This window comes from Methylopila sp. 73B, assembly GCF_000526315.1.
Lineage (GTDB): Bacteria > Pseudomonadota > Alphaproteobacteria > Rhizobiales > Methylopilaceae > Methylopila.
The window spans coordinates 448,426-504,226 of the sequence record NZ_JAFV01000001.1 but is presented as its reverse complement, the minus strand read 5'-3'; the positions used below and the strand labels follow the sequence as shown (position 1 = coordinate 504,226).

Genomic DNA, 55,801 nt, shown 5'->3' with positions numbered 1-55,801 from the left:
GCCACTTGCGGTGATGACGCCAGGCCCAGCCGCCCGTCACGCGGCCTTCGGTCATGCCTCGAATCGAGCCCTTGACCCAGATGCCCGCGTAGACGTGGACGATGATCAGCAGGATCGCCGCGATTGCGGCTAGCGAGTGCACCAGCGCCGCGAGACGGTTCGTGCCGATGCTGACGAGCCCGTGGAAGTACTCGTCCCAGATCACGAGCCCGGTGGCGAACAGCACCACGATGAGCAGCGCCGTGCCCCAGAACACCATCTTCTGGCCGGCGTTGTACTTGCCGAGCTCCGGAAGGCGCTCCTCCTCGCCCTTCACCACGTCGCCGATCTGCGACATCCACTGGGTGTCGTCGCGGTTCCAGAGGTTGTGGCTCCAGAACCGCACGAACAGGATGGCGAAGCTCGCGATCAGCACCACGCCGAGCCAGGGGTGGAACGCCCGGGTGTTCGCTCCGCCGCCGAACAGGTCGGTGAGGAAGAACAGACTGGGATGGAACAGCGCCAGCCCGCTCAGGGCGAGGAGGGTGAAGGTGGCTGCGGTGATCCAGTGGTTGACGCGGGCGGAGGCCCCGTAGCGCCGGACCTCCGTCCGCTCCAACATGATGGGACGACGTTCGATCTCGACGGCCATCAGAGCGTCCTCGTCTCGGGCGTCGGGCCGGACCGAGCGCCCTCCTCGGCAAGATCCGCGGCGTTCTCCTCGTCCGTCTCCGACACCCGGTTCGGCCCGACCACCGTGTGGTGGAAGAACGCGCCGACGGCGGCGAAGGCCAGCGCCCCGAGCGCGAGGATCTTGCCCGTGCCCTTCCAGGCCGAGACCAGCGGGCTGATCTGCGGATCCTTCGGCAGACCGGCGTAGATCTCCGGCTTGTCGAGGTGGTGCAGCACGTACATCACATGCGTGCCGCCGACGCCGGCCGGATCGTAAAGACCCGCGTTGGCGAAGCCGCGAGACTTGAGGTCCGTGATGCGGCGGTCCGCCTGTTCCTTCATGTCGTCCTTGGTGCCGAACATGATGGCGGCCGTGGGACAGGCCTTGGCGCAGGCCGGCCCCTGCCCGACCGCGACGCGGTCGGAGCACAGCGTGCACTTGTAGGCCTTGCGGTCGACCTGGCTGATGCGCGGGATGTTGAAGGGGCAGCCCTTCACGCAGTAGGCGCAGCCGATGCAGTTCTCCGACACGAAGTCGACGATGCCGTTCGTGTACTGGACGATCGCCCCCGGCGAGGGGCAGGCCTTGAGGCACCCAGGATCGGCGCAATGCATGCAGCCGTCCTTGCGGATCAGCCACTCGAAGTCGCCGGTGTCCGGGTTGTCCCATTCGCTGAAGCGCATCAGCGTCCAGCTGTTCGCCGTCAGGTCGTGCGGGTTGTCGTAGACGCCGGTGTTGACGCCCACCTCCTCGCGCAGGTTGTTCCATTCGAGGCAGGCGGACTGGCAGGCCTTGCAGCCGATGCATTTCGACACGTCGATCAGCTTCGCCACCTCGAGCCCCGTCGACCGGACGGCCGGCGGGGTCGAGGTGGAGGCGGAGCGGCGTTTGATGTCGAGGGACTGATACGAAGCCATAGTGTCAGCCCTCCCTTATGCCGACGCCGGAGCCGAGGTCGGCTCGATGTTGACCAGGAACGCCTTGTACTCAGGCGTCTCGATGTTGGCGTCGCCGACGAAGGGCGTCAGCGAGTTCGGGTTGTAGCCCTTCTTGGTCTTGCCCATGAAGCCCCAGTGCTGCGGGATGCCGACCACGTGGACCGGACGCCCGTCGACCATCAGCGGCTTGATGCGCTTGGTGACGACCGCCTTGGCCTTGATCGACCCGCGGTTCGACCACACCCGCACCCAGCCGCCCTTCTCGATGCCCTTCTCCTTGGCGAGCTGCTCCGAGATCTCGACGAAGAACTCGGGCTGCAGCACCGCGTTGACCCAGACGTGCTTGGTCCACTGGTGGAAGTGCTCGGTCAGGCGGTAGCTGGTCGCGACGTAGGGGAACGCGTCGGCGTTCCCCAGCGCCTCGAGGTCGGCCTTGAAGATGCGCGAGGCGGGATTGCCGCGGATCTTCGGCGCGATGGCGTTCGCAACCGGCGCCTCGAACGGCTCGTAGTGCGACGGGAAAGGCCCGTCGCGCATCATGCCGCGGGAGAACAGCCGCGCCACGCCCTCGGGGTTCATGATGAAGGGCCCGACCGACTGCTCCGGCTTCACCGTCGGGCCGTAGTCCGGCACGTCGTAGCCGCCCCAGCGCTCGCCGGTCCACCAGACCAGCTTGCGCGACGGATCCCACGGCTTGCCGGAGACGTCCGACGAGGCGCGGTTGTAGAGGATCCGTCGGTTGAGCGGCCAGGCCCAGGCCCATTTCGGCGCAAGCCCGGTGTCGCCCGGATCGGAGGTGTCCCGCCGCGCCATCTGGTTGCCGGCCTCGGTGTGGGAGCCGGCGTAGATCCAGCAGAAGGAAGCGGTGGAGCCGTCGTCCTTCAGCTGCGCGAACGAATCCACCTGCTTGCCCTTCTGGACGAGCACCTTGGTCGGGTCGTTCGGGTCGGTGACGTCGGCCAGCGCCTGGCCGTTCATCTCCTTGGCGAGCTCTTCGGCCGCCGGCTCCTCCGGCTGGCCATAGGGCCAGCGCAGGTTGACGATCGGATCCGGGAAGGCGCCGCCTTCCTTGAGGTAGAGCTCCTTTATCCGCAGGTGCAGGCCGGCCATGATCCAGGTGTCGGCCTTGGCCTCGCCGGGGGGCGAAACCGCCGCATTGTGCCACTGCAGCCAGCGGCCGGAGTTCACGATCGAACCCTCGTCCTCGGCGAAGCAGCTGGTCGGCAGCTGGAACACCTCGGTCTGGATGTCCGCGCTCGTCACGTCGTTGAACTCGCCGTGGTTCTCCCAGAACCGCGAGGTCTCGGTGTCGAGCGGGTCCATCGTCACCAGGAATTTCAGCTTGGAGAGGCCGGCCGTGATCTTCGCCCGGTTGGGGAAGGTCATCAGCGGGTTGAACCCCTGACAGAAGTAGCCGGTGATCTTGCCCTGATTCATGAGCTCGAACGTGCGCAGCACGTCGTAGGTCACGTCGAGCTTTGGCAGCCAGTCGAAGGCCCAGTTGTTCTCCGCCGTCGCCTTGTCGCCCCACATGGACTTCTGGAACGAGACGAAGAACTTCTTGTAGTTCTGCCAGAAGCTGGTCTGGCCGGGACGCAGCGGCTTGAAGCCGCGGGTCGACATGTAGGCGTTGAAGTCGGGCTCCTTCTCCGTCGGCAGGTTCATGTAGCCGGGGAGCGAGTTCGACAGCAGGCCGAGGTCGGTGAGGCCCTGGATGTTGGAGTGGCCGCGCAGCGCGTTCATGCCGCCCCCGCGCACGCCGATGTTGCCCAGCAGCAGCTGGATCATCGCCATGCCGCGGATGTTCTGCGCGCCCTTGGAATGCTGGGTCCAGCCGAGCGCGTACATCGACGTCATGGTCTTCGTCGGCGTCGAGCACTCGGACATCATCTCGGCCACCTTCAGGAACTTGTCCTTCGGCGAGCCGCAGATCTTCTCCACCATCTCGGGCGTGTAGACCGCGAAGTGCTGCTTCATCAGCTGGAAGACGCAGCGCGGGTCCTGCAGGGTCGGGTCGACCTTGGCGTAGCCCTGCTCGTCCATCTGGTAGTCCCAGGACGAGCGGTCGTAGTCGCGCTTCTCTTCGTTGTAGCCCGTGAACAGGCCGTCCGACCACGCGAACTCCGGCTTCACCAGGAAGGAGGCGTTGGTGAAGGCCTTGACGTATTCGTGCTGGATCTTGTCGTTCTGGAGCAGGTAGTTGATGACGCCGCCGAGGAAGGCGATGTCGCTGCCGGGACGGATCGGGCAATAGAAGTCCGCGACCGAGGCCGTCCGCGTGAAGCGCGGGTCGACGACGATCAGCTTGGCGCCACGGTTGGCCTTGGCCTCAGTGACCCATTTGAAGCCGCACGGGTGCGCTTCCGCCGCGTTGCCGCCCATGACGACCACGAGGTCCGTGTACTTGATGTCGCCCCATGCGTTCGTCATGGCGCCGCGACCGAATGTTGGGGCGAGACTCGCCACCGTCGGTCCGTGTCAGACGCGCGCCTGGTTGTCGAAGGGCAGGACGCCGAGGGAGCGCACGACCTTGTAGGTCAGCGTTCCCGTCTCGTTGGTGGTGGCGGAGGCCGCCAGGAACCCGACCGAGGTCCAGCGGTTGACGGTGACGCCGTCCTTGCTGGTGGTCTGGAAGTTCTTGTCGCGGTCGTCCTTCATCAGCCGCGCGATGCGGTCGAGCGCGAAGTCCCAGGTCACCCGCTCGAACGTGTCCGAGCCGGGCTTCCGGTGCATCGGGTACTTCAGCCGCGTGTCCGCGTGCACGAAGTCCAGCAGCGCCGCGCCCTTGGGGCAGAGCGTGCCGCGGTTCGTCGGGTGGTCGGGATCGCCCTCGACGTGCAGCAGCGACGCGTGGGTGTTCTTGGACCTGTCGCCGAGGCTGTACAGGATGACGCCGCAGGCCACGGAGCAGTAGGGGCAGATGTTGCGGGTCTCGGTGGTGCGGGCCAGCTTGAACGGCCGCACCGCTTGCGCCATGGCCTGTTCGGCGCCGCCGAACCCCATGGCTCCGAGAGTGGTCCCGACAACCCCCGCGCCCGCCGTCCGTAGGAACTGGCGCCGCGAAAATTCGCCGATCATCTGGGAAGCATCCTCCCTCACGAGCCGACCGGCTCTCCAGCCGCCGGCGAGATCACAGGCCTGACATCCGCCGGCCGAAGTCGACTATTTAGGATTTGAATAGGTCGAGTGTCAAATTCGACCAAGGCGAGACGGCGATGAAAACATCATCAAAATCAATATCTTATGCTGACTGCAGTGCAGCACCGCGCCGCCGTCGCGGAAATTTCGCGTGTTGCTGCAGCGCACCCAAGAACCTCCCGCCCGCGGGCGCGCCGCTGTGACCGAGCCCACGACGCTCGATCTGCGAGGCCTGCGGTGCCCGCTTCCGGTGCTCAAGCTGCGCAAGGCGCTGCTCGGCATTCCCCCCGGCGCGACGGTCGCCGTGCGGACCGACGACCCGCTCGCGACCCTCGACGTGCCCAACTTCCTGCGCGAAAACGGCGACGCGCTGCTGTCGAGCGAACCCGACGGTGGAGGACGCCGGTTCACCGTGCGGCGGGGACCAGGGAAGGAGACGGGTGCGCCATGATCACGAGCCGCTCATGACCATGATTCGCATGCGCCCGACCTGGCAGGACCTGAACGCGGCAATGCGCGCGCATTTCCTGAACGAGCTTCAGCGGCCGCTTATGGTCTCGTTGATTGGCGCGCTGGCGTTCTTAGCCATGGCCACGCCGTTGATTCCGGCCGAGCCCCAGCACCTCGGCTCGTGGCTGGTCTTTCGGTACATACCGCTCATCGTTTTGATCGGCGTCGTGGGCTCACAGCCGCTCGCCTACTTTGCGACCATTCCGTTCAGCGCCCGCAGAACCTTCGCCCAGCAAAAGCTTATGCAAGACGAGATCACGATGACGTGGGACGCGAAGCGAAACGTGGTCCAAGGAGCTCATGGACAGTCCGACTTGGCGTGGGCAGACCATCACGCCTGGCTGGAACGCGGCGGAATGGTGCTTCTATATCACTCGGACCGGCTCTTTCAGTTCGTACCCGCCCGCGCCTTCCCGTCCGACGCCTGCCGCCGCGAAATGATCGGCTTCCTCGAAGCGGCCGGAGTGCCCAAGGCCAGAACGCGGCGGAAGCGCGCTCTTGCGAAACCCGCTTGAAAGCGAAGCGCCCCCCAACTAGTGTCCGCGCCGCGCCGCATGCCGGTCGCGAGCGCGTAGCTCAGTTGGTAGAGCAACGGACTTTTAATCTGTAGGTCCTGGGTTCGAGTCCCAGCGCGCTCACCATCATTCGGGCATCGGATCTCGGCGTCGCCAGGACCACTCCCCCGCCCGATTGTACGTTAGGACATCGCGGCGGACCCTCGACCGCCCACCGGGAGCCCTTGCGCGGTCCTTCGACGCGCGGGCGGCTACGCCTGGGAGCCGCCGAAAAGGAAGTCTCCAGCCTCTACCGCGGGCGCGCCACGCAGCGTGGCGAGCAGGACCGCGTTCGCCGAGCCCGAGCCGTCAGAATCGAAGAAGAGTTTTCCGGTGTCGAGATCATAGACAAACAACGTGCCCGCCGCTGTCGCCGTCCCCGTCGTGTTGATCTCGACCGAGGACGCGCTTCCTCTCCAAAGGGAGAGGGCGTCTTCGCCGGATTCAAAATCTGAAATCACGTCAGCGCCATCGCCTGCGCGCGTAAACACGAACGTATCCGCGCCGGCGCCTCCGATCAGCACGTCCCTGCCGCCGGCCCCTCGGAGAACATCGTCGCCCGCGCCGCCGACCAGCCGGTTGCCCGCCGCATCGCCGTTCAAGAGATCCGAATAGGCTGACCCGACCACGTTCTCGAATCCGCGAACGCCGCCCGTCCCCGGGGCCTTCCCAGCGGCGAGATCAACGCTGACCGCGCGTGAGAACGCGGCATAGCTCAACACGTCGATGTCGTCGCCGCCGTCGACGAGGCCGGTCGTGCGGGAGCCGTCGCGGACGTTGAAGACGTCGTCGCCGGCGCCGAAGGCGATGGCGACGCCGTTGCCTCCGTGGATATGCCCGCCGTTCGTCACCGTGTCGTCCGAGCCGGAGGTCAGTTCGAGACCGAAGCTAGACCGACCCCAGATTACTCCGTCGTTCACTAGGCGAAGGCCCAGACCCGCGTCGCCGGAACTCCGGACGCCAACGTCGCCGCCGACGATCCGACCGTCGGATTGGTTTTCGATCGATCCCGCGCCGGTGTCGACGCCGACTGAATCCGAGCCGGCGCCGGCACGGATGTCACCGTCGTTGACGATCGTCACGCCGAACTTCGACGACGCGCTTTGGTAGACGACGACGCCCCGGCTTACGCCGAACCGGTCCGCCAGTCCCACGATCTCGCCGCTGTTCTCAATCCGTCCGAGCACCTCCTCGCCGGCGACGCCGGCCCCGCCTAGGCCAACGATCCTAGCGCCGTCCTCGTTGTTGATTACCAATCCGGCCGGCGTCGCTCCGTCCGGTAGGCTCGACCGCAAAATACCGTAACTGTCGCCTGCAATCCGGGCGCCGGCGCCACGATTGATGATCGTGCCAAAACTGTCGGCGTCGATTTCAATCCCCGCCGCCAAGGTCGCTGTCGCGCTCTGTCCACCAATGATCGAGCCGGAGTTCAGAAGGTCGAATCGAGCGCGCAGATAGATCGCGTCGTTCTCGGCGGACCAAATCGCCCCCGCGTTTGCGATCGAAACGCGCATTTGCGCCGAACCAGCGACGTCAATCGCGTTTCCCTCAACGGACGACAGTGAACCGGATGCAAGATTGCCGACGCTTACGGAACCCGTTTCGGCGCCGAACGTGTCGATTGCCGAGACCTGGGACCGAATGACGCCGCTGTTGAGCACTGCCCCGCCGCCATCGGCCTGTACTGCCGCCACGCCTGAGAGAACGACAAGCCGACCCTCGACCTCCAGGGTATCTCCAGCCAAAGCCACCGACGACTTGCGTGTCGACCCGGCGGGAATCAGAACGTCGGCCATGCGAGCTACTCCGCGAGGATCAAATCCTGCTCGGAGTTTTAAGCCGAGGCAAGGGCAGCTACACGATGCCCCTCACATTGGCGGTTCGACCATCGGCGGCTCGGGCGGCGAAATTGGTTCGTCGTCGATCGAGGGGTCGATCGACGGGTCGGGGTTCGGCACGATATCCGGGTCCTGCACCGGGACCTCGTCGGGGATAGGCGGGCGCACGGGCTCGCCGGGCATGGGCGGGTTCGGGACGTTCGGGCCTGCGAACATGATGTCCTCCTGTGAACGGTCGTCTCAGGGCTAACCCGCAGTGCGCCGGCTTCGTTCCGCTCACTCCGCCGGCGCGGGACGCCCGACCACGCCTCCGCCGCGCTTCGAGCGGCGGCGCACGATGCGGTAGCGCCGCACCGCGCGGCGGTCGGCTTCCTCCTTCAGCGCGACCTGCGGCAGCAGCAGGTGCTTCATCAGCACCAGGGCGATCACCAGCAACGGCACGGCGAGGAAGGCGCCGACGGGCCCCCACAGCCACAGCCAGAAGGCCAGCGCCAGCAGGACCAGCAGCGGGTTGATGGTGAAGCGATGGCCGAGCACCATCGGGGTCAGGATGTTGCCCTCGAGGAAGGTGAGCAGGACGAAGGCGAGCGGCGGCGCCATGGCCGCGAGCGTGGTGTCGAAGCTCACCAGGCTGACGCCCGCGAGGATCAGGGTCAGCAGCGCGGGGCCGAGGAACGGCGCGTAGTTCAGCACGAAGGCGAGCGCGCCCCAGAGCGAGGGGCTGGGAAGGCCGAGCGCCCACATCAGCAGCGTGGTCGCGACCCCGAGCGCGAAGTTGATGACGGTGATGGTGACGAGATAGTCCGAGACCCGGGCTTCGACGTCTCGCATCACGCGGCCCGCCGTCAGCCGCGCCTTGCGGCCGAGGCAGAGGCCGAGCAGCCCCTGGCGGATCTGGGTGCGCGTCGCGAGGTAGAAGAACAGCGTGCAGAGGAACAGAGCGGCCTGGCCGATCAGGGCCGGGGCGGACAGCGCGGCGCTCGACAGCAGCCCCGCGTGTTCCAGCACCACCTTCGGCGTCTGCTTGTCGCCCATGTTGGCGACCTTCTCCAGCGACTCCGAGACCTGCTGGATCTGCAGAAAGGTCGCGCGAAATTCGATGACCTTGACCTGCAGCGCGCGCCACAGCTCGGGAGCGCGGTCGATCCAGGACTGCAGCGGCAGCGAGAAGGCGTAGGCCGAGAGATAGATCAGCGCGATCAGCAGCAGCACCACGACGAGGGCGGCGAGCGTCGAGGGCACGCCCTTCTTCTCGATGCGGCCGATGCCGGGGCCGAGCAGCAGGCCGAGGATCAGCGCGAGCGTCATCGGCATCAGGATTTCCGCGGCGAACTTGAGCGCGGTCGACAGCACGATGACGAACAGGCCGATCAGGCTGACCTTGGCGCCGGCATCGAGCAGGCGGCCGATGGACGCGCCGCGCCGCTGCGCGAGCGTCAGCCGCTCGCTGCCGGCCGTGACCTGCAGCGGCTGCGAAAATTCCTCCGAGATGGCCAACGGTCGTCACCTTCCGCCTGCCGAAGACAGGCTCATTGCCCCAGACAGGGCAAACCGCCGAGGCCCGTCCGAGGTTCCGCCCCGCGCGCGCGAACCAAGATCTGGGCGACGGCGTCGGCGAACAGATCGGCGCCGGGCGAGCACGCCGGCCCCGAGACGGCGTCGCGCGGAAGACCTGGCCTCCGCCGCGCAGCAGACGGCGCACGCGTTACGCGGCGCCGCCGCGCCTTCAGCTCATGGCGACCTTCGCGCGACGTTGCGCGATCACTGCTCGCGGAAGCTGCGGCGGAACGAGTGCACGATGGGGTCGAGGAAATACTCCGCCGCAACACGCTTCTTCGCCTCGACATAGGCCTCGACCGGCGTGCCGGGCTTGAGGTCCTCGGGCCGGGCGTAGGCGAGGAAGGCCGCCCGGTCGACGGTGACCTTCGCGGTGTAGTAGGTCTCGCGCGTCTGGGGGTCGGTCATGATGTCGGCCGCGACCTGCAGCACGTGGCCCGGGATCATCGGCATGTCGCGCTGCGCGAAGGTGAGGAACGACACCCGCGCCGGCATGCCGGACTCGATGTTGCGGATCTCCTGCGGGGTGACCTTGCCCTCGATCACGAGGTCGCCTTCGGTCGGGACGATCTCGAGGATCTCCGTGCCCGGCCGCACGACGCCGCCGACCGTCTTGGCCTGCAGGTTCAGCACGAAGCCGGTCTCGGGCGCGATCACCGCGGTGCGCGTGAGAATGTCGCCGGTCGCCGACACGCGGGCCTCGAGGCCCGCGATCTCGGAGCGGGCCTTGGCGAGGTCGGTGGAGGTCTCGTTGAGGTGCTGGGTGACGACGTTGCGGAGCGTCACCTGCTTCTCGACGATCTCGGCCTCGGCGCGGCGGATGTCGGCGTTGAAGGCCGCGACATCGGTGTCGAGCTCGGACCGGCGGCGCTGCAGCGCGAGCATCTGCGGTTTTCGGGCCAAGCCCTTGTCGAACAGCCCCTGCGTGTCGGCGATCTCGACGTCGATCAGGTTGCGCTGGGCGAGCGTGCCGCCGATGCGGTCGCGGTTGCCGTCGATCTGCGCCTGCAGCTTGCCGATCTGCGCCTTCAGCAGCTCCAGCCGCTCCGCCTGGTCGCGCCGGGTGGTCTCGAACAGCGCGCGCTGGCCTTCGATGAACGCCGGCAGCGTCGGATCGTTGGGGTCGGCCTGGAAGGCGGCGGAAAAATCGATAGTCTCGGCCTTGGTCAGCTGGGCCGCGAGCCGGGCCGCCTCGGCCTGACGGCGCGACAGCGTGTTGCGGAACTGCCCGTAGGCCGCCTGCGCCTGCGCGCGCTCCAGCGTCAGCAGCGGCTGGCCGCGCTTCACGAGGTCGCCTTCCCTAACGAGGATCTCGGCGACGATGCCGCCCTCGAGGTGCTGCACGATCTTGCGGCTGGCCTCGGGGCCGACGACGCCGCGCACCACGGCGCCGGCGGCGAGCGGCGCGGTCGTGGCCCACACGGCGAAGCCGCCCATGAAGCCGAACACCACGACGCAGCCGCCGAAGGTGACGCCGCGAAGCCGCGCGGAGAGTTTTGGCGAACGCGTCCCGCTCATCGTCCCGCTCCCGCCACGGCGGTCCGCGGCTCGTTCGGCACCGGCGCCATCAGTTCGCGCAGCACTTCGGTCGGCGGCCCGAGCCGCGAGATCTGGCCGTTCTGCATGACCGCGACGCGGTCCGCGAGCTGGGCGAGCGCCGGCTTGTGGGTCACGAGCACCACGGTGACGCCGCGCTGCTTCAAAGCCGCCATGCAGGTGACAAGCGCGCGTTCGCCCTCGCCGTCGAGGCTGGCGTTGGGCTCGTCCAGCACGACGATGCGCACGTCGCCGTAGACGGCGCGGGCGAGCGCGACGCGCTGGCGCTGGCCGCCGGACAGCGGCGCGCCGCCGTTGACGAGCACGGTGTCGTAGCCCTGCGGCAGCGCCTGGATCAGGGCGTGGCAGCCGGCGAGCTTCGCCGCGTCCACCACCTTGGCGTCGTCGGGCTCGTCGAAGCGGGCGATGATGTCGCGGACGCGGCCGGAGAACAGCTCGGTGCCCTGCGAGAGATAGCCCACGAAGCGGCGGCGCTGGTCGTCGCGCCAGTGCATGATGTCGCCGCCGTCGAGCCGCACGGAGCCGCGGTGCGCCGCGCGCGACCCCACCATCGCGCGGCAGAGCGTGCTCTTGCCGGAGCCGGACGGCCCGATGAAGGCGAGCGTCTCGCCCGGGGCGACGTTGAGCGAGACGCCCGCGATGATCGCGCGCTCGGCGCCCGGCGCCATCACGGTGACGCCGGCGAGCGTCAGGCGGCCCTCGGGCTGCGGCAGCGCGATCGGCTCCTCGACGATGGCCTCGGAGGCGTTCAGCAGCTCCGAGATGCGCTTCCAGGCCGCGCTCGCCTGCTGGAGGCCGCGCCACGCGGCGATCGACTGGTCGAGCGGAGCGAGCGCGCGCGACAGCAGGATCGAGCTCGCGATCATGCCGCCGGGCGTGATGTGGCCGCCGAGCGAGAGCCAGGCGCCGAGCGCGAGCGTCGCGATCTGGGCGACGACGCGCAGGAACTTGCCGGCGCCGATCATCACCGTGCCGGTGTCGGTCGCGTCCGCCAGCAGCGCGGTTGAGGCGCTGTTCGCCCGGCTGGCGCGCTCGGCGAGCGGCCGGCCGAGGCCCATGGCGGAGACGGTGTCGACGTTGCGCGCGGCTTCCGCCAGCACGCGTTGCGCTTCCTGATGCCCCTGCGCGACCTTTTCGGTCGCCGGCTTCGTCACCCGGTCGTTGACGAGCGCGAGCGCGATGATGAGGACCGAGAACACGAGGCCCAGCAGGCCGAGATAGGGATGGATGATGGTGCAGCCGAGCAGGAACAGCGGCATCCACGGCGTGTCGCACAGCGACGGCAACGTCGGCCCCGAGAGGAAGGAGCGCACCGCGCGCAGGTCGTTGAACGGCGTGCCCTCGTAGGCGCCGGTGGAGGACTTCACGAGCCCCCGCTCGGCCCCCATTGCCGCCGCGAACACCGGCTCGAACAGCGTGTCCTCGATCCACTCGCCGATGCGGGCGAGCGTCCGCAGACGCAGCGACTCGAGCGCCGCGTAGACCGCGATCGACGCCGCGGCGATCAGCGTGATGTAGATCAGCGTCTCCACCACGCCGCTGCGCAGGACGCGGTCGTAGACCTGCATCATGTAGAGCGAGGGGACGAGCAGCAGCAGGTTGATGGCGACGCTGAAGAACGCGAGCAGCCCGAGCGCGGCGCGGATCTCAGTCCGCACGCGCGTCAGAGCGACCGCGCCTGATCCCTTCCCTTCCACCCGCTTCATCAGAGTCCCCTCAAACCGACGCGAAGGCGCATTGTGGCCAAACGATCACCTCGGGACAAGTTAGTAGTGTCCCGGCCCCTTACGATCCATGAACCTAGCCTGGGAAGGTAACGAACTGGATATCAGTGCAATAACGAACCCCGAGCGATTTTACGAACCCGCGTCGCCGTCCGCCCAGCCCTTTGACGTCTCCGCCGCGTAGTCGGCGAAGCGTCCCTCGGCGATCGCGCCGCGCGCCCCGGCCATCAGGCTCTGGTAGTAGGCCACGTTCGCCCAGGTCAGCAGCATCATCCCGAGGATCTCGCCGGCCTTGACGAGGTGGTGGAGATAGGCGCGGGAGTAGTCGCGGGCGGCCGGGCAGTCGCTTTCCGGGTCGAGCGGGCGCGGGTCGTCGGCGTGACGGGCGTTCTTGAGGTTGATGCGGCCAAAGCGGGTGTAGGCGAGACCGTGGCGTCCGGCGCGCGTCGGCATCACGCAGTCGAACATGTCGACGCCGCGCGCGACCGACTTCAGCAGGTCGTCCGGCGAGCCCACGCCCATCAGGTAGCGCGGACAGTCCGTCGGCAGTTCGGGCGTGGTCTCCTCCAACATGGCGAGCATGGTCGCCTGCGGCTCTCCGACCGCAAGCCCTCCAATGGCGTAGCCGTCGAAGCCGATCTCGACCAAAGCGCGGGCCGACTGCTTCCTGAGTTCGCCCACGTCGCCGCCCTGCACGATGCCGAACAGCGCCCTGCCCTCAGGCGTCCCGAACGCCGCCTTCGAGCGCTCGCCCCAGGCGATCGAGAGCCGCATGGCGCGCTCGACCTCCTCCGGGGTGGCCGGCAGCCGCACGCACTCGTCAAACTGCATGGAGACGTCGGCGCCCAGCAGCCGCTGGATCTCGATCGAGCGCTCCGGCGTCAGCCGATGCTGCGAGCCGTCGATGTGGGAGCGGAAGGTGACGCCGTCCGGGTCGAGCTTCCGCAGCGCGGACAGCGACATCACCTGGAAGCCGCCGCTGTCGGTGAGGATGGGGCCGGACCAGCCCATGAACTTGTGCAGCCCCCCGAGCGCCGCGACCCGCTCCGCGCCCGGCCGCAGCATCAGGTGGTAGACGTTGCCCAGCACCACGTCCGCGCCCGTGTCGCGCACCTGGTCGGCGTACATCGCCTTGACGGTGGCGGCGGTGCCGACCGGCATGAACGCCGGCGTGCGGATCGCGCCCCGCGGAAAGACGAGCGCGCCGGTCCGGGCGGCGCCGTCGGTCGCGGAGACGGTGAAGGGAATGGCGCTCATTTCTCGTTTCAACGCTCGTGTTCGGCTCGACGTCGTCGCCTGCCCGCTGTCATGCCCGGCGCAGCCGGGCATCCACGACTTCCGCCAGGCGCGCTACGCCCGGCCAAGTCGTGGATGCCCGCGAAAGCGGGCATGACGCCCGCTTCTCTCCCCCGCTCGAGCTTATCGACACGACGAGGCCTCTGGCAGGAACAGGCACGCGTCGCCGTAGGAGTAGAATCGGTAGCGCTCGGCGATGGCGTGGGCGTAGGCGCGCTTGACGACGTCGAGGCCGGCGAAAGCCGCGATCAGCATCATCAGGGTCGAGCGCGGCAGGTGGAAGTTGGTCAGCAGCGCGTCCACCGCCCGGAAGGGCACACCCGGCGTGATGAAGATGTCGGTCGCGCCGTCAAAGGCCGCAAGCCGCCCGTCGGAGCCGACCGCGCTCTCCAGCAGACGCGTCGAGGTGGTGCCGACCGCGACCAGCCGGCCGCCCGCGGCGCGCGTGGCGTTCAGCGCCGCGGCGGTCCCGGCCTCCAGCACGCCGTTCTCGAAATGCATGCGGTGGTCCTCTGTGTCGTCGACCTTCACGGGGAGGAAGGTGCCGGCGCCCACGTGCAGCACGGTTTCGTGGCGGGAGACCCCGCGGCGGTCGAGCGCCGCGATGAGACGCGGCGTGAAGTGAAGGCCCGCGGTCGGGGCGGCGACGGCGCCGGGCTCGCGCGCGAACAGCGTCTGGTAGTCCTCGCCGTCGCGGGCGTCGGTCGCGCGCTTGCCCTCGATGTAGGGCGGCAGCGGCATCTCGCCGGCGCGGGCGATCGCGAGGTCGAGATCAGGCCCCGAGAGATCGAAGGCGAGCGTGACCTCGCCGCCCTCCCCGCGGGACTCGACGGTCGCAGCCAGCTCGCCGAGGAGGCAGGCGCCGCCCTCCGGCCCCACCACCACCCGCTCCCCCGGAAGCAGCTTCTTGGCGGGGCGCGCGAAGGCTTTCCAGCGCGCGCCGTCGAGGCGCTGGTGCAGCAGCAGCTCGACCCTGGCCGCGCTGTCGCCCCGCAGCCGCACGGCTCTGAGGCGGGCCGGGATCACCCGCGTGGCGTTGACCACCAGCGCGTCGCCGGGCGCGAGCAGGCCGGGCAGGTCGGAGATCAGCCGATCCTCGAGCTCCGGGGTCCCGCCGGGACGCACGACGAGCAGGCGCGCGCTGTCGCGGGGGCTCGCTGGCCGCAGCGCGATCAGCTCCTCCGGCAGATCGAAGTCGAACAGGGAGACGTCCATCGCGGTCCGGCGTCCGCGCTCAGAACAGGCGCACGAGCAGCGCGCCGACGAACAGCGTCGCGATGCCGACGAGGCGCAGGAAGCTGAGCGGCTGGACCGGCACGCCGAACACGCCGAAATGGTCGAGTAGCGCGGCGCAGAGAAGTTGCCCCGCGATCACGAAGGCGATCGTCGCCGCGACGCCGAGCTTCGGCACCGAGAGGGTGACGACGACGATGAAGGCCGCGCCCAGCAGGCCGCCGCCGATCCACCAGCCGAGCGCGACGTCGCGGGCGCTGGCGAAGGCCGGCCCGACGACGCCCATCGCGACGGCCGCCGTGGTGAGGGCGATCGTCCCCACCCAGAACGACACCGCGCTCGCCGCCACCGGCGAGCCCAGGCGCTGCGCGAGGCCGGAGTTGACGATGCTCTGGAGGGCCACGCCGGCGCCGACCGCGAGGACCGGCAGGCCGAGCAGGAGTTTCGAGAGCATCGTCGCAAGCCTCCTCAGGCGTCCGCGGCGACCTTGATCGACACGATCTTGTCAGGATCGATCACCGGCTCGCCGCGCTTGATCTTGTCGATGTTCTCCATGCCCTCGGTGACCTGGCCCCACACCGAGTACTGGCCGTCGAGCCACGGCGCGTCCTCGAAGCAGAAGAAGAACTGGCTGTCGGCGGAGTTCGGGTCCATCGAACGGGCCGCCGAGACCGTGCCGCGGACGTGTTTCTCCTTGGAGAACTCCGCCTTGAGCTTCACGCCCGACCCGCCGCGGCCGGTGCCTTCGGGATCGCCGGTCTGCGCCATGAAGCCGTCGATCACGCGATGGAAGACCACGCCGTCGTAGAACTTCTGACGGACGAGCTCCTTCACGCGGGCGACATGGCCCGGCGCGAGATCGGGGCGCAGCGCCACCACGACGCGGCCCTTGGTCGTCTCCAGAACCAGCGTGTTCTCGGGATCGCTCATATCAGTTCCTCTCGTTGTCGTTGAGGTCGGAGCGCGGGATCAGCCCGCCGCGCCGACGAGGCGGGCGGATGTCACCTTGTCGGGGCTTGCAACCATGCCGCCGGCGCCCGAGCCCTTGTTGAGCTTGTCGACGACGTCCATGCCCTGGGTGACTTCGCCCACGATCGTGTACTGCCCGTCCAGCCAGGGGGACGCGGCGAAGCAGATGAAGAACTGGCTGTTGGCGCTGTTGGGCGAACCCGCGCGCGCCATGCCCACCACGCCGCGCCTGAAGCTCTCCTTGGAGAACTCCGCCGCGACGTCCGGGTACTTCGAGCCGCCCGTGCCGGTGCCGGTCGGGTCGCCGGTCTGGGCCATGAAGCCCGCGATCACGCGGTGGAACGGCACGCCGTCGTAAAACTTCTCGCTCACGAGCTTGACGATGCGCTCGACGTGCTTCGGCGCGAGGTCCGGCCGCAGGCGGATGGTCACCGCGCCCTTGGTGGTCTCGAGCACGATCGACGGCCCGGCCTTGGCCGGCGCGGTCTGCGCCGCTGCGGGCGCGACGGCGGCGAGGCCGAACGCGAAGGCGAGTGCGAGCAGCAGCTTCATGGACAGCATCCTCGGGAGGATCGAGCGGCGCGGGGGCGCGCTCATGAACGGAACCGATCGGCGAGCCGGCGCGCGACCTCGGGCGGCGCGAAGGCCGAGACGTCGCCGCCCATGGCCGCGATCTGGCGGACGAGCGTGGCGGTGATGAAGCGGGACGCGGGACCGGCGGGCAGGAAGACGGTCTGCACGTCCGGCGCGAGTTCGCCGTTCATGCCCGCCATCTGCATCTCGTAATCGAAGTCGGTCGCGTCCCGCAACCCGCGGACGAGCAGCGTCGCGCCGGCCGCGCGCGCGGCCTCGACGACCAGACCCGAGAACGCGACAATCTCGAGGGCGACGCCCGCGGTCTCGGCCAGCGGCCCGCAGGTCGCGGCGATCAGCTCGCGGCGCTCCTCGGCCGGGAAGATCGGCTGCTTGCCGGCATGGACCCCCACTCCGACGACGAGCCGATCCGCGAGAGTGAGCGCGCGCGCGACCACGTCGAGGTGTCCATTGGTCACCGGGTCGAAGGAGCCGGCGTAGAAGGCGGTGCGGGGCATGGGCGACCGGCGACGTGAACCCGAGGGCGGATTGCGCGCCGTGCTTACCGCGCGGGCGGTCCGGACGGCAAGCCCGGCCGATTTCGAACCGGTGAACGCGGCATGAACGGCCGGCCCAGAAAACGTTCAGTCAACCGCCGCCATTCTCGCCGTCGAAACATCGAGGAGGTCGTGATGAACGCCGAACCGACGATGCGTTCGCAAAGGCTCCGCACGGCGCTCGCGGGCGTCGCCCTGCTCTACGCGGTCCTGTCGCTGGCGGTGCTCGCGACCGCCTCGGCTCCAGGGCGCGGCGGGACGTCGGGCGCCGCGACCACCCTCGAAAGCCAACCCCTCGCGCGGTGACCCCCGCCGCGAAACGGCGTCTGGACGAAATCCCGCCCCTCTTCGTCCCGAACGCGCGCGAGGACGCCCGGCCCCTGGGGAGCGGCCGGGCGGCTTTCCACTCCCGAACGCAAGACGGCGCGTCGCAGAGCCTGCGACGCGCCGTCTTGTAGTTTGGAGGCCCAGCCTGGACTTGAACCAGGATGTAGAAGCGTTCCCGCTTCCTAGAGTAGCCATTCCCCCACCGGGCCGACGTCCGGACGATGTCATGGTCGAATGCGCACCACAACGATGACCGGAAGTTAAGCTTAAGCCTTTCTTTCCCCGCTCAGGCGCCGGCGTCGCCCTCGTCGCCTGCCTCGGCGGTCTCCTCCTCGCCGATGTGCTCGACGGAGACCACGCGCTCGCCCTCGGCGGTGTTGAACACGATCACCCCCTGCGTCGAGCGGCCCGCGAGACGGATGCCCTCGACGGGGCAGCGGATCAGCTGGCCGGCGTTGGTGACCAGCATGATCTGATCTCCGTCCTCAACCGGGAACGAAGCCACCAGCGGCCCGTTGCGCTCGTTGGTGACCATGGCGACGATGCCCTTGCCGCCGCGGCCGGTGACCCGGTACTCGAAAGACGACGAGCGCTTGCCGTAGCCGTTCTCCGACAGCGTGAGGATCATCTGCTCGGCCGCGCTCATCGCGGCGTAGCGCTCCGGCGTGACCGCGACCTCCTCAGCCGCGCCGTCCTCGTCCGCCTCGACCGTGGTCTCCTCGGCCGTGCTCTCGCCCTGGCCGCGACGCACGGCGTTCGCGAGCTTGAGATAGGCCAGCCGCTCGGCCGGCTCCGCCTCGAAGTGGCGGAGGATCGAGAGCGAGATGACCTTGTCGTCCTTCGCCAGCGTCACGCCGCGGACGCCGACCGAATCGCGGCCCTTGAACACGCGGACGTCGTCGACCCGGAAGCGGATGCACTGGCCGCCGGCCGTCGTCAGCAGCACGTCGTCGTCCTCGGTGCAGATCTGCACGTCGACGATCGCCTCGCCCTCGTCGAGCTTCATGGCGATCTTGCCGGAGCGGTTGACGTTGACGAAGTCGGACAGCTTGTTGCGCCGGACGGTGCCGCCCGAGGTCGCGAACATCACGTCGTACTTCGCCCACTCCGACTCGTTCTCGGTGAGCGGCATGATGGTCGTGATGCGCTCGCCCTGCTCCAGCGGCAGCATGTTGACCAGCGCCTTGCCGCGGGCCTGGGGAGCCGCGAGCGGCAGACGCCACACCTTCTCCTTGTAGACCTGGCCGCGGGACGAGAAGAACAGCACCGGGGTGTGGGTGTTCGCCACGAACAGCCGGGCGACGAAGTCCTCCTCGCGGAACGACATGCCGGAGCGGCCCTTGCCGCCGCGGCGCTGCGCCCGGTAGGTCGCGAGCGGCACGCGCTTGACGTAGCCGGCGTGGGACACGGTGACGACCATGTCCTCGCGCTGGATCAGGTCCTCGTCCTCGAAGTCGGCGTCGGACTCGAGGATCTCGGTGCGCCGCGGCGTGGCGAACTGGGCCTTCGCGGCCAGCAGCTCTTCGCGCACGATCGCCTGCACCCGCTCGCGCGAGCGCAGGATCTCGAGGTAGTCGGCGATCTCGACCGCGATCTTGTCGAGCTCTTCCGCGATCTCGTCGCGCCCGAGCGCCGTGAGGCGGGCGAGCCGCAGTTCGAGGATGGCGCGGGCCTGCTCGAACGAGAGGCGATAGGTGCCGTCCGCGGCCAGCTTGTGGCGCGGGTCGTCGATCAGCTCGATCAGCGGCGCGACGTCCATCGCCGGCCAGTCGCGGTCCATCAGGCGGTCGCGCGCCGTCGCCGGGTCCGGCGCGGTGCGGATCGTCTGGATGACCTCGTCGATGTTCGCGACCGCGATCGCGAGGCCGACCAAGACATGCGCCCGGTCGCGCGCCTTGTTGAGGCGGAACTTGGTGCGGCGGCTGATCACCTCCTCGCGGAACGCGAGGAAGGCGACGAGCACGTCGCGCAGGTTCATCAGCTCCGGCTTGCCTCCGTTGAGCGCCACCATGTTGACGCCGAACGTCGCCTGCAGCTGGGAGAACCGGTAGAGCTGGTTCAGCACCACGTCGGCGACCGCGTCGCGCTTCAGCTCGACCACGATCCGCATGCCCTGACGGTCGCTCTCGTCGCGCAGGTCGGACACGCCCTCGACGCGCTTGTCGCGGACCAGCTCGGCGATCTTCTCGACCAGAGTCGCCTTGTTCACCTGGTAGGGCAGCTCGGAGACGATGAGCGCCTCGCGCTCCTTGCGCACCGTCTCGACCTCGACCCGGCCGCGCATGATCACCGAGCCGCGGCCGGTGGTGTAGGCGGAGCGGATGCCGCCGCGGCCGAGGATCAGGCCCGAGGTCGGGAAGTCCGGACCGGGGACGATCTCGAGCAGCTCCTCGACCTCCATCTCGGGCTTCTCGATCAGCGCCACGCAGGCGTCGACCACTTCGCCGAGATTGTGGGGCGGGATGTTGGTCGCCATGCCGACGGCGATGCCGCCCGCGCCGTTGACCAGCAGGTTCGGGAACTGCGCCGGCAGGACCGAAGGCTCCTTCTCGGAGCCGTCGTAGTTGTCCTGGAAGTCGACCGTGTCCTCGTCGATGTCCGCCAGCAGCGCCATGGCGGGCTTCGCCAGCCGCACCTCGGTGTACCGCATGGCGGCCGGCATATCGCCGTCGATCGAGCCGAAGTTGCCCTGGCCGTCCGCCAGCATCAGCCGCATCGAGAACTCCTGCGCCATGCGGACGAGCGCGAAGTAGATCGATTGGTCGCCGTGCGGGTGATACTTACCGATGACGTCGCCGACCACGCGGGCCGACTTGCGGTAGGGCCGATCGGGGAAGTAGCCGTTCTCGTTCATCGAGAACAGGATGCGGCGGTGCACCGGCTTCAGGCCGTCGCGCACGTCGGGGAGCGCGCGCGCGACGATGACGCTCATCGCGTAGTCGAGATACGAGCGGCGCATCTCGTCGGCGATGGAGACGGGCTTGATGTCGGACGGGCCGCCGGACGTCGGATCGGTAGGATCGGCCAAGATTGAAATGCTTTCGATCGTTGCTTGCGGCCCGCAAACTAGACGATTCCACGCGCCGACGCCAACTTCGACCGCCGATTCGGGCGCGCCGAAAGTTTATTCAGATCAATAACTTATGGCCGCGGCGCGGCGCGCATGCCGGAAACACGGCCGGCGCCCACCGCTCTTTCGCCCCGTGGCGACTGCGGATAGGCTCCCGAGGCTCTCCCGCCGCGCCGTCTCGGGATCCCCGCGTGCTCCTCGATTTCGTCTCGTCCGCCTTCGTCACGCTGCTTGTGACGATGGATCCGGTCGGCCTCGCGCCGGTGTTCCTGGCGCTCACGCCGGGAGCGAGCGCGAGCGCGCGGCGGCGGATCGCGCTCCGCGCCGTCATCATCGCGTTCTGCGTCCTGGCGGGCTTCGCGCTGGTCGGCGACTGGCTGCTGCGCCAGCTCGGCATCACCCTGCCGGCCTTCCGGATCGCGGGCGGCATCCTGCTGTTCTGGATCGCCTTCGAGATGATCTTCCAGCTGCGTATGGAGCGGAAGGCCTCGACCGCGGAGCAGGCGCTGCAGGAGCACTACAACGACCTCGCCGCCTTTCCGCTGGCGATCCCGCTGATGGCCGGACCCGGCGCGATCGCCGCGGTGCTGCTGTTCTCCGGCCGCGCCGGCGGCGATCCGGTCCGCTTCGGCGTGCTGATCGGGACGGTCGCGCTGGTCACCGCCGCCTGCTACCTCGCCTTCCGTTTCGCCGAGCCGATCGATCGGCTGCTGGGCCGCACCGGCAACCTAGTGCTCACCCGCCTGCTCGGCGTCGTCCTCGCGGCGCTCGCCGTCCAGTTCGCGATCGACGGCGTGAAGGCGGTGATCGCGGGCTGAGTGGGAACGGCGTCCATTGCTCCGCCCCGCCGCGGCGACTAGGTTCCCGCGATGACAGACGCTTCTTTCTCCCCCATCCACGTCATCGGCGGCGGCCTCGCCGGCTCCGAGGCCGCGTGGCAGATCGCCAACGCCGGCGTGCCCGTGACGCTGCACGAGATGCGGCCCGAGCGCTCGACCGACGCGCACCAGACCGACGGCCTCGCCGAACTGGTGTGCTCGAACTCGTTCCGCTCCGACGACGCCGAGCAGAACGCGGTGGGCCTGCTGCATCAGGAGATGCGGCGGCTGAACTCGCTGGTGATGCAGGCGGCGGACGGCGCCCAGGTGCCCGCGGGCGGCGCTCTCGCGGTGGACCGCGGCGCCTTCTCGGCCGCCGTGACGGCGGCGCTGGAGGCGCATCCGCTGGTGACGATCGAGCGCGCCGAGATCGCCGGCCTGCCGCCGGAGGCCTGGGACAGCGTCATCGTCGCGACCGGCCCGCTCACCTCGCCCGCGCTCGCGGAGGCGGTGCGCGGCCTCACCGGCGAAGGCGAGCTCGCCTTCTTCGACGCCATCGCGCCGATCGTCCACGCCGACTCGATCGACATGTCCATCGCCTGGCGGCAGTCGCGCTACGACAAGGTCGGCCCCGGCGGCACCGGCGCGGACTACGTCAACTGCCCGATGACGCGCGAGCAGTACGAGGCCTTCGTCGCGGGTCTGGTCGCCGGCGACAAGGTCTCGTTCAAGGAGTGGGAGGCGACGACGCCCTACTTCGACGGTTGCCTGCCGGTCGAGGTGATGGCGGAGCGCGGGCCGGAGACGTTGCGGCACGGGCCGATGAAGCCGATGGGCCTGACGAACGCGCACCAGCCCGACGTCAAGGCCTACGCCGTCGTCCAGCTCCGCCAGGACAACGCGCTGGGCACGCTCTACAACATGGTCGGCTTCCAGACGAAGCTGCGCCACGCCGAGCAGGTCCGGCTATTCCGCACCATTCCGGGGCTCGAGAACGCCGAGTTCGCCCGGCTCGGCGGCCTGCACCGCAACACCTACCTGCACAGTCCGAAGCTGCTCGACCCGACGCTGCGCCTGAAGGCCCAGCCGCGGCTGCGCTTCGCCGGCCAGATCACCGGCTGCGAGGGCTATGTGGAGAGCGCGGCGGTCGGCCTGATGGCCGGACGGTTCGCGGCCGGCGAGCGGCTCGGCCGCGCCTTCGCCCCGCCGCCCGTCACCACCGCGCTCGGCGCGCTGCTTGGCCACATTACCGGCGGGCACCTCAGCGTCGAGGGCGAAGGCCCGAAGAGCTACCAGCCGATGAACGTCAACTTCGGCCTGTTCCCGCCGGTCGAGGGCCCGCTCCGCCTGCCCGATGGATCGCGCCCGCGGGGCGCCCAGAAGGCGGCGGTGAAGAAGCGCATGCTGACCGACCGCGCGCGGGCCGACCTCGCGGCGTGGATGGGCGGATCACAGCTGTCGGCGGAGGCCGCGGAATGAGCGAGACGATCGAGGATCTGGTGCTGCGGCTCGCCACCGAGCGCGGGCCGGCGAAGACGATCTGCCCGACGGAGGCCGCCCGCGCGGTCGCCGAGCAGCGGGGCGAGGAGGACTGGCACGACCGGCTCTCGGACGTCCGCGCCGCCGCCGTGCGGCTCTCCCGCCGCGGCAAGCTCGCGATCTATCGCAAGGGCAAGCCGGTCGATCCCAACCTGTTCAAGGGCGTCTACCGCATCGGGCTGCCGGCCCCCGAGGCGGCCGAACCGGAAGCCGAAGCTGTGATCACGGACGCCGAACGTTCGGACGGCGGCGAGAGCTAAATAGCTCTCGATGCGCCTAACTAAGGGAGTGCGTGCTTCGAGACGCCGACCCTTGGTCGGCTCCTCAGCATGAGGAGGTTTCTGGCCCTAAAACCAAGAACCTCCTCATGCTGAGGAGCCCGCTTTTCAGCGGGCGTCTCGAAGCACGCACTCCGTCAGGGACCGGACCCAGGCCCCTCACACCACCATCTGGTTGCCGAGCTCGATCACGCGGCCGGCGGGGATGCGGAAGTATTCGGTGGCGTCGTAGGACTGGCGCACGAGGCCGATGAAGACGTGGTCCTGCCACAGCGGCATGCCAACGCTGGCGGAGGCGCGGAACGAGCGGCGGCCGACGAAGAACGACGTCTTCATCATGTCGAACGGCAGGCCGTACTCCTTCGCCTGGGCGAGCGCCCGCGGCAGGTTCGGGTCCTCCATGAAGCCGTAGCGGATGTGGAGGGTCGCGAACTCCTCCGACACCCGGTGCAGCTCGATCCGCTCGTTGTCCGGCACGATCGGCAACGGCTCGGTGCGCACCGTGAGGATGACGTTCCGCTCGTGCAGCACCTTGTTGTGCTTGAGGTTGTGCAGCAGCGCGGGCGGCGCGACGTCGGGCGAGGACGTCAAATACATCGCGGTGCCCTTCACGCGCGTCGCCGAGCTCGTGCTCATGGACTTCGCGAACTCGGCGAGCGGGATGCTCTCGCGCTTGATGCGGCCCTCGACGAAGCGCACGCCGCGGATCCAGGTCCACATCAGCATGACGACGAAGGCGCCGAGGATCAGCGGGATGTAGCCGCCGTCCTTCAGCTTCAGCAGGTTGGCGCTGAGGAAGGTGAAGTCGACGATCAGGAACGGCGTCATCACCGCCGCCGCCGTGGCCCAGCCATAGCCCCAGGTCTTGGCGATGACGACGACCGCGAGGATGCTGGTCACCACCATCGTGCCGGTGACGGCGATGCCGTAGGCGGCGGCGAGCGCGCTCGAGGTCTGGAACACGATCACCAGCACCAGCACGCCGATCAGCATCAGCCAGTTGACCTTCGGCATGTAGATCTGGCCGGCCTGGGTCTCGGAGGTGTGCTGCACCTCAAGATGCGGCAGCAGGCCAAGCTGCATGGCCTGGCGGGTGAGCGAGTAGGCGCCGGAGATCACGGCCTGGCTGGCGACGACGGTCGCGATGCAGGCGAGGATCACCAGCGGCAGGCGGAACCATTCCGGGGCCGTGAGGAAGAACAGCTCCTTGATCGCGCTCGGATCCGAGATCGCGAGCGCGCCCTGGCCGAGATAGTTGATCACGAGCGAGGGCAGCACGAGCCCGAGCCACGCCAGCCGGATCGGCCCGCGTCCGAAGTGGCCCATGTCGGCGTAAAGCGCCTCTGCGCCGGTAACGGCCAGGAAGGTCGCGCCGAGCACGATGAAGGCGAGCCAGCCGTGCTCCACCAGGAACAGCACCGCGTGATAGGGGTTCAGCGCGTGGAGGACGACCGGCGCGTCGAAGATGTGGATCGCGCCGAGCACCGCGAGCGTGATGAACCAGACGACCGTGATCGGCCCGAACCAGGCCGCGACCTTGCCCGTGCCCGAGGACTGCACGGCGTAGAGCGCGACGATGATGCCGATGGTGATCGGCAGCACGTAGGGGTCGAACACCGGGGTCGCGACCTTGAGGCCCTCGACCGCCGACAGCACCGAGATCGCGGGCGTCAGGATGGCGTCGCCGTAGAACAGCGCGGCGCCGACGACGCCGAGCGCGAGCAGCGGCGTGCTGGCGCGCCCGAGCGCCTGCTGCGCGAGCGCCATCAGGGAAAGCGTGCCGCCCTCGCCGTGGTTGTCCGCCCGCAGCAGGATGAAGACGTATTTGAAGGTGACGACGACGACGAGCGCCCAGGTCAGCAGCGAGACGATGCCGATCACCTCCTCCGTGCTCGGCGCGTGGCCGAGGTGGAGCAGGGACTCGCGCATGGCGTAGAGCGGGCTGGTGCCGATGTCGCCGTAAACGACGCCGACGCTGCCGATGGTCAGCGACCAGAAGCCGTGGCGCTTGTCGTGGACGACGGAGCCCTCCGCCACGCTCGCGCCGTGCGTGCCCGTCGCCCCGGGCGTAAGCGAGCCGGCCGACCCCTCGGGCGACCCGGACGGGCCGGCCGCGCCAGCGCTGGAACTGTCAGTCATGGAGAACCTTGAGCCGCGTTGCGGGGGTGCGGGCGACCTGTGGACGGCGAAACGCTGCGTCGCAGTATGTGTGGTCTTTTAAGGGCGGGGCAACGGGGCGCTCACATATCCCAGCAGCCAGTAGCTCACAAGCCCGACCCACTCCCGGACCGCGATGTCGACCCGCCGGAGGCCCGCGCCGACCGAGGAGAACGGACGCCACGCGTCCTCCGGTCCGCGGGTGCGGTAGTCCACCGGCCAGGCCTCGACGGGGAAGTCCGCCGTTCGGAAGCAGCCGATCGCCCGCGGCATGTGATAGGCGGAGGTGACGAGCAGCCAGCGCTCGCCCGGCTTCGGCGTCACCAGGTCGCGGGTGAAGCGCGCGTTCTCCACCGTGTTGCGCGACGCGCCCTCCAGCGTGATGCGCTCGCGCGCGATCCCGAAGCTGACGAACATGCGCTCCGCGAGGTCGGCCTCCGTCGCCCCGTCGAACAGCATCGAGCCGGAGCCGCCGGTGAAGACGATGCGCGCCTGCGGCCAGCGCCGTGCGAGCTCCGCGACGACGGTCATGCGCTCGGCGGCCTCCGTCAGCGCGACGTCCTGACGCGAGCCTGCGACGATAGTGTCGAACGATCCGCCGAGCACGACGATCCCCGCCGGCGCCGGGCCTTCCTCGACGCGGGGGAAACGCTCCTCGAGTGGCAGCAGCAGGAGATTGCCGAGCGGCGACAGGCCCGCGATCGCGACCCCGAGCACGGAGACGGCCATGAACGCCGCGCCCGCGCCGCGAAAGCCGAAGGCGGCGAGCGCGGCCCCGAGCAGGCCGAGCAGGGCGAGCGCGTTCGACGGGGCGGTGATGAAGCCCAGGATCTTGGACGCGACGAAGAACATCAGGGCCTCGCGGGACTGCCGCGCGATCGACGGACCGCGGCGACTCTTTGTTCACGGGCGGAGTCTAGAGTGCGCGGAGGCGCGCGCCATCGCGCCCGCCGAGATCGTGACCGACGCCAGGGACCCCCTCGCCCCGATGCCCACCCTTGCCGATTGTCTCGCGCGCCGCGACAACACGCTGGCGGCGGTCCGCATGCTGGGCGCCTCCGCGGTGCTGTGGGCGCACGCCTGGGTCGTGACGACGCCGGGAATCGCGACGCGCGACTACGCCCATGTGTTCGCGTTCTCGCTGGATTTCCACGGGGTGCACGCGTTCTTCGCGCTCTCCGGCCTGCTGCTCGCGCGCAGCTATCTCACGCGGCCCGATCTCCTGCGCTTCGTCGTCGCGCGCGTCGTGCGCTACGTGCCGGCGATCCTGGTCTCCGCGCTCGTCGCGGCGTTCGCGCTCGGGCCCCTCGTGACGCGGCTGAGCCTCGCCGACTATTTCGGTTCAGCCGCCCCCGTCCTGTTCGTGCTCAAGGTCGCGACGCTGCTCGACGTCAACGCGACGCTCCCAGGCGTGTTCGACGGCAACATCAAGCCCAGCCTGCTCTACATCCCGCTCTGGACGGTGCACTACGAGTTCGTATTCGCCGTCGCCCTCGGCGTGGTCGGCGCGCTCGGCCTGCTGAAGCGGAAGCCGCTGGTGCTGGCGGGCCTCGGCCTGATCCTCGCGATCAACGTCGTTTGGTTCTGGAACGGCGAGGCCGCCCATCTCGCGCTCGGCTCGCCGCATCACCTCGTCCGCTTCGGCTCGACCTTCGGCCTGGGGGTCGCCATGGCGGTCTTCGCGGACCGGATTCCGGTTTCGAACCGGATCCTCGCCGGGATTGCGGCCGTCTGCATCCCCCTCGCCTTCACGCCGCTCGCGGCCCTCGCGGGCATGATCCTGATCGCTTACGCGATCCTCTGCGTCGGGTTCACGTCGGTCCCGCTCGCCCGACCGCTCGCCGCGCTCGGCGTCTGGTCCTACGGCTTCTATGTCTGGGGCTATCTGATCGAGCAGACGCTGGCCTACGCCGCGCCTCAGCTTGGGGGCTGGCCCGTGTTCCTGACCGCCCTCCCCCTCGCGCTCGCCGCGGGCTGGCTGTCATGGCGCGTCGTCGAACGGCCGTCGCTCGGGTGGACCGCCCCGATCACGACCTTCCTCCGCCGGCTGACCCCAGGGGTCGAGCCCGAACGGCGCGCGACGGACGCCGCGCCCCGGCCGACGCCCGGCGACGGCTGGATCAATCCCAAACCGGAGCCCACGCGGGCGAAGTGATCCGTCCCTCGCGCGTGCCGAGCAGCGAGATCGTCGCCATCTCCTCCTCGCTGAGCGTGAAGTCGAACACGTCGAAATTGTCCCGCACGCGCTCGATCTTGGAGGAGCGCGGGATGGCGATGACGCCGTCGAGCTGCAGCGCCCAGCGCAGCGTCACCTGCGGCGGCGACTTGCGGTGCGCCTCGGCGATCGCCTTGATGGCCGGCGCATCGTTCACCCGGCCCTGCGCGATCGGGCTGTAGGCGGTCAGCGCCATGCCCTGCGCATCAAGTTCTGCCTTGAGCTTGGACTGGTCGATCAGCGGGTGGAACTCGACCTGGTTGGTGACGAGCGGCGCGTCCGAAAGCGCGACCGCCTCGCGCACCTGAGCCACCGTGAAGTTGGACAGGCCGATGTGCTTGGTCATGCCGGAGGCGCGCACGGCGTTCAGCGCCTTGATCGTCTCCGCCAGCGGCACCTCGGGGTTGGGCCAGTGCAGCAGCAGCAGGTCGATGTGGTCGACGTGCAGCCGCTTCAGGCTCTGCTCGGCCGAGCGCTCGAGATCGCCCGCGCGGAAACGGTCGGTCCAGACCTTGGTGGTCAGGAAGTATTCGTCGCGGGGCACGCCGCCCGCCTTCAGCCCCTGCCCGACCTCCGCCTCGTTGTCATAGGCCTGCGCGGTGTCGACGTGCCGATAGCCGAGCTTCAGCGCCTCGGCGACCATCTGGCGCGCGACGTCGCCCTTCAACTGCCAGGTCCCGAAGCCCAGAGCGGGGATCGAGGCGCCGTTGGCGGCGACGAGAGGCGCTTTTCCGGTCTTGGTGAGCATCGGGCTCGTCCTTCCGTTCAGCCCTGGCGTCACGGGCGCGTCGCGCGGCGGCGCGGGCCTGGGGCCTGGGCGGGGATCGATGTAGGACGACAGTTAGGGCGGCCCCGACCAATATCAGGACCGCAGGCCGCAGACGCGCCATGATGCGACGCATGCGCGCGTCGCCGGCTCGCTCAGAGGCCCGTCGCCGCGAAGCGGCGCCAGGCGGCGGTGTTGCCGACGAAGACGTTGCGGTCGACGTTGCCGGTCACGCCGCCGATGCGGCCGGTCGCCGTGTGCTGCCAGAGCGTGAAGTTGCGCGAGAGGTGGTAGCGGATGCTCGGGTGGCCCGCGACGCTCCGCAGCCAGAAATGATAGTCCGGGAACGCCCCCACCAGCACGTCGCGGTGGAAGTCGACGCTGGTGTAGATCGCGGGCCGCTTGCCGTAATGCCGCTCGATCGTCCGGAGGAACACCGACATCTCGCGGAGGATTTCTTCGCGCGGCGGCCGGCGCTTGCAGCTCGGCGAGTCCGGGTTCCACTCCATGTCGAGCACCATGGGGAGCGCGTTCGGGTCCACCGGCACGTTGGCCTTGAACCAGGCGGCCTGCTCGGCGCCGGTGCGGCAGAAATAATAGAAGTGATAGGCGCCGCGCGGCACGCCCGCGGCCTTAGCCCCCGCCCAGTTCTCGGCGAAGCGCTCGTCCACCCGGTCGCCGCCCTCGGTCGCCTTGATGTAGGCGAAGCTGGCGCCCGCGCCCGCGACGCCCGACCAGTCGATCGAGCCCTGGTACTTCGCGACGTCGATGCCGTGGATGGCGTGGTCGTCGGGGGTGGTGACGACGCCGGTGAGCGGCGAGCCGAGCCCGACGTTCGGCCCGATGTCGGTGTGGAGCGCCGTGCGCTCGATCTCCGGCCCGACGGTCGAGCAGGCGCTCAACGCCGACGCCACGGCGATGGCGAGGCCTGCGCGCAAGGCGCGGCCCGCCAGCGATCCCCCGATGCGGCCCATACGGCTCTCACCCTCGTCCCGAACGCGTTGCAAACTCTAGGATGAAAACCGTGATCCGTCGATCAGGGACGCAGCGCGGCCACGCGGTCCGCATGCTCCTGCAGGGCGGCCGCCGCGACGACGTCCGCGACATCCGGGGAGACGGCCGGCGCCCGGTCGATCTCGACCATCAGGACGAGGACAAGCGTCGCGAACACCGCCGCGCCCGTCAGGCGCCCTCGTGGGCTGTCGCTCATCCCGTCCTCCCTGGGTCTGGTGAATCATCCGTCACCAGCAAAGGCCAAGAACGTGGCGAAAGCGTTAATCCTGCGCTCACCATGTCGCGCAGCGGGGCTCAGCCGAGGCCGAACCACCAGGTCGCGAGGCCAAGGAACGAGAAGAAGCCGACGGTGTCGGTGACGGTCGTGAGAAAGACGCCCGAGGCGACGGCCGGGTCGGCCTTCAGGCGATCGAGCGCGAGCGGAATCAGGATGCCGAACAGGCCGGCGCACAGCATGTTGACCACCATGGCGGTGGCGATGATGACGCCGAGCTGCGGGTTCAGGAACCAGCCGCCGGCGGCGAGCCCGAGCAGCACGGCGAGCACCGAGCCGTTGGCGAGTCCCACCAGCGCCTCGCGTCGCACCAGCCTGCGGGCGTTGTGGCCGCCGATCTCGCGGGTCGCGAGCGCGCGCACCGCCACCGTCATGGACTGAGTGCCGGCGTTGCCGCCCATGGAGGCGACGATCGGCATCAGCACCGCAAGCGCCACCATGTGCTCGATGGTGGCCTCGAACAGGCCGATCACGCTCGCGGAGAGGAACGCGGTGCAGAGGTTCACCACCAGCCACGGAATGCGGCTGCGGGCGGTGTAGAGCACGGTGTCCGAGATCTCTTCGTCGCCGGTCACGCCGCCGAGCGCGCGGAGGTCCTCGTCCGCCTCCTCCTCGATGACGTCGAGGATGTCGTCGACCATCAGCACGCCGACAAGGCGATCAGCGTCGTCGAGGACGGCCGCCGAGACGAGGTTGTAGCGCTCGAACATGCGCGCCGCCTCCTCCTGGTCGGCGGTCGCGCGCACCGTGCGCGTGTTCTCGTCGAGGATGTCGGCGAGCAGCGAGGTGCGCCGGGCCCTGAGCAGCTTGTCGAGCGGCGCGGCTCCCAGCAGCTTGTAGGCCGGGTCGACGACGAAGATCTCGTAGAAGGTGTCGGGCAGGCCGGGCGTGTCGGCGAGGTAGTCGATGACGTGGCCGACGGTCCAGAACGGCGGCGCCGCGACGAACTCCGTCTGCATGCGCCGGCCGGCGGTCTCCTCGGGAAAGTCGAGGCTGCGCGTGAGCGCGACCCGGTCCGCCCCCGGCATCTGGTCGAGGATGCGGGTCCGGTCGACCTCGTCGAGGTCCTCCAAGATGTAGACCGCGTCGTCGGAGTCGATGAGGCGGACGCCTTCGGCGACGGTCTCCGGCGGCAGCTCCTCGAGCAGCTGGACGCGGACCGTCTCGTCGATCTCGGTCAGCGCGGTGAAGTCGAAGGCCTTGCCGAGCAGCCCGATCAGCTTCGGCCGGTCGTCATGCTCCAGCGCTTCGATCAGGTCGCCGACGTCAGACTCATGGAGATCGCCGACGAGCTCCTTGAGCCGCGCCTCGTCGCCCGCCGCGATCGCCGCGGCGACCCTTTCGACGAAGGCGTGGGAGAGCCGCCCCTCCTCGTCGCGAAACGCGGTCTCGGCCGGGATCTCTTCGGGGTCGCGCGTTTCGACGTCAGCGATCATGCGCCCTCGAACCCGGTTGCAGGATTTGGAAGATCCTCGCGGGGTTTAGGTCTTCTGCCGCGGCGCGGCAACCGGAAGACGAAACGGACGGCTCAGCCCGGCTTGCGTTGCACGCAAAGCGTGTACATTCTGGAGCTCTCAATCGTTCAACTCTCGGGGGGAGACGCGAAATGACCGATCGGGTGGTGTGCTGCGACGGCACCTGGAACACGCCGGACGACGTCGACGACGGCCTTCCGGCCGCCACGAACGTCCACAAGATCTACAGCGCCCTGGCCGATCCCGACCCCCGCAAGCGCTACTACCACCCGGGCGTCGGAACCGGCGGCGGCTGGTGGACCCGGGTCGCGGGCGGCGCCGCGGGCGTCGGCCTGACCAAGAACGTGAAGAGCGCCTACCGATGGCTCGCCGAGGTCTACGAGCCCGGCGACCGGATCTGGCTGTTCGGCTTCAGCCGGGGCGCCTTCACCGTCCGCTCGCTCAGCGGGATGATCTCGCGCTGCGGTTTGCTTAACCTCGAGGGACTCTCGGACGACGCGATCTGGGCCGCGGTGGACGGCGCCTTCGACGACTACCGCGCGCGCAAGGACGACGTGACCTCCACCAAGACGCGTCCCTTGAAGGGCGTCGCCTTGGGACAGCCCGCGAAAGGCAAGACGCCCATCCACTTCATCGGCGTGTGGGACACGGTCGGCGCCCTCGGCATTCCCGACGACATGGCGCTGCTCAACCTGATCGACGACCCGTCGCGCTACGAGTTTCACGACACCGACCTCAGCCCGAACGTCGTCCACGCCCGCCACGCGATCGCGATCGACGAGCGCCGCCAGAGCTTCACGCCGACGCTGTGGTCCGACACGCCGCCGAAGCAGAACCTGACGCAGCGCTGGTTTCCCGGGGTCCACGCCGACGGCGGCGGCGGTTACGGCCAGACCGGGCTGTCCGACGGCGCCCTCGCCTGGATGATCACGGAGGCGAAGGCCGAGGGCCTCGCCTTCCGGGCCGGAGCCGAGGCGCAGCTCAAGCCGGACGCGCGCGGCGTGCTGCACGATTCGCGCACCGGCGTGTTCAAGACGCTGAAGTCGCGGCCGCGCGAGGTCCCGAGCTTCGCCGACGCCGCCGCGCCGTTGCACGCCTCCGCGCGGGATCGACATGAGAACCCGCCGCTGACCCAGCTTTCGTACTGGCCGACCACCACGCTTCCGAAACCCGCGCCTAAGGCGAAAGCCGCCGCAAAGTCCTCGGCGGCCGTGGACGTCTTCGCGCGCGAGCCCTGGAACGCCACGGGCCTGTTTCTGGAAGCGGGCGCGACTTACGCCTTCGCCGCGACGGGCCAGTGGCTGGACAAGTCGATTCCCTCGGGACCGGCGGGGTCGGACGACGGCGACTTTCATCTCGGCGAGGCGGTGCACGCGCTGCTCGCCGGCTGGGGCCAGGCCGAGCAGCTCTACAAGACGCTGACCGGCAACCAGCAGGCGGACTTCTGGCTGACGAAGCGCGAGGACGCCTTCGGCTGGTTCGCGCTCGTCGGCGTCGTCGCGAGCGGCGCGTGGATCGACGAAGGCGGCAAGGAGATCGGACGGCCCCTGCGGCGGGAGGCGAAGCCGATGATCCTGCAGCACGAGACCTTCCTGATCGGCGCGAAGGCGACCTTCACGCCGCGCGCCTCCGGCTACCTCTACTGCTTCGCCAACGACACCTGGCAGACCTACGACAACAACAGCGGCAGCGTCCGGCTGACGGTGACGCGCACCTGAGGTCGGCTTTCGAGCGCGACGGCCGCCGCACGAATCAAAAGACCCCGGAAGCTGGGCTTCCGGGGTCTTTTGCGATCGCATGAGGTAGATTGTGCGACCAGTATGTCTGGTGCGGTCGAGAAGACTCGAACTTCCACGGGTTGCCCCACAGCGACCTCAACGCTGCGCGTCTACCAGTTCCGCCACGACCGCGACGGCGGTGCTGATAACAAATCGATGTCGGCTCCACAAGGGCGATCGGCCGGGTTTCGCGTCCGGCGCGCGGCTGTGGACAAACCGCCCGGGCGGAACCCCCTCACGCCGCCGTGGCGACGGGCTCCGGCGCGGGCGTGAGGCGGTCGGTCCGGCCCTTCTGGTCGCGCGTGATCATGGAGGTGATCTCCACGCCGATACGGTCGCCGTTGACGAACACGGAGCCCCGCGCGATCGGGTGGTCGTTGGCGAGAATGGTCACCGCGTCGTCGTCCTCGGTGGTCAGCTCGATCACCGCGCCGCGGCCCATGCGCAGCAGCTGATGGATCGGCATCTTCGCCGCGCCGAGCACGATGGTGAGCTCGAGGTTGACCTCGTCGATGCGCGGCACGAAACGTCTCCGGGGGGCGGCTGCGGCCGATACGCCGGCCGGCCCCCTGAAGTGCAACACAGTCGTGGTTAACGCATGGTTGAGCGTCCCCCCTCCGGCCTGCGCGACGGCCTCGCCGCACGGCTGCCCGCGCCGGACGACGCGGCTCCGGTCGATTGGCTCGTGAGCGACGCGCTCGTGGACTACCCCGCCGCCGTCGCCGCCATGGAGGCGCGCGCCGCCGCGATCGCCGAGGGGAGCGCGAACGAGCTCGTCTGGCTGCTGGAGCACCCGCCGCTCTACACCGCCGGCACCGGCGCGGACGCAGCCGACCTGGTGCAGCCCGACCGCCTGCCGGTGTTCGCGACGGGGCGCGGCGGTCAGTACACCTACCACGGCCCCGGCCAGCGCATCGCCTATGTGATGCTCGATCTCCACCGCCGCGGGCCCGACGTGCGCCGCTACGTCGCGGCGCTGGAGGCCTGGCTGATCGCGGCGCTCGACCGATTCGGCGTGCGCGGCGAGCGCCGCGAGGACCGCGTCGGCGTCTGGGTGCGCCGGCCCGACCGCGGGGCCCAGTCGGAGGACAAGATCGCCGCCATCGGCGTGCGCGTGCGGCGCTGGACGACCTTTCACGGCGTGAGCCTGAACGTGGAGCCGGACCTCGGCCACTACGCCGGCATCGTGCCCTGCGGCGTGCGCGACCAGGGCGTGACGAGCCTCGCCGACCTCGGCCGGGTGGTGAGCATGACCGAGGTCGACATGGCGCTGCAGGAGACTTTTGAAGAGGTGTTCGGCCCCACCCGACGGGTGGAGACGATCGCGCTTTCGGGGGCCTGAGCTCCGAATCCTCGCCCTCTTGTCCCGGCGAAAGCCGGGACCCAGATCCGCCTGCGTGCCAAGACCACGCGCGACGGCTGGGAGCCACTTACGGAAGGGTCCGAGCGTCTGGGTCCCGGCGTTCGCCGGGACAAGAGATAGGATAGCTCAAGCGTCGGGCGCGATCTCGACGCGGGCGCCCTCGGGAATGGCGTCGAGCGTCGCCGCCCGGCGCTCCACGCGCTCGACCTTCGCCTCGGTCGGCCCCGCCCGGCAGGCTGCGGCGAAGGCCGCGATCCGCTCCTCGGGGCCTGCGATCTGCGCCTGCACCGAGCCGTCCGCGCGGTTGCGGACCAGCCCACGCAACCCGAGCCCGTTGGCGTTGCTGCGCGCCCAGGCGCGGTAGCCGACGCCCTGCACGCGCCCGGTGACCACGATCTCCGCCGCGACGTCCGTCATCGAAACCCTCCCTGCGCCGCCGGCCCGCCCCGCGCGCCGGACGAGAACCGCCTGAGCTCGGCCAGATAGGGCTCGGGCAGCCCCCATTCGACCGCCGCCGGGATCACCATCTCGCTCATGTAGCCGGAGACCGCGATCCCCGGCTGGACGTGGCGCGAGACGTAGACGATCGCGCCGCGCGCGCCCTCCGCAGACCGCACCCGCAGCCGCTCCTTGCGATAGAGCCCCATGGCGACCCGCTCGAAGGCGTCGAGCGCCCACAGATCCTTCTCCGTCAGCCGCCACAGCACGCCGTGGGCGGCGGCCGCCGGCTCGCGCAGGACCGTGGCGTAGCCGTCCCGCGAGATCGCGAACCGCCAGCCGTCGAGGACTGCGGGACCGACCGGCTCCGCCGTCGGGCAGCGGCGGGCCATCGACCGCCGGCACATGTTCGCGCCATAAGCGAAATAGTGAGGCATGCGGCGAGGTTAGAGGACGGGAGGGGCTGGCGGAAGCGCTCTCGCCGCCGCCTTCATTCCAGCTCGAGGATCACCGCGTCCACCGCCAGGCTGTCGCCGGGCTTGGCGTTGATCTTGGCGATCTTGCCGTCGCGTTCGGCGCGGAGGACGTTTTCCATCTTCATGGCCTCGACGACGGCGAGGATCTCGCCCGCCTTGACCTCCTGGCCCTCCTCCACCGCGATCGAGACCACGAGGCCCGGCATCGGGCAGAGCAGCAGCTTGGAGGTGTCGGCGACCTGGCGTTCCGGCATCATCGACAGCAGCTCGGCGATGCGGGCGCCGTGGATGCGGGCGACGACCGAGACGCCGCGGTGGGCGAGGTCCCAGCCCGCGGGCGGGTGCTTGCGCACCTGCACGGAGACCGGCTTGCCGTCGATCTCGCCGCGCCACACCGGCTCGCCCGGCTTCCAGTCGGTCGCGACACGGTAGGTCCTGGCCTCGCCGCCCGCCTCGTCGATCACGCTCACCGCCACCGCGTCGCCATGTGGCCGCGTCTCCACGCGGGTGGGGGCGCCGTCGAGCAGGATGGTGCGGAGCATCTCCTTGGTCGCCGCGCCGCGCCGCAGCTGGTGCGAGATCGCGCGCCGACGCTCCATGGTCAGCCAGTCGATCTGGGCGGCGACCGCGACCAGCGTCGCCGCGATCTCGCCGTCGGGCTTGGCCGGCGCGAAGCCGTCCGGAAACTCCTCGGCGATGAAGCCGGTGGAGAGCCGGCCTTCCTGCCAGCGCGGATGCTCCATGAGCGCGGTGAGGAAGGGGATGTTGTGCTGGATGCCGTCGATCGCGAAAGCGTCCAGCGCGTCCGCCTGCGCCTTGATGGCGGTCAGGCGGTCCGGCCCATGGGTGATGAGCTTCGCGATCATCGGATCGTAGTGGATCGAGATCTCGCCGCCTTCGGTGACGCCGGTGTCGTTGCGCACCGTGATCCCGCCCGCGCTCTCCTCGACCGGCGGCCGGTAGGTCTTGAGCCGGCCGATCGACGGCAGGAAGTTGCGGTAGGGGTCCTCGGCGTAGATGCGGCTCTCCACCGCCCAGCCGGTGAGCTTCACGTCGCCTTGGGTGATCGCGAGCTTTTCGCCGTAGGCGACACGGATCATCTGCTCGACGAGATCGACGCCGGTGACGAGCTCGGTCACGGGGTGCTCCACCTGCAGGCGGGTGTTCATCTCGAGGAAGTAGAACGACTTGTCCTGCCCCGCGACGAACTCCACCGTTCCAGCCGAGTCGTAGCCGACGGCCTTCGCCAGCGCGACCGACTGCTCGCCCATGGCGCGGCGGGTGGCCTCGTCGAGCAGCGGCGACGGCGCCTCCTCGACGACCTTCTGGTTGCGGCGCTGGATCGAGCATTCGCGCTCGCCGAGGTAGACGACGTTGCCGTGCTTGTCGCCCAGCACCTGGATCTCGATGTGGCGCGGGTTGACGATGAACTTCTCGATGAAGACGCGGTCGTCGCCGAAGGAGGACTTGGCCTCCGACTTCGACGCGCGAAAGCCCTCCGCCACATCGTCGGCGGAGTGGGCGATGCGCATGCCCTTGCCGCCGCCGCCGGCCGAGGCCTTGATCATCACGGGATAGCCGATCTCGTCGGCGATCCGGACCGCCTCCTCGGCGCTCTCGATGACGCCGAGGTTGCCGGGCACGGTCGAGACGTTGGCCGCGGCCGCCGCCTTCTTCGACTCGATCTTGTCGCCCATGGCTTCGATCGCGTGCGGGTTCGGCCCGATGAACACGATGCCCTCCGCCGCGAGCGCCTCGGCGAAGGCCGCGCGCTCGGACAGGAAGCCGTAGCCGGGGTGGACCGCCTCGGCGCCGGTCTGCTTGCAGGCCGCGATGATCTTCTCGATCACGAGATAGGACTGCGACGCCGGGGCCGGCCCGATGTGCACCGCCTCATCCGCCATCTCGACGTGGAGCGCGTCCCGGTCCGCGTCGGAATAGACCGCGACGGTCGCGATCCCCATGCGGCGCGCCGTCTTGATCACGCGGCAGACGATCTCGCCGCGGTTGGCGATGAGGATTTTCTTGAACATCGAGATCGGGACTCCCGAAGGACCGGCGGGCGAGAACTTGTCACGTTCTTAGGCGCCGCAGCATCGAGCGTCCACACACACTAAGGGCGAAGGTCCGGCCGCCCTCACGCTGCGCGCGCGGGGGCGAGGCTCTCGATCTCGTCGCAGAGCCGCCCCAGCGCGCCCGGTCCGTCGCAGGCGGCGGCGACCTCCGCGCAGCGGGCGCGCACCCGCTCGGAACGGAGCAGCGCGCCGAGAAGCCGCGCCGCCCGACGCTCGTCGAACCAGCCGGTGCGGAACGCCGCGCCGCAGCCGAGCTTCGCGACGCGGACCGCATGGTCGGCCTGGTCGAAGGCGAGCGGCGCGACAAGCTGGGGCGCGCCCGCCGCGAAGGCCTGCGCCATGGTGCCGACGCCGCCGTGGTGGACGATCGCGGCGCAGCGCGGCAGCACCTCCGGCAAGGGCGCGTAGCGGGCGACATGGACGTCCGCGCGCCCCTCGCCGCCGTCCTCGATCGGCGTCTGGGACAGCGCGAGGCAGCGGCGGCCGAGGCGCGCGCAGGCGGCGATCGCGACGCGGTAGAGCCGCTCGGTGTCGCGCCGGGTCGAACCGAATGTCACCAGCACCGGCGGCTCGCCTGCGGCCAGAAAGGCCTCCAGCGCGGGATCGAGCCCCCTCGCCTCGCCGCCTTCGCGGCCGGCCTCGGGGAAGCCGATCTGCACGGTCTGCGCCGGCCAGTCGGGCTGGGCGGGATGGAACCACGCTGGAAACATCGCCGCGACTCGCACCGGCGAGTTCCACCAGTAGCGCAGCCGCTGCACCGGCCCGAGGCCGAGCGTGGCGCGGAACGCGTTGAGGCGCGGCAGGACGACGGGATTGACGAAGTAGGCGTCGGACCCGAGCTGCAGCTCCCACTTCAGGCCGGCATGGAGCCAGCGCGGCATGGGCAGGCCGGGCGTGCGGGGCGCGTCGTGCCGGGTCTGGATCGTCAGCGGCGAGAGGTGGACGGAAATGAGCGGGTCGCCGAAGGCGTCGAAGGCCACCCGGGCGCCGATGGCCAGCGTCGAGCCGACCACGACCGTCTCGCCCGGCCGGCGGCGTTCGGCGACGAAGCGGTAGGTCTCGGGCAGCGACCGCGCCGCCTGCCGGAACAGCCGCCGCGCGCCGCGCCATGGCGTCCAGAACGTCGGATGCCCGAAGCGCTTCTCGTACTCCGCGGCGCTCATGGCGGGCGCGAAGTCGAGGCCCGCGCGCCGCGCCGCGTCGCCAAACGGCGCCGGCGCGCACAGCGCGACCTCGTGGCCGCGGCGCACCAGCTCCGCGCCGGCGGCGATGAAGGGCAGCACGTCGCCATAGGTGCCGATGGCGACGATCAGAACAAGCATACGCGTGACGCCCTAGCCGACCCGACGGTCGTGACGGCGTCACACTACCGCGACTGCGAAGGGATGCGAAAGCGGGGCGCGCGGGCGCCAGACCCGGGCCGCGCCGCCGCGCATAGGGGAGCGCTCAGTCCGCCCGGGCGTTGGGCACGCGCACCACGTTCCACACCAGCCCGAGCTTCTCGAGGCCCGAGATGATGTAGCCGTTGACGTCGATCTCGTACCAGGCGAGGCCGGCGTAGGCGTTGCGTGGGTGCTTGTGGTGGTTGTTGTGCCAGCCGTCGCCGAAGGTCAGCAGCGCCAGGATCCAGTTGTTCTTGGCGTGGCTGTGGTTGTCGAACCGCTCGGACCCGAAGGTGTGCCCGATCGAGTTCACCGCCAGCACGATGTTGAGGAACAGGAAGGTCCGCAGGAAGCCGCCCACCAGCATGGACCCGATCCCGTGCTCCAGGCCGCCGAAGGCGTAGCCGAACAGGAACGGCGCGCCGGCCATGGAGACGAAGGCCCAGAACCAGCGGGTGCGATGGCACCACATGATCACCGGGTCCTGCTGCAGGTCGCGGGCGAAGACGTCGAGGTCGGTCGTGGTGGAGTCCGCCAGCCAGCCGATGTGGCTGTGGAACAGGCCCTTCAGCGTGCCTTCGTTGTTGCAGAGGCCGTCAACGACGGGGCTGTGGACGTCGCCGCACTGGTCGGCGTGGGCATGGTGGCGGCGGTGGTCGGCGACCCAGCGCAGCACCGAGCCCTGGCAGCAGAGCTGCGCCAGGATGCCGATCGCGTAGCGCATCGGCGTCGAGGTCTCGAAGCTGCGGTGGGTGAAGTAGCGATGGTAGCCCATGCCGACGCCGACGTTGATGATCACGTAGCCGACGCCGAGCGAGGTCCACTCGATCCACGTCATCTCATGCGTGAACATCCACCACACGCCGAGCATGGCGCCGAAGCCCATGCCGCCGATCAGCGTGCCGTATTCCAGGCGCTTCCAGAGCGCGTCGGGCCCGCCGACCTTGATCCCCGCCTTCGGGTGGGACAGCGCGCTTTCGCGTGCGCCGCCGCCGGATGCTGCATCCAATGCGACCATGATCGTACCTCGCCTCAACCGCCACACGAGCGAGAGACGGGGCCGCGCGCCCCTTGTGGGGGCGCAAGGCTCGGACGTGACAGGTCCACCCGCTCGCTCATAGCTAATGAGCCGTTAACGGGCGCGCGAATCGAGTCGAAAGTTAACGAAACGTTAAAATTGGCGAGATCGCGTTAATCACATTCCCCCTCCCCCGTTTCAAAGCGGGACAAGCAAGCCCTGCCGGGGGATCGGGGGAACGCGAAAAGGCCCGCGCCGAACCCGGCCGCGGGCCTTTTTCCTTCGTCCAGCAGCTCGAGGTCAGCTCAGAGCGGGATGTTGTCGTGCTTCTTCCAGGGGTTCTCGAGGCGCTTGCCGCGCAGCATGGCGAGCGCCCGCGCCACCCGGCGGCGGGTCGAGCGGGGCTTGATGACCTCGTCGATGTAGCCGCGCTCGGCCGCGATGAAGGGCGTGAGGAAATGGTCCTCGTACTCCTTCGTCTTGGCGGCGATGCCCTCGGCGTCGGCGCCGCGGAAGATGATCTCGACCGCGCCCTTGGCGCCCATCACGGCGATCTGGGCCGAGGGCCAGGCGTAGTTCACGTCGCCGCGCAGATGCTTCGACGCCATGACGTCGTAGGCGCCGCCGAAGGCCTTGCGGGTGATGACGGTGACCTTCGGCACAGTGGCCTCCGCGTAGGCGAACAGCAGCTTGGCGCCGTGCTTGATGAGACCGCCGTACTCCTGCGCGGTTCCCGGCAGGAAGCCGGGCACGTCGACGAAGGTGACAATCGGGATCTCGAAGCAGTCGCAGAAGCGGACGAACCGCGCCGCCTTGCGGGAGGCGTCGCTGTCCAGCACGCCGGCGAGCACCATCGGCTGGTTCGCGACGAAGCCCACAGTGCGGCCGTCCATGCGGCCGAAGCCGGTGACGATGTTCTTGGCGAACTCGGCCTGGATCTCGAAGAAGTCGCCCTCGTCGACCGTCTTCAGGATCAGCTCCTTGATGTCGTAGGGCTTGTTCGGGTTGTCCGGGATCAGCGTGTCGAGCGAGGGATCGTAGCGCTCGGGATCGTCGAAGGACGGCCACTCCGGCGCGCCCTCCTTGTTGTTGCCCGGCAGGAAGTCCATCAGCCGGCGCATCTCGATCAGCGCGTCGACGTCGTTGTCGTAGGCGCCGTCGGCGATCGAGGACTTGGTGGTGTGGACCTTGGCGCCGCCGAGCTCCTCCGAGGTCACCGTCTCGTTGGTGACGGTCTTCACCACGTCCGGCCCGGTGACGAACATGTAGGAGCGGTCGCGCACCATGAAGATGAAGTCGGTCATCGCGGGCGAGTAGACGTCGCCGCCGGCGCAGGGGCCCATGATCAGCGAGATCTGCGGGATGACGCCCGAGGCCAGGACGTTGCGCTGGAACACCTCGCCGTAGCCGCCGAGCGCCGCGACGCCCTCCTGGATGCGCGCGCCGCCGGCGTCGAACAGGCCGATGATCGGCGCCCGGTTGCGGATCGCCATGTCCTGGATCTTGATGATCTTCTGGGCGTGGGTCTCGCTGAGCGAGCCGCCGAACACCGTGAAGTCCTTGGCGAACACGAAAACCTTGCGGCCGTTGACCGTGCCCCAGCCGGTGACGACGCCGTCGCCCGGGATGGTCTGCTTCTCCATGCCGAAGTCATGGGAGCGGTGCTGGACGAACATGTCGTATTCTTCGAACGAGCCCGGATCGAGCAGGATCTCGAGCCGTTCGCGCGCCGTGAGCTTGCCGCGCGCGTGCTGGGCGTCGATCCGCTTCTGACCGCCGCCGAGCCGGGCGGTCGCCCGGCGCTGCTCGAGCTCCGCTACGATGTCCTTCATGTCCGCCCGAGGCTCCGCCGTCTTGAGGATCGTCAGGACGGCGTACCCCGCGGCCTGTTGCGCCGCAACGTCGACAATGGATCGAGGCGGCGCGGCCGTCAGCGGGCGCCCGGAGCCTCGACCATCGCCGTCTTAGGCTCCTTGGGCTTGGCCGGAGCCGCCTTCGGAGCCGCGGGAACCGCCGCGGGCGCGGCGGCGGGCGCCGTCTCGACCGGCTCGGCGTAGGGCTGCGCGAACACCTGCTTCGAGACGTCGGTGCCGTAGACCCGCTCCAGCACGTTGCGCGCAAGGCCGTTGGCGAGCGCGCGGTCGACCTCGGCCTTGTCCTGGGTGGCCGCCATCGCCGCCCCGATCACGCCGTTGATGGCGGCGTTGTCCATCGCCGTCACGTCGAACTCGCCGTGCGACTTGCCGCTCTGCGCGTCGCGGACGCTCACGTGCGCGGCGATGTGGTTGGCGTCGCCGATCAGCAGCGAGAGCGCCGGATCCTTGTAGTGCAGGTTTGTGACCGCGACCTGGATGTCCTTCGGCGCGCCCGTACGGCCGAAGCGCCCCGCTTGCCCGCGCATGCGCTGCCGCACCACCTCCGCGAGCGTCGTCGAGTTGACGGTAGGACGGACCGAGACGTCGACCTTGTCTACATAGGACGCGCGCTCGACGAGCGGCGGATGGTTCACGCAGGCGGCGAGACCGCTCGCGAGGACGACGGCGGCGAGAGGCGGCATGAGTCGCATCGTAAGTCTCCGGGACCAAGTCACCGCTTATTGCGGATCCCGGGCCCGAAAGAGCTACGTGGAAATGCTTAGAAACAAACGCGACGAAAAGATTGTAGCCGAATGGCCACTTTCTTTGCGGCGCGAGGTAACGGTGGCGCGCCTCCTAGAGGTAAGCGTGAAGCCGACGCAGGTCTTCGCCGATGCGGCGCGCGACCCTTGCGCTTTACTGAGACGCGCCGCGCGCCCGTAGTCCGGATCACGTCCGGGACACGGGCGCGAGCTTCGGACCCCGTAAGGATCAGCCGCGGCCGTTCTCGGTCACTTCGAGCGGCGCCTCGCCCGTGCGCGGCTCGGCCGTCGGGACGCGCTCCGCCTCGCCCCGGGTGGGTCGCTTCCCGTCATGGGCGGCCTTCAGCACCTTGAGCGCCTCCAGCGGAACCGGCTCGAGGCCGGAACCGCCGTTGCCCACGTGCTCGAAGATCTCGCTCTTCATGCGCGGGTCCCAGAAGTGCTGGATGTGGTCGACGAGGCCGGGCACGCGCTTGGCTTCGGGCTGGCTGTTGAAGAACCAGCCGATCTGGTTCGCCATGTAGATCAGGCGGTCGAGCGTGCTCTTGTGCTCGCGGCCCTCGATCTCGGGGACGCCCGGACGGGCTTCATGGGCGTGGGCCATGGCGGTTTCCTCAGCTCAGGCGGACGGCGCTCTCCGGCGCCGTGTCCGCGACGATGCGATGGGGGTGGGTGAAGACTTCGAAGCCGTCGCCGCGGGCGATGGCGGCCAGCGTGATCCCGGCCTCCTCCGCCATGCGCACGCCGAGCGCCGTCGGGGCGGAGACCGCCACCACGAGGCCGACGCCGATCACGGAGGCCTTCTGGATCATCTCGACCGAGACGCGGCTGGTGAGCGCCACGAAGCCGGTCGCCGCGTCCTCGCCCGCGCGGGCGAGATGGCCGGCGAGTTTGTCGAGCGCATTGTGGCGGCCGACGTCCTCGCGCGCGGCGACGAGGCCCTGCCCCGGCCGGTAGAAGCCGGCGCCGTGGACCGCGCGGGTGGCGAAGTTCAGCGTCTGCGCCCGCGACAGCGCCTCGAGCGCCGCGTGCACGTCCGTCGCCGTGAAGACCGCCTCGGCGGAGACCCGGCGCGCGGGCTTCACCGCCTGCTCCAGGCTGTCGATGCCGCAGAGGCCGCAGCCCGTCGGGCCGGCGAGGCTCCGGCGGCGGGCGCTGAGCGAACGGCCAAGGTCCTTGGAGAGCCACATCCGGGCTTCCAGCCCGATGCCCTGGTCCACGACCTCGAGGCTCTCGATCTCGGCGGACGAGCCGACGATGCCCTCGGTCAGGCTGAAGCCGATCGCGAAATCCTCGACGTCGGTCGGCGAGGCCATCATCACCGCCTGCGTGCCGCCGTCGTAGACCAGCGCGATCGGCGTCTCCGCCGGCGTCGCCCGCTCCGACGTCTCGCGCAGGGTCCCGTCGCGCCAGACGGCGCGGGAGATGCGAACGATGGGGGGTGGAGGGGAGGTCATTTGGTCTCGCGTCATCCCGGCCGGAGCGAAGCGCAGAGCCGGGATCGTCCGCAGATAAGAGCGTCTCGTCCGGAAAACGATCCCGGATCGACGCCTTGCGGCGTCGTCCGGGATGACGAGCGTCTTACTCCGCCGCGACCGGCAGGATCCGGCGGCTGAGATCGGAGTGCTCTTCGTAGCCCTCCTGCCAGGCGCTCGGGCCGTTCGAGGGCGACACCTGCACCGCCGTCACCTTGTACTCGGGGCAGTTGGTCGCCCAGTCCGAGAAGTCCGTGGTGATGACGTTGGCCTGCGTGTTCGGGTGGTGGAACGTGGTGTAGACCACGCCCGGCGCCACGCGGTCGGTGATCAGAGCTCGGAGGCTCGTCTCGCCGGCGCGGCTGCGCAGCGCCACCCAGTCGCCGTCGCGCACGCCGCGATCCTCGGCGTCCACCGGGTGGATCTCCAGCCGGTCCTCCTCGTGCCAGCGCGAGTTCTCCGTGCGGCGGGTCTGCGCGCCGACGTTGTACTGGCTGAGGATGCGGCCGGTGGTGAGCAGCAGCGGGAACCGCGGCCCCACCTTCTCGTCGGTGCCGACGTATTCGGTGATGACGAAGTTGCCCTTGCCGCGGACGAAGTGGCCGATGTGCATGATCGGGGTGCCGTCCGGCGCCTCCTCGTTGCACGGCCACTGGACCGAGCCCTTCTCCTCGAGCGCCGCGAACGAGACGCCGGCGAAGCTCGGGGTGGAGGCGGCGATCTCGTCCATGATCTCGGACGGATGGCTGTAGTCCATCTCGTAGCCCATGGCCTTGGCGATGAGCAGCGTCACCTCCCAGTCGGCGTAGACCGCCTTCGGGGCCATCACCTTGCGCACGCGCTGGATGCGGCGCTCGGCGTTGGTGAAGGTGCCGTCCTTCTCGAGGAACGACGACCCCGGCAGGAAGATGTGGGCGTAATTCGCGGTCTCGTTCAGGAACAGGTCCTGCACCACCACGCACTCCATGGCCGCGAGGCCGGAGGTGACGTGATAGGTGTCCGGATCGGACTGGGCGATGTCCTCGCCCTGCACGTAGAGGCCCTTGAACGTGCCGTCGACGGCCGCGTCCAGCATGTTCGGGATCCGCAGGCCCGGCTCCGGGTCCAGCGGCACGCCCCACAGCGTCTCGAACATCTCGCGCACGCCGTCTTCGGAGACGTGGCGATAGCCCGGGTACTCGTGCGGGAACGAGCCCATGTCGCAGGAGCCCTGCACGTTGTTCTGGCCGCGCAGCGGGTTCACGCCGACGCCGCGCCGGCCGATGTTGCCGGTCGCCATGGCGAGGTTCGCGATCGCCATAACGGTGGTCGAGCCCTGGCTGTGCTCGGTGACGCCGAGGCCATAGTAGATCGCCGCGTCGCCGCCGGTGGCGTAGAGCCGCGCCGCGCCGCGCACCCTGTTCGCCGGCACGCCGGTGGTGCTCTCGGTCGCCTCGGGCGAATGCCGCTCCTCGGAGACGAAGGCCGCCCAGTCCTGGAAGGTCTCCAGGTCGCCGCGCTCGCGGACGAAGGCCTCGTCGATCAGGCCCTCGGTGACGATGACGTGGGCCATCGCGGTGACCAGCGCGACGTTGGTGCCGGGCTTCAGCGGCAGGTGGTAGTCCGCGCGGATGTGCGGGCTCTTCACCAGGTCGATCCTGCGGGGGTCCGCCACGATCAGCCGGGCGCCGTCGCGCAGCCGCTTCTTCATGCGGCTCGCGAACACCGGATGGCCGTCGGTCGGGTTGGCGCCGATCACGAAGATCACGTCGCTGTCGTCGACCGAGTCGAAGTCCTGCGTGCCGGCCGAGGTGCCGTAGGTCGTCTTCAGGCCGTAGCCGGTCGGCGAGTGGCAGACGCGGGCGCAGGTGTCGACGTTGTTGTTGCCGAAGCCGGCGCGCACCAGCTTCTGGACGAGGTAGGTCTCCTCGTTGGTGCAGCGCGAGGAGGTGATGCCGCCGATCGACGAGCGGCCGTACTTGCCCTGGATGCGCTTGAACTCGGAGGCGGTGTATTCGATCGCCTCCTCCCACGACACCTCACGCCACGGATCGGTGATCTTGGCGCGGATCATCGGCTTGAGGATCCGCTCCTTGTGGCTGGCGTAGCCATAGGCGAAGCGGCCCTTGACGCAGGAGTGGCCGTGGTTCGCCTTGCCGTCCTTCCAGGGGACCATGCGCACGAGCTCGTCGCCGCGCATCTCGGCCTTGAAGGAGCAGCCGACGCCGCAATAGGCGCAGGTGGTGACGACGGAGTGCTCCGGCGTGCCGATCTCGATGACCGACTTCTCCTGCAGCGTCGCGGTCGGGCAGGCCTGCACGCAGGCGCCGCAGGACACGCATTCGGACTGCAGGAACGGCTCGTTCATGCCGGCCGACACGCGGCTCTCGAAGCCGCGGCCCGAGATCGTCAGCGCGAAGGTGCCCTGCACCTCCTCGCAGGCGCGGACGCAGCGCGAACAGACGATGCACTTCGACGGGTCGTAGGTGAAGTACGGGTTCGACTCGTCCTTCTTGGAGACGAGGTGGTTGTCGCCCTCGTAGCCGTAACGCACCTCGCGCAGGCCGACGACGCCCGCCTGCTCCTGCAGCTCGCAGTCGCCGTTGGCGGAGCAGGTGAGACAGTCGAGCGGGTGATCGGAGATGTAGAGCTCCATCACGCCCTTGCGGAGCTGCTTCAGCCGCGGGGTCTGGGTCTTCACCACCAGGCCGTCCATGGCCGGGGTGGTGCAGGACGCCGGCGTGCCGCCGCGGCCCTCGATCTCGACGAGGCACAGGCGGCAGGAGCCGTAGGCCTCGACGCTGTCGGTGGCGCAGAGCTTCGGAATGGCGTTTCCGGCCTCCATCGCGGCGCGCATGATCGAAGTGCCTTCGGGCACCGTGATCCTTTCGCCGTCGATGGTGAGCGTCACCATCTTCTGGGAGTTGGAAAGCGGGGTGCCGTAGTCGGTCTCATGGACGAGGGACATCAGTTCCTCCTCACTCGGCGGCCAACGGCATCGCGCCGCGGCCGAAATCTTCGGGGAAGTGGGTGAGCGCGCTCATCACGGGATAGGGAGTGAAGCCGCCGAGAGCGCACAGCGAGCCCAGTTTCATCGTGTGGGAGAGGTCTTCCAGGATCGCGAGGTTCTTCTCGCGCTCGACGCCGGCTATGATCTTGTCCATCACCTCGACGCCGCGGGTGGAGCCGATGCGGCAGGGCGTGCACTTGCCGCAGCTCTCGACCGAGCAGAACTCCATCGCGAAGCGGGCCTGCTTGGCCATGTCGACGCTGTCGTCGAAGATCACGATCCCGCCGTGGCCGATCAGGCCGTCCTTCTTGGCGAAGGCCTCGTAGTCGAACGGCGTGTCGAACAGCTCGCGGGGGAAGTAGGCGCCGAGCGGGCCGCCGACCTGCACCGCGCGCACCGGGCGCTCGGTGAACGTGCCGCCGCCGACCTCCTCGACCAGTTCGCCCAGCGTGACGCCGAAGGCGATCTCGTAGAGGCCGCCGTACTTGACGTTGCCGGCGAGCTGGATCGGCATGGTGCCGCGCGACCGGCCGAAGCCGACGTCGGCGTAGGCCTTGGCGCCCTCGGCCATGATGAAGGGCACGGAGGCCAGCGAGATGACGTTGTTGATCACCGTCGGCTTGCCGAACAGACCCTTGTGGGCCGGCAGCGGCGGCTTGGCCCGGACGAGGCCGCGGCGGCCCTCGAGGCTCTCGAGCAGCGAGGTCTCCTCGCCGCAGACGTAGGCCCCCGCCCCGACGCGGATCTCCATGTCGAAGTCGTACTCGGAGCCTGCGATGCGGGAGCCGAGGTAGCCGGCCTTGCGCGCCGCGGCGACCGCCTTGTTCATGGCGGCGACGGCGTGCGGATATTCGGAGCGGCAGTAGACGTAGCCCTTGTCCGCGCCCACCGCGACGCCGGCGATCGTCATGCCCTCGATCAGCTGGAAGGGGTCGCCCTCCATGATCATGCGGTCGGCGAAAGTGCCGCTGTCGCCCTCGTCGGCGTTGCAGACGATGTACTTCTTGCCCGGCGCGCAGGCGGCGACGGTGCGCCACTTGATGCCGGTCGGGAAGCCGGCGCCGCCGCGGCCGCGCAGGCCGCTCTCGAACACCTGCTCGACGGTCTCGGACGGGCCGATCGCGATGGCGCGCTCGAGGCCCTTGTAGCCGTCGTGGGCGAGGTAGTCGTCGAGCGAGACCGGGTCGGTCAGGCCGACGCGCTTGAAGGTGAAGCGCTCCTGCTTGGCGAAGAACGGGATCTTCTCGACGTTGCCGAGATAGAGCGGACCGCCCTGCCCTTCGAGCAGCCCGCCGTCGATCAGCGCGTCGACGTCGCGCGGCTTGACCGGGCCGTAGCCGACGCGGCGGCCGAAGGGGGTCACCACCTCGACCAGCGGCTCGAGCCAGAACATGCCGCGCGAGCCGTTGCGGACGATCTGGACGTCAAGGCCGCGCGCCGCGAAGGCGTCGGCGAAGGTCTTGGCGACCTTGTCGGCGCCGAGCGCGACCGCCGCGGCGTCGCAGGGAACGTAAATGCGGGCCGTCATGAGCGCACCTCCGCGGCGATCTCGTCGATCGCCTCGTCGTCGAGCCGGCCGATCAGGCGGCCGTTCACCATGGCCGCAGGCGCGCAGGCGCACAGGCCGAGGCAGTAGATGGGCTCGAGCGTGACCTGGCCGTCGGCGCGGGTCTCGCCGTAGGCGCAGTCCAGCGCCTCGCCGACCTTCGCCGACGTGACGTGGCCGCCGGCGGCCTGGCAGGCCTCGGCGACGCAGATCTTGACCACGTGCTTGCCCGCCGGCTCGTGCCGGAAATCATGGTAGAAGGTGAAGGTGCCGTGCACCTCGGCGCGCGACAGGTTCATCGCGTCGGCGATCAAGGGGATCGCGTCCTGCGGCACGTAGCCGAAGGTCTCCTGCAAGGCGTGCAGGATGGGCAGCGTCGCTCCTTCGAGCGGCAGGTGGTCCGCGATGATCTCGCGTCCTCGGGTCGGCGACCACGCTTCGTGCGCATGGCGCGATCCTGAGACGATATGACCCGTCGTCATGGTCCGCGCATCCTCCATATTGAATTCTTGTTGTTCTAAAGAGTGGGTCCTTCTCCCTCCCGCATCAATGGGCGTGTTCCGTTACGCGATAGAACATTCCTATCGGGCACGCGACGCGGCGCGCCCAAAAAGCGGTATCCGGCTACACTGACGCAAGCCGCGCGGCGAGCGCCTTCGCCGTGGCGACCAGGGCCGTGGTGGCCGGCGTCGTCGGGTCGCGATGCGGCACCACCAGCCCCACCGTGTGCACCACCTCCGGGTCGACGATCGGGATCGACCGGATGTTGGGCGGCAGGCCCATGACGTCGGTGAAGCTCTGCTGCAGCACGCTCGACCAGGCGCCGGTGCGGACATGGCTGAGCAGGACGACCGTATCGTTCGATTCGAGCGTCGGCGAAGGCGAAGCGCCGGCCTCGCGCAAAAGCGTCTCGACGATCCGGCGGTTCTGCATGTCCGGCGTCAGCAGGCAGAGCGGCAGCCGGCCGACGTCGCGCCAGGTGACCGTCTCCCGCGCGCCGAACTCGCCGTCGGCGGCGGTGATGAGGCGGTAGCCCTCCCGCCAGATCGGTGTCACGGACACCCGGCCCAGCGGCTCGTTGTCGAGATAGGTGATGCCGGCGTCGACCTCGAGATTGTCGAGCGCGGCGCCGATGTCGAGCGAGGTGCTGCTCAGGATCGTGAAGCGGACGTCGGGGTGCTGCGCGCGGTAGGGCGTAGTGAGTTGCGCCACCATCGGCAGCGCGGTCGGGATCACCGCGATCCGCAGGTGCCCCACGACGCCGCGCTTCAGCGCGTCGATGTCCTGGCGCATGGCGCGGGCGTCGCCGACGATGCGGCGCGCCCATTCCAGCGCGCGCTGCCCCTCGGGCGTGAAGCCGTGGAAGCGCGAGCCGCGCTCGACGAGCCGCACGCCGAGCGCGTCCTCGAGCTGCTTCACGCCGGCGGACAGCGTGGGTTGGGTGACGCCGCAGGTCTCGGCGGCGCGCCCGAAATGCCGCTCCTGTGCGAGGGCGAGAAGGAAATCCAGCTTGTCGAGCATTGTCTGTCCAGGTGCGCGGACCTCCGGGCGTCCGCAAGCGCGAACATAGCCTTAGGAGCACAGGCGCGCATCCGTCTTCAACGGGACAGCTTATTTCGGGGGACGCGGGCTGCGCGGCGTTTACGTACCGCTGCGGATGGGATTAAGGAAAGAACGTTAGCGGGCGGAACAATTGAAAAGATGGCGCCCGCGGCTTGGCCGGGAGGGCCCCGATGACAGCCATACGTTCCCATGCACCCTGGATCGCGCTCGCGCTGATCGGCGCCTTCGCGCTCGGCACCGTCGCGCTCCACCGCGGCGAATCGATCGGCGCGCTCTGGATCGTCGTCGCGGCGGTCTGCAGCTACCTCGTCGCCTACCGCTATTACGGCCTGTTCATCGCGAACAAGGTGCTGCGGCTCGATCCCCGCTACGCGACGCCGGCGACCCGTCTGAACGACGGCCTCGACTACGTTCCGACCAACAAATACGTGCTGTTCGGCCACCACTTCGCGGCCATCGCCGGCGCCGGCCCGCTGGTCGGCCCCGTGCTCGCGGCGCAGATGGGCTACCTGCCCGGCACGCTGTGGATCATCGTCGGCGTCGTGTTCGCCGGCGCGGTGCAGGACTTCATCGTCCTGTTCCTCTCGACCCGCCGGGACGGCCGCTCGCTCGGCGACATCATCCGCCAGGAGATGGGCCAGACCGCAGGCATGATCGCCCAGATCGGCATCCTGCTCATCATGATCATCCTGCTGGCGGTGCTCGCGCTCGTCGTCGTGAAGGCGCTGGTGGGCTCGCCCTGGGGCATGTTCACCGTCGCGGCGACGATCCCGATCGCGCTGTTCATGGGGCTTTACGGGCGCTACCTGCGCCCGGGCCACGTCGGCGAGATCTCGGTGATCGGCGTCGTGCTGCTCATGGCCTCGATCGTCTACGGCCAGCACGTGGCGGAAAGCCCGACGCTCGCGCCGCTGTTCACCTTCAAGGGCGAGGCCATCGCCCTGATGATCATCGGCTACGGCTTCGTGGCCTCGGTGATCCCGGTGTGGCTGCTGCTCGCGCCGCGCGACTACCTCTCGACCTTCCTGAAGATCGGCGCCGTCGTCGGTCTCGCCGTCGGCATCCTCGTGGTGATGCCGGACGTGAAGATGCCGGCGGTGACGAAGTTCGTCGACGGCACCGGCCCGGTGTTCGCCGGCTCGCTGTTCCCCTTCCTGTTCATCACCATCGCCTGCGGCGCGGTCTCGGGCTTCCACGCGCTGATCGCCTCCGGCACCACGCCGAAGCTGATCGAGAACGAAACCCAGGCCCGCTTCATCGGCTACGGCGCGATGCTCACCGAGAGCTTCGTCGCCATCATGGCGCTGATCGCGGCCTCGGTTCTGGACCCCGGCGTCTACTTCGCGATGAACAGCCCGGCCGCGCTGATCGGCACGACGCCCGAAAGCGCCGCCGCCGCCGTCTCGGCCTGGGGCTTCCTCGTGACGCGCGCCGACCTCACGCTGATCGCCCAGCAGGTCGGCGAAAGCACCATCCTGTCCCGCGCCGGCGGCGCGCCGACGCTCGCCGTCGGCATGTCGCACATCCTCTCGCAGCTCATCGGCGGCGAGGCGCTGATGGCGTTCTGGTATCACTTCGCCATCCTGTTCGAGGCTCTGTTCATCCTGACCACGGTCGACGCCGGCACGCGCGTCTGCCGCTTCATGATCCAGGACCTCGTCGGCAACGCCGTGCCGTCGTTCCGCGACACCAAGTCGTGGACGGCGAACGTGATCGCCACGGCGATCGCGGTGACCGCCTGGGGCTACTTCCTCTACCAGGGCGTCATCGATCCGCTGGGCGGCATCAACACGCTGTGGCCGCTGTTCGGCATCTCTAACCAGATGCTGGCGGCGATCGCCCTGATGCTGTGCACGGTCGCGCTGTTCAAGATGAAGCGGCAGCGCTACGCTTGGGTCACGATCGTCCCGACGGTGTGGCTGCTGATCTGCACGCTCACCGCAGGCGCCGAGAAGCTGTTTCACCCCTCGCCCGCCATCGGCTTCCTGGCCCACGCCCGGAAGTTCGGCGACGCGGCGGCCGGAGGCCAGATCCTCGCCCCGGCGAAGACCGTGGAGCAGATGGGCCGCATCGTGTTCAACGACTACGTCAACGCCGGCCTCACCATCGCCTTCATGTCGGTGGTGATCGCCATGGTGTTCTTCGGGCTGAAGTGGATCTTCATCGCCCTGAAATCCGACGACGTCACCGCCAACGACGCGCACGTCGCGCCGGCGGAGTGACCCGATGCGACAGGCGCTCCAGTCCGTCCGCCTCAAGCTCGACCCGCTGGTCTGCGCCTGCCGGGCCGCGCGGGAGACCGCCCATCTGATGGTCGGGGTACCGGACTACGACCGCTACGTCGCCCACATCCGGGCGACCCATCCGGAGACGGAGCCGATGACCCGCTCCGCCTTCTTCCGGGACGCCACCGACCGCCGCTACGGCGGCGGCGGGCGGACCGGCGTGATGCGCTGCTGCTGAAGCGCCACGACGGGGCGGGCCCATAACCCGCCCCGTCGCGTGCGAGACGGCCGCGTACGCGCGGAGCGCCCTTCTGGTTGTGTCGCTCGAACGATTTTTTCCGGCGGGTTTCCAAGCGGTTTATGACGCGAGCGCCGGCGCCAGCACAACCCAGGCGAGATCCAGCAGATCCCCCGCGGCCGGCGCCCTGCGCGATGCAACCTTCCACGCGCCGCGCCGATCACGCGAGGTAACCAAACGCCTCCCGCCGCAACTTGAAGCTGTATTCACTGGCGCGCGTCTGCAATGATCGCCGGATTTCGCTGTCGCGAGGCCGGGGTCGCGCCGCCCCAGCGAAGTTTTACTTCGGCCGACGTCACGTAATTCTTCAAAATCCACAGTGCATAAATTCCACGCTATAAAGTCGTGTTGAGATTTAGACACAGACTCGACTTCGCAACTCCAAGGATACTGAAGTAGCGATTGTCAGCAGCGAAGACGGGTCCATTCTACCGGCCCTGACTGGAGGGTCTTCGCATGCGCCTGTTCACGACCTCATGCCTCGCTCTGGCGACGGCCTTGGCGGCTTCGACCGTCCCGGCGCGCGCGGCCGACCTGCCGTTCGAAGCCCCCGCCGAGGCGATCGCCGTGTCCGGCTTCACCTGGAGCGGCGTCTACGTCGGCGGCGCGATCGGCTACGCCTTCAGCGACCTCGACGTGAAGAACCGCGGGCTGGGTGACCGGTTCAGCTACAAGAACTCGCTCGACGGCCTGACCGGCACCGCGTTCGTCGGCGTGAACTACCAGTTCGACGCGATCGTGGTCGGCGCGGAAGCGGACGTCACGATCGGAGACTTCGGCGGCAAGTCGAAAGGCTGCGGCAACGGCGCGCCGTTCACCTTCACCTGCAAAGCAAACGCCGACGACCTGTTCGGAACGGTCCGCGGCCGGATCGGCTACGCCTTCGATCGCATCCTGGTGTTCGGCACCGGCGGCCTCGCGATCGGCGGCGACGTCGACTTCAAGCGTGACAGCCCGTTCGGGGCCCCGTTCGACTTCCGCAAGAAGTCCTCCGGGACCCGGTACGGCTACGCCGTGGGCGGCGGCGTCGACTATGCGGTCACCGACAACGTGATCGTCCGCGCCGAGTACCAGTACGTCGACTTCGGCAAGGAGAAGTTCACGTCCCGCAGCGCGGTCGGCGGAACCCAGCCGGTCGAGATCGAACAGGACGCGCACTTCGTCCGCGCGGGCCTCGCCTACAAGTTCTGACCTTTTCGTCGCGAGCCGCAGGGCTTCGCCGACTGGCCTCCGCGCGACCCCGCGCGGCGGCGTGAGCCTTCGTTTGCGTAAAGCGCCGCGTCCCGCGTGGGACGCCGCGCGCCGACCCGCGGCCAGATCAAAGCCCTCAAGGGAGCCCGACCGACCATGACGCACACGACCGACAAGACCCCGCGCCCCGCCGTCCTCGACCTCGAAGCCGGACGCCGCGCCTTCATCCGCGCCTGCGGTCTCGGCGCAGCCGGCGCCGCCGTGTTCGCCGCGACGGGCGCTGCGCCCGCCGCCGCCGCGACGACCGACCTCGACGTGCTCAACTTCGCGCTGAACCTCGAGTATCTCGAAGCCGAGTTCTACGTCCGCGCCGCCTTCGGTCGCGGCCTCGCGAGCGGCGACATCTCCGGCACGGGGCGCCTCGGCGGCGTGATCGGCGGCCGCAAGGTGACCTTCGCCACCAAGAACATCCGCCTTTACGCCGAAGAGATCGCGGACGACGAGGAGAAGCACGTCAAGCTGCTGCGCGGCGCCCTCGGCTCCCAGCGCGTGGCGCGGCCGGCGATCAATCTGACCGACAGCTTCACCGCCGCGGCCCAGGCCGCGGGCCTGATCGGCGAGGGCCAGACCTTCGACGCCTTCGCGAACGAGACCAATTTCCTGCTGGCGGCCTACATCTTCGAGGACGTCGGCGTGACCGCCTACAAGGGCGCGGCCCCGCTGCTCGCCAACAAGGCGCTGCTCGAGACCGCCGCCGGCATCCTCGCGGTCGAGGCCTACCACGCAGGCGTCATCCGCACGATCCTGTTCGGCCTCGGACTGTTCGACGCCGCGCAGGCGATCTCGAACGCCCGCGACTCGCTCGACGGCGCGAGCGAGATCGACCAGGGGATCGGCACGGCGAACAAGGCGAACCTCGTTCCGACCGACGCCTTCGGCGTCGCGTTCAGCCGCTCGGTCCCTCAGGTGAAGAACATCGTCTACCTGTCGCCCACCGGCGCGAAAGGCGGCTTCTTCCCCTCCGGCATCAACGGCGCCTTCGCCTGATCCAAACGGCGTCCGCCGCGGCGTCGTCCACGTCCCGGCGGAGGCCACCCTCCCCATCGTCCTCCGGCTCGAGCGGAGGACCCACGTCAGACGTCGGTGTCGACGTCGGAGATGGATGGTGCGGTCAAGCCGGACCATGACGGCGCGGGTGGCGGAGGCGGCGCGCAGCGGCCGCCCTCAGGCTCAGACCTTACCGTCGAGGCCCATCTGATAATACTTGTGGGTGATCCGCTCCTGGTTCTCCAGCAGCCAGTCGATCGTCGGCTCGTTCGACATCGCCTTGCGGATCGCCTGGGTCATGCCCTTGCGATGGATGTCGAACAGGACCTTGTGGTCGAGGTTCTCGACGTCGACGATGGTGGGCGCGAGCCAGACCGAGCAGATGATGCCGAGGTCGTTGGCCTTCTCCTTCGGGATCAGCCCCTCGCGCACCGCGTCGAGCACGCCGTTGGCGATCGCGAACTGCACCGTGCCCATCAGGATGTTGGTGTAGCGCGGGTTGTCGACGGTGACCTTGGAGACGCAGAGCGTCACGGGCCGCACCATGATGTCGGTGTTCAGCAGCGCGAACACGCGGGTGTGGCCGGCGACCTGGTCGCCCGTCAGCGTCGCGAGCGCCGTGCCGACCGGACCGTCGAGTTCGCCGATGACGACTTCGGGCTCGGCCGCGGTGCCGGGAGGGCCGCCGGCGACGAGCGCCTCGCCGGCGCGCAGGACGATGCGGTTGGACATGGGGATCTCCTCGTAGACGTTTCGAACGGCGTCAGGACGCGGCTTCGGCCGCGGCCTTCGTCGACGCCCTGCTCTCGCGCGGAAGCCACAGGCAAAGCAAGAGCGCCGGCAGTCCCGTCAGGAAGGTGATGACGAAGTAGGGCCCATAGCCGACCGCGGCCACGCCGAACCCCGAGCCGCCGGCGAGCAGATGGCCCGGCAGCGCGTAGATCGAGCTCAGCACCGCGTAGCGGGTCGCGGAAAACTCGGACGCCGCGAGCTTCGACATGAAGGCGATGAGCGCGGTGCCCGCGACCGCGGAGGCGACGTTGTCGAAGCTGATGGTGGCGGTGAGCATCGCGACGCTGTGGCCTGCCGCCGACAGCGCCGTGTAGAATAGGTTGGTCGTGGCCGAGGCGACGATGCCCATGATCAGCACCGTCCGCACGCTGAAGCTCTTCAACAGGAAGCCGCCGAGGAAGGCGCCGGCGATGCCGAGCGCGACGCCGAAGATCTTGGTGACGTTGGCGATCTCGACGTTGGTGAAGCCGAGGTCTTTGTAGAGCGGCGACGACATCAC

At 69.2% G+C, this 55,801-nt stretch carries 50 protein-coding genes and 3 tRNA genes (2 of these 53 running past the window's edge); 14 read left to right on the top strand and 39 right to left on the bottom strand.

Annotated features, from left to right (window positions below):
- The 3 genes in view from K244_RS0102430 to fdnG are tightly spaced (at most 29 nt apart) and all read right to left on the bottom strand, a layout consistent with a single transcriptional unit that may run on beyond the window.
- A protein-coding gene (locus tag K244_RS0102430) for a formate dehydrogenase subunit gamma (protein WP_036306048.1) crosses the window boundary here: on the bottom strand, positions 1-601 show its 5' portion. 35 nt of this gene lie to the left of the window's left edge; only the first 601 of its 636 coding nucleotides appear in the window; it begins with the start codon at positions 599-601; its stop codon lies beyond the left edge, outside the window.
- Positions 602-630: 29 nt separating this feature from the next.
- A complete protein-coding gene (gene fdxH, locus K244_RS0102425; RefSeq protein WP_020184650.1) occupies positions 631-1,569 on the bottom strand; it encodes a formate dehydrogenase subunit beta in 939 nt (312 codons plus the stop codon).
- Positions 1,570-1,584: 15 nt separating this feature from the next.
- Positions 1,585-4,668 (bottom strand): formate dehydrogenase-N subunit alpha, encoded by a 3,084-nt coding sequence (gene fdnG, locus K244_RS0102420; protein ID WP_155931536.1) that lies wholly within the window; start codon positions 4,666-4,668, stop codon positions 1,585-1,587.
- 259 nt (positions 4,669-4,927) lie between these two features.
- Between fdnG and K244_RS0102410 the strand changes: the two genes are divergently transcribed.
- From K244_RS0102410 to K244_RS0102400, 3 genes are all read left to right on the top strand, one after another.
- Complete coding sequence (locus K244_RS0102410; RefSeq protein WP_020184647.1) at positions 4,928-5,179, top strand: sulfurtransferase TusA family protein; 252 nt, start codon at positions 4,928-4,930, stop codon at positions 5,177-5,179.
- Positions 5,180-5,192: 13 nt separating this feature from the next.
- Positions 5,193-5,753, top strand: coding sequence for a YcxB family protein (locus K244_RS0102405; RefSeq protein WP_155931534.1), 561 nt, complete (start codon positions 5,193-5,195; stop codon positions 5,751-5,753).
- A 50-nt stretch (positions 5,754-5,803) separates the two neighbouring features.
- Positions 5,804-5,879 (top strand) — tRNA-Lys (locus K244_RS0102400).
- A gap of 125 nt (positions 5,880-6,004) precedes the next feature.
- Here the strand turns inward: K244_RS0102400 and K244_RS0102395 are convergent.
- From K244_RS0102395 to coaD, 11 genes are all read right to left on the bottom strand, one after another.
- Positions 6,005-7,588 carry a calcium-binding protein gene (locus K244_RS0102395; RefSeq protein ID WP_155931532.1) on the bottom strand — a complete coding sequence of 528 codons (1,584 nt, stop codon included), beginning with the start codon at positions 7,586-7,588 and terminating at the stop codon, positions 6,005-6,007.
- A 72-nt stretch (positions 7,589-7,660) separates the two neighbouring features.
- Entirely contained in the window at positions 7,661-7,846 is a 186-nt protein-coding gene (locus tag K244_RS0102390) for a hypothetical protein (RefSeq protein ID WP_020184644.1), read from the bottom strand.
- A 60-nt stretch (positions 7,847-7,906) separates the two neighbouring features.
- Positions 7,907-9,127 carry an AI-2E family transporter gene (locus tag K244_RS0102385; RefSeq protein ID WP_020184643.1) on the bottom strand — a complete coding sequence of 407 codons (1,221 nt, stop codon included), beginning with the start codon at positions 9,125-9,127 and terminating at the stop codon, positions 7,907-7,909.
- A gap of 264 nt (positions 9,128-9,391) precedes the next feature.
- Positions 9,392-10,705 carry an HlyD family type I secretion periplasmic adaptor subunit gene (locus tag K244_RS0102380; protein WP_020184642.1) on the bottom strand — a complete coding sequence of 438 codons (1,314 nt, stop codon included), beginning with the start codon at positions 10,703-10,705 and terminating at the stop codon, positions 9,392-9,394.
- On the bottom strand, positions 10,702-12,450 hold the full coding sequence (locus K244_RS0102375) for a type I secretion system permease/ATPase (protein WP_020184641.1): 1,749 nt from the start codon (positions 12,448-12,450) through the stop codon (positions 10,702-10,704). The genes K244_RS0102380 and K244_RS0102375 overlap by 4 nt, the downstream gene beginning before the upstream one ends.
- A 150-nt stretch (positions 12,451-12,600) precedes the next feature.
- On the bottom strand, positions 12,601-13,725 hold the full coding sequence (gene tgt, locus K244_RS0102370) for a tRNA guanosine(34) transglycosylase Tgt (RefSeq protein WP_020184640.1): 1,125 nt from the start codon (positions 13,723-13,725) through the stop codon (positions 12,601-12,603).
- Positions 13,726-13,887: 162 nt separating this feature from the next.
- Positions 13,888-14,979 (bottom strand): tRNA preQ1(34) S-adenosylmethionine ribosyltransferase-isomerase QueA, encoded by a 1,092-nt coding sequence (gene queA, locus K244_RS0102365; protein ID WP_020184639.1) that lies wholly within the window; start codon positions 14,977-14,979, stop codon positions 13,888-13,890.
- 19 nt (positions 14,980-14,998) lie between these two features.
- Positions 14,999-15,451 carry a DMT family transporter gene (locus K244_RS0102360; RefSeq protein ID WP_020184638.1) on the bottom strand — a complete coding sequence of 151 codons (453 nt, stop codon included), beginning with the start codon at positions 15,449-15,451 and terminating at the stop codon, positions 14,999-15,001.
- A gap of 14 nt (positions 15,452-15,465) precedes the next feature.
- The gene (locus K244_RS0102355; RefSeq protein ID WP_020184637.1) at positions 15,466-15,927 is read right to left on the bottom strand and encodes a peptidylprolyl isomerase; all 462 of its coding nucleotides are present in this window, start codon (positions 15,925-15,927) and stop codon (positions 15,466-15,468) included.
- Between the two features lie 39 nt (positions 15,928-15,966).
- Positions 15,967-16,518 carry a peptidylprolyl isomerase gene (locus tag K244_RS0102350; protein WP_020184636.1) on the bottom strand — a complete coding sequence of 184 codons (552 nt, stop codon included), beginning with the start codon at positions 16,516-16,518 and terminating at the stop codon, positions 15,967-15,969.
- Positions 16,519-16,559: 41 nt separating this feature from the next.
- Positions 16,560-17,057 carry a pantetheine-phosphate adenylyltransferase gene (coaD, locus tag K244_RS0102345; protein ID WP_020184635.1) on the bottom strand — a complete coding sequence of 166 codons (498 nt, stop codon included), beginning with the start codon at positions 17,055-17,057 and terminating at the stop codon, positions 16,560-16,562.
- 174 nt (positions 17,058-17,231) lie between these two features.
- Between coaD and K244_RS23405 the strand changes: the two genes are divergently transcribed.
- Positions 17,232-17,402 carry a hypothetical protein gene (locus tag K244_RS23405; RefSeq protein ID WP_020184634.1) on the top strand — a complete coding sequence of 57 codons (171 nt, stop codon included), beginning with the start codon at positions 17,232-17,234 and terminating at the stop codon, positions 17,400-17,402.
- Positions 17,403-17,556: 154 nt separating this feature from the next.
- Here K244_RS23405 and K244_RS23400 read toward each other — a convergent pair.
- Together K244_RS23400 and gyrA are read right to left on the bottom strand one after the other, a co-directional pair.
- A tRNA-OTHER gene (locus tag K244_RS23400) sits at positions 17,557-17,632 on the bottom strand.
- 77 nt (positions 17,633-17,709) lie between these two features.
- Positions 17,710-20,451: a DNA gyrase subunit A gene (gene gyrA / locus K244_RS0102335; RefSeq protein ID WP_020184633.1), complete on the bottom strand. Its 2,742-nt coding sequence runs from the start codon at positions 20,449-20,451 to the stop codon at positions 17,710-17,712.
- Between the two features lie 233 nt (positions 20,452-20,684).
- Between gyrA and K244_RS0102330 the strand changes: the two genes are divergently transcribed.
- Genes K244_RS0102330 through K244_RS21355 form a run of 3 tightly spaced genes read left to right on the top strand, consistent with a single transcriptional unit; the run spans position 20,685 to position 23,110 of the window.
- Positions 20,685-21,311 carry a MarC family protein gene (locus tag K244_RS0102330; protein WP_020184632.1) on the top strand — a complete coding sequence of 209 codons (627 nt, stop codon included), beginning with the start codon at positions 20,685-20,687 and terminating at the stop codon, positions 21,309-21,311.
- 51 nt (positions 21,312-21,362) lie between these two features.
- Entirely contained in the window at positions 21,363-22,790 is a 1,428-nt protein-coding gene (gene trmFO / locus K244_RS0102325) for a methylenetetrahydrofolate--tRNA-(uracil(54)-C(5))-methyltransferase (FADH(2)-oxidizing) TrmFO (RefSeq protein WP_020184631.1), read from the top strand.
- Complete coding sequence (locus K244_RS21355; RefSeq protein WP_020184630.1) at positions 22,787-23,110, top strand: DUF3253 domain-containing protein; 324 nt, start codon at positions 22,787-22,789, stop codon at positions 23,108-23,110. The genes trmFO and K244_RS21355 overlap by 4 nt, the downstream gene beginning before the upstream one ends.
- 177 nt (positions 23,111-23,287) lie before the next feature.
- Here K244_RS21355 and K244_RS0102315 read toward each other — a convergent pair whose 3' ends face one another.
- Both K244_RS0102315 and K244_RS0102310 read right to left on the bottom strand, forming a co-directional pair.
- Positions 23,288-25,267 (bottom strand): potassium transporter Kup, encoded by a 1,980-nt coding sequence (locus K244_RS0102315; protein ID WP_024816268.1) that lies wholly within the window; start codon positions 25,265-25,267, stop codon positions 23,288-23,290.
- 78 nt (positions 25,268-25,345) lie between these two features.
- Positions 25,346-26,137, bottom strand: coding sequence for a YdcF family protein (locus tag K244_RS0102310; RefSeq protein ID WP_020184628.1), 792 nt, complete (start codon positions 26,135-26,137; stop codon positions 25,346-25,348).
- A 136-nt stretch (positions 26,138-26,273) separates the two neighbouring features.
- On the opposite strand from K244_RS0102310, the gene K244_RS21350 reads away from it, so the two are divergent.
- Positions 26,274-27,440, top strand: a complete 1,167-nt coding sequence (locus K244_RS21350; protein ID WP_245259726.1) for an acyltransferase — start codon at positions 26,274-26,276, stop codon at positions 27,438-27,440.
- On the opposite strand, the gene K244_RS0102300 is transcribed toward K244_RS21350, so the two are convergent.
- From K244_RS0102300 to mgtE, 4 genes are all read right to left on the bottom strand, one after another.
- A complete protein-coding gene (locus K244_RS0102300) occupies positions 27,406-28,248 on the bottom strand; it encodes an aldo/keto reductase (RefSeq protein ID WP_020184626.1) in 843 nt (280 codons plus the stop codon). The genes K244_RS21350 and K244_RS0102300 overlap by 35 nt on opposite strands.
- Before the next feature lie 173 nt (positions 28,249-28,421).
- The gene (locus K244_RS0102295; RefSeq protein WP_020184625.1) at positions 28,422-29,240 is read right to left on the bottom strand and encodes a GH25 family lysozyme; all 819 of its coding nucleotides are present in this window, start codon (positions 29,238-29,240) and stop codon (positions 28,422-28,424) included.
- A gap of 62 nt (positions 29,241-29,302) precedes the next feature.
- Positions 29,303-29,476 carry a hypothetical protein gene (locus tag K244_RS23395; RefSeq protein WP_020184624.1) on the bottom strand — a complete coding sequence of 58 codons (174 nt, stop codon included), beginning with the start codon at positions 29,474-29,476 and terminating at the stop codon, positions 29,303-29,305.
- A gap of 98 nt (positions 29,477-29,574) precedes the next feature.
- Positions 29,575-30,990 carry a magnesium transporter gene (mgtE, locus tag K244_RS0102285; RefSeq protein ID WP_020184623.1) on the bottom strand — a complete coding sequence of 472 codons (1,416 nt, stop codon included), beginning with the start codon at positions 30,988-30,990 and terminating at the stop codon, positions 29,575-29,577.
- Positions 30,991-31,160: 170 nt separating this feature from the next.
- Here mgtE and K244_RS0102280 point away from each other — a divergent pair, with 170 nt between their 5' ends.
- Entirely contained in the window at positions 31,161-32,747 is a 1,587-nt protein-coding gene (locus K244_RS0102280) for a DUF2235 domain-containing protein (protein WP_020184622.1), read from the top strand.
- A 107-nt stretch (positions 32,748-32,854) separates the two neighbouring features.
- Here the strand turns inward: K244_RS0102280 and K244_RS0102275 are convergent.
- Together K244_RS0102275 and K244_RS0102270 are read right to left on the bottom strand one after the other, a co-directional pair.
- Positions 32,855-32,939 (bottom strand) — tRNA-Leu (locus K244_RS0102275).
- A gap of 103 nt (positions 32,940-33,042) precedes the next feature.
- Positions 33,043-33,330 (bottom strand): FliM/FliN family flagellar motor switch protein, encoded by a 288-nt coding sequence (locus tag K244_RS0102270; protein WP_020184621.1) that lies wholly within the window; start codon positions 33,328-33,330, stop codon positions 33,043-33,045.
- A gap of 75 nt (positions 33,331-33,405) precedes the next feature.
- Between K244_RS0102270 and lipB the strand changes: the two genes are divergently transcribed.
- Positions 33,406-34,149: a lipoyl(octanoyl) transferase LipB gene (lipB, locus tag K244_RS0102265; protein WP_020184620.1), complete on the top strand. Its 744-nt coding sequence runs from the start codon at positions 33,406-33,408 to the stop codon at positions 34,147-34,149.
- A gap of 147 nt (positions 34,150-34,296) precedes the next feature.
- Here the strand turns inward: lipB and K244_RS0102260 are convergent, their stop codons facing one another.
- The 13 genes from K244_RS0102260 to K244_RS0102200 all read right to left on the bottom strand — a co-directional run bounded on the left by K244_RS0102260 (position 34,297) and on the right by K244_RS0102200 (position 49,707).
- Entirely contained in the window at positions 34,297-34,587 is a 291-nt protein-coding gene (locus tag K244_RS0102260; protein ID WP_020184619.1) for an acylphosphatase, read from the bottom strand.
- A complete protein-coding gene (locus K244_RS0102255; protein WP_024816267.1) occupies positions 34,584-35,045 on the bottom strand; it encodes a gamma-glutamylcyclotransferase family protein in 462 nt (153 codons plus the stop codon). Before K244_RS0102255 ends, K244_RS0102260 begins: the two co-directional genes overlap by 4 nt.
- 53 nt (positions 35,046-35,098) lie before the next feature.
- A complete protein-coding gene (locus K244_RS0102250) occupies positions 35,099-37,117 on the bottom strand; it encodes an acetyl/propionyl/methylcrotonyl-CoA carboxylase subunit alpha (protein ID WP_020184617.1) in 2,019 nt (672 codons plus the stop codon).
- A 104-nt stretch (positions 37,118-37,221) separates the two neighbouring features.
- Complete coding sequence (locus tag K244_RS0102245) at positions 37,222-38,481, bottom strand: glycosyltransferase (RefSeq protein WP_020184616.1); 1,260 nt, start codon at positions 38,479-38,481, stop codon at positions 37,222-37,224.
- Positions 38,482-38,605: 124 nt separating this feature from the next.
- Positions 38,606-39,559: an acyl-CoA desaturase gene (locus K244_RS0102240; RefSeq protein WP_020184615.1), complete on the bottom strand. Its 954-nt coding sequence runs from the start codon at positions 39,557-39,559 to the stop codon at positions 38,606-38,608.
- A 305-nt stretch (positions 39,560-39,864) separates the two neighbouring features.
- Positions 39,865-41,391 (bottom strand): acyl-CoA carboxylase subunit beta, encoded by a 1,527-nt coding sequence (locus tag K244_RS0102235; RefSeq protein ID WP_020184614.1) that lies wholly within the window; start codon positions 41,389-41,391, stop codon positions 39,865-39,867.
- Positions 41,392-41,489: 98 nt separating this feature from the next.
- Positions 41,490-42,125, bottom strand: a complete 636-nt coding sequence (locus K244_RS0102230) for a hypothetical protein (protein WP_036305397.1) — start codon at positions 42,123-42,125, stop codon at positions 41,490-41,492.
- A gap of 280 nt (positions 42,126-42,405) precedes the next feature.
- Positions 42,406-42,780: a formate dehydrogenase subunit delta gene (locus K244_RS24385; RefSeq protein WP_020184612.1), complete on the bottom strand. Its 375-nt coding sequence runs from the start codon at positions 42,778-42,780 to the stop codon at positions 42,406-42,408.
- Between the two features lie 10 nt (positions 42,781-42,790).
- Positions 42,791-43,633, bottom strand: coding sequence for a formate dehydrogenase accessory sulfurtransferase FdhD (fdhD, locus tag K244_RS0102220; protein WP_020184611.1), 843 nt, complete (start codon positions 43,631-43,633; stop codon positions 42,791-42,793).
- A 124-nt stretch (positions 43,634-43,757) separates the two neighbouring features.
- Complete coding sequence (gene fdhF, locus K244_RS0102215) at positions 43,758-46,598, bottom strand: formate dehydrogenase subunit alpha (RefSeq protein ID WP_020184610.1); 2,841 nt, start codon at positions 46,596-46,598, stop codon at positions 43,758-43,760.
- A gap of 10 nt (positions 46,599-46,608) precedes the next feature.
- Positions 46,609-48,168 (bottom strand): NADH-quinone oxidoreductase subunit NuoF, encoded by a 1,560-nt coding sequence (locus K244_RS0102210; protein ID WP_020184609.1) that lies wholly within the window; start codon positions 48,166-48,168, stop codon positions 46,609-46,611.
- The gene (locus K244_RS0102205; RefSeq protein WP_024816265.1) at positions 48,165-48,668 is read right to left on the bottom strand and encodes a formate dehydrogenase subunit gamma; all 504 of its coding nucleotides are present in this window, start codon (positions 48,666-48,668) and stop codon (positions 48,165-48,167) included. Before K244_RS0102205 ends, K244_RS0102210 begins: the two co-directional genes overlap by 4 nt.
- Positions 48,669-48,810: 142 nt before the next feature.
- On the bottom strand, positions 48,811-49,707 hold the full coding sequence (locus tag K244_RS0102200; RefSeq protein WP_020184607.1) for a LysR family transcriptional regulator: 897 nt from the start codon (positions 49,705-49,707) through the stop codon (positions 48,811-48,813).
- A gap of 212 nt (positions 49,708-49,919) precedes the next feature.
- On the opposite strand from K244_RS0102200, the gene K244_RS0102195 reads away from it, so the two are divergent.
- The 4 genes from K244_RS0102195 (at position 49,920) to K244_RS0102180 (ending at position 54,510) form a co-directional block, all read left to right on the top strand.
- Positions 49,920-51,971 (top strand): carbon starvation CstA family protein, encoded by a 2,052-nt coding sequence (locus tag K244_RS0102195; RefSeq protein WP_020184606.1) that lies wholly within the window; start codon positions 49,920-49,922, stop codon positions 51,969-51,971.
- A gap of 4 nt (positions 51,972-51,975) precedes the next feature.
- Complete coding sequence (locus tag K244_RS0102190; protein WP_020184605.1) at positions 51,976-52,212, top strand: YbdD/YjiX family protein; 237 nt, start codon at positions 51,976-51,978, stop codon at positions 52,210-52,212.
- Between the two features lie 516 nt (positions 52,213-52,728).
- Positions 52,729-53,463, top strand: a complete 735-nt coding sequence (locus K244_RS0102185) for an outer membrane protein (protein ID WP_020184604.1) — start codon at positions 52,729-52,731, stop codon at positions 53,461-53,463.
- Positions 53,464-53,619: 156 nt separating this feature from the next.
- Positions 53,620-54,510 (top strand): ferritin-like domain-containing protein, encoded by an 891-nt coding sequence (locus tag K244_RS0102180; protein ID WP_020184603.1) that lies wholly within the window; start codon positions 53,620-53,622, stop codon positions 54,508-54,510.
- A 183-nt stretch (positions 54,511-54,693) separates the two neighbouring features.
- Here the strand turns inward: K244_RS0102180 and K244_RS0102175 are convergent, their stop codons facing one another.
- Positions 54,694-55,242, bottom strand: coding sequence for a formaldehyde-activating enzyme (locus K244_RS0102175; RefSeq protein ID WP_020184602.1), 549 nt, complete (start codon positions 55,240-55,242; stop codon positions 54,694-54,696).
- A gap of 31 nt (positions 55,243-55,273) precedes the next feature.
- Positions 55,274-55,801: the end of an MFS transporter gene (locus K244_RS0102170; RefSeq protein ID WP_020184601.1), read on the bottom strand. Its footprint extends 759 nt past the window's final position; only the last 528 of its 1,287 coding nucleotides appear in the window; its start codon lies off the right edge, out of view; it ends in the stop codon at positions 55,274-55,276.

Excerpts from the sequence above, each read along its gene's own strand:
- fdxH (WP_020184650.1), bottom strand. The coding sequence starts at position 1,569 with ATGGCTTCGTATCAGTCCCTCGACATCAAACGCCGCTCCGCCTCCACC.
- K244_RS0102405 (WP_155931534.1), top strand. The coding sequence starts at position 5,193 with ATGACCATGATTCGCATGCGCCCGACCTGGCAGGACCTGAACGCGGCA.
- K244_RS0102395 (WP_155931532.1), bottom strand. The coding sequence starts at position 7,588 with ATGGCCGACGTTCTGATTCCCGCCGGGTCGACACGCAAGTCGTCGGTG.
- K244_RS0102390 (WP_020184644.1), bottom strand. The coding sequence starts at position 7,846 with ATGTTCGCAGGCCCGAACGTCCCGAACCCGCCCATGCCCGGCGAGCCC.
- K244_RS0102380 (WP_020184642.1), bottom strand. The coding sequence starts at position 10,705 with ATGAGCGGGACGCGTTCGCCAAAACTCTCCGCGCGGCTTCGCGGCGTC.
- K244_RS0102375 (WP_020184641.1), bottom strand. The coding sequence starts at position 12,450 with ATGAAGCGGGTGGAAGGGAAGGGATCAGGCGCGGTCGCTCTGACGCGC.
- tgt (WP_020184640.1), bottom strand. The coding sequence starts at position 13,725 with ATGAGCGCCATTCCCTTCACCGTCTCCGCGACCGACGGCGCCGCCCGG.
- queA (WP_020184639.1), bottom strand. The coding sequence starts at position 14,979 with ATGGACGTCTCCCTGTTCGACTTCGATCTGCCGGAGGAGCTGATCGCG.
- K244_RS0102360 (WP_020184638.1), bottom strand. The coding sequence starts at position 15,451 with ATGCTCTCGAAACTCCTGCTCGGCCTGCCGGTCCTCGCGGTCGGCGCC.
- K244_RS0102355 (WP_020184637.1), bottom strand. The coding sequence starts at position 15,927 with ATGAGCGATCCCGAGAACACGCTGGTTCTGGAGACGACCAAGGGCCGC.
- K244_RS0102350 (WP_020184636.1), bottom strand. The coding sequence starts at position 16,518 with ATGAAGCTGCTGCTCGCACTCGCCTTCGCGTTCGGCCTCGCCGCCGTC.
- coaD (WP_020184635.1), bottom strand. The coding sequence starts at position 17,057 with ATGCCCCGCACCGCCTTCTACGCCGGCTCCTTCGACCCGGTGACCAAT.
- K244_RS23405 (WP_020184634.1), top strand. The coding sequence starts at position 17,232 with ATGAACGCCGAACCGACGATGCGTTCGCAAAGGCTCCGCACGGCGCTC.
- trmFO (WP_020184631.1), top strand. The coding sequence starts at position 21,363 with ATGACAGACGCTTCTTTCTCCCCCATCCACGTCATCGGCGGCGGCCTC.
- K244_RS21355 (WP_020184630.1), top strand. The coding sequence starts at position 22,787 with ATGAGCGAGACGATCGAGGATCTGGTGCTGCGGCTCGCCACCGAGCGC.
- K244_RS0102315 (WP_024816268.1), bottom strand. The coding sequence starts at position 25,267 with ATGACTGACAGTTCCAGCGCTGGCGCGGCCGGCCCGTCCGGGTCGCCC.
- K244_RS0102310 (WP_020184628.1), bottom strand. The coding sequence starts at position 26,137 with ATGTTCTTCGTCGCGTCCAAGATCCTGGGCTTCATCACCGCCCCGTCG.
- K244_RS21350 (WP_245259726.1), top strand. The coding sequence starts at position 26,274 with ATGCCCACCCTTGCCGATTGTCTCGCGCGCCGCGACAACACGCTGGCG.
- K244_RS0102300 (WP_020184626.1), bottom strand. The coding sequence starts at position 28,248 with ATGCTCACCAAGACCGGAAAAGCGCCTCTCGTCGCCGCCAACGGCGCC.
- K244_RS0102295 (WP_020184625.1), bottom strand. The coding sequence starts at position 29,240 with ATGGGCCGCATCGGGGGATCGCTGGCGGGCCGCGCCTTGCGCGCAGGC.
- K244_RS23395 (WP_020184624.1), bottom strand. The coding sequence starts at position 29,476 with ATGAGCGACAGCCCACGAGGGCGCCTGACGGGCGCGGCGGTGTTCGCG.
- mgtE (WP_020184623.1), bottom strand. The coding sequence starts at position 30,990 with ATGATCGCTGACGTCGAAACGCGCGACCCCGAAGAGATCCCGGCCGAG.
- K244_RS0102280 (WP_020184622.1), top strand. The coding sequence starts at position 31,161 with ATGACCGATCGGGTGGTGTGCTGCGACGGCACCTGGAACACGCCGGAC.
- lipB (WP_020184620.1), top strand. The coding sequence starts at position 33,406 with ATGGTTGAGCGTCCCCCCTCCGGCCTGCGCGACGGCCTCGCCGCACGG.
- K244_RS0102260 (WP_020184619.1), bottom strand. The coding sequence starts at position 34,587 with ATGACGGACGTCGCGGCGGAGATCGTGGTCACCGGGCGCGTGCAGGGC.
- K244_RS0102255 (WP_024816267.1), bottom strand. The coding sequence starts at position 35,045 with ATGCCTCACTATTTCGCTTATGGCGCGAACATGTGCCGGCGGTCGATG.
- K244_RS0102250 (WP_020184617.1), bottom strand. The coding sequence starts at position 37,117 with ATGTTCAAGAAAATCCTCATCGCCAACCGCGGCGAGATCGTCTGCCGC.
- K244_RS0102245 (WP_020184616.1), bottom strand. The coding sequence starts at position 38,481 with ATGCTTGTTCTGATCGTCGCCATCGGCACCTATGGCGACGTGCTGCCC.
- K244_RS0102240 (WP_020184615.1), bottom strand. The coding sequence starts at position 39,559 with ATGGTCGCATTGGATGCAGCATCCGGCGGCGGCGCACGCGAAAGCGCG.
- K244_RS0102235 (WP_020184614.1), bottom strand. The coding sequence starts at position 41,391 with ATGAAGGACATCGTAGCGGAGCTCGAGCAGCGCCGGGCGACCGCCCGG.
- K244_RS0102230 (WP_036305397.1), bottom strand. The coding sequence starts at position 42,125 with ATGCGACTCATGCCGCCTCTCGCCGCCGTCGTCCTCGCGAGCGGTCTC.
- K244_RS24385 (WP_020184612.1), bottom strand. The coding sequence starts at position 42,780 with ATGGCCCACGCCCATGAAGCCCGTCCGGGCGTCCCCGAGATCGAGGGC.
- fdhD (WP_020184611.1), bottom strand. The coding sequence starts at position 43,633 with ATGACCTCCCCTCCACCCCCCATCGTTCGCATCTCCCGCGCCGTCTGG.
- fdhF (WP_020184610.1), bottom strand. The coding sequence starts at position 46,598 with ATGTCCCTCGTCCATGAGACCGACTACGGCACCCCGCTTTCCAACTCC.
- K244_RS0102210 (WP_020184609.1), bottom strand. The coding sequence starts at position 48,168 with ATGACGGCCCGCATTTACGTTCCCTGCGACGCCGCGGCGGTCGCGCTC.
- K244_RS0102205 (WP_024816265.1), bottom strand. The coding sequence starts at position 48,668 with ATGACGACGGGTCATATCGTCTCAGGATCGCGCCATGCGCACGAAGCG.
- K244_RS0102200 (WP_020184607.1), bottom strand. The coding sequence starts at position 49,707 with ATGCTCGACAAGCTGGATTTCCTTCTCGCCCTCGCACAGGAGCGGCAT.
- K244_RS0102195 (WP_020184606.1), top strand. The coding sequence starts at position 49,920 with ATGACAGCCATACGTTCCCATGCACCCTGGATCGCGCTCGCGCTGATC.
- K244_RS0102190 (WP_020184605.1), top strand. The coding sequence starts at position 51,976 with ATGCGACAGGCGCTCCAGTCCGTCCGCCTCAAGCTCGACCCGCTGGTC.
- K244_RS0102185 (WP_020184604.1), top strand. The coding sequence starts at position 52,729 with ATGCGCCTGTTCACGACCTCATGCCTCGCTCTGGCGACGGCCTTGGCG.
- K244_RS0102180 (WP_020184603.1), top strand. The coding sequence starts at position 53,620 with ATGACGCACACGACCGACAAGACCCCGCGCCCCGCCGTCCTCGACCTC.
- K244_RS0102175 (WP_020184602.1), bottom strand. The coding sequence starts at position 55,242 with ATGTCCAACCGCATCGTCCTGCGCGCCGGCGAGGCGCTCGTCGCCGGC.